Origin of the sequence: Kribbella sp. NPDC056951 (genome assembly GCF_042674205.1) — a bacterium.
GTDB lineage: Bacteria > Actinomycetota > Actinomycetes > Propionibacteriales > Kribbellaceae > Kribbella > Kribbella yunnanensis.
Window position 1 is genome coordinate 1 of record NZ_JBHUQZ010000019.1, and the last position, 53,918, is coordinate 53,918.

At 67.3% G+C, this 53,918-nt stretch carries 59 protein-coding genes (1 of these 59 running past the window's edge); 27 read left to right on the forward strand and 32 right to left on the reverse strand.

What is annotated here, in order from left to right:
• Positions 1-96: 96 nt before the first annotated feature.
• The 9 genes from ACFTSF_RS39595 to ACFTSF_RS39635 form a co-directional block, all read right to left on the reverse strand.
• Positions 97-975, reverse strand: a complete 879-nt coding sequence (locus tag ACFTSF_RS39595) for a carbohydrate ABC transporter permease (RefSeq protein WP_380160518.1) — start codon at positions 973-975, stop codon at positions 97-99.
• Positions 975-1,910 (reverse strand): carbohydrate ABC transporter permease, encoded by a 936-nt coding sequence (locus ACFTSF_RS39600; protein WP_380160519.1) that lies wholly within the window; start codon positions 1,908-1,910, stop codon positions 975-977. Before ACFTSF_RS39600 ends, ACFTSF_RS39595 begins: the two co-directional genes overlap by 1 nt.
• Positions 1,907-3,163, reverse strand: a complete 1,257-nt coding sequence (locus ACFTSF_RS39605; RefSeq protein ID WP_380160521.1) for an ABC transporter substrate-binding protein — start codon at positions 3,161-3,163, stop codon at positions 1,907-1,909. Before ACFTSF_RS39605 ends, ACFTSF_RS39600 begins: the two co-directional genes overlap by 4 nt.
• A gap of 87 nt (positions 3,164-3,250) precedes the next feature.
• On the reverse strand, positions 3,251-5,263 hold the full coding sequence (locus tag ACFTSF_RS39610) for a hypothetical protein (RefSeq protein ID WP_380160523.1): 2,013 nt from the start codon (positions 5,261-5,263) through the stop codon (positions 3,251-3,253).
• A 125-nt stretch (positions 5,264-5,388) separates the two neighbouring features.
• Positions 5,389-5,970: a hypothetical protein gene (locus ACFTSF_RS39615; RefSeq protein WP_344156553.1), complete on the reverse strand. Its 582-nt coding sequence runs from the start codon at positions 5,968-5,970 to the stop codon at positions 5,389-5,391.
• A complete protein-coding gene (locus tag ACFTSF_RS39620; RefSeq protein WP_344156556.1) occupies positions 5,967-7,118 on the reverse strand; it encodes an L-histidine N(alpha)-methyltransferase in 1,152 nt (383 codons plus the stop codon). The genes ACFTSF_RS39615 and ACFTSF_RS39620 overlap by 4 nt, the downstream gene beginning before the upstream one ends.
• A gap of 77 nt (positions 7,119-7,195) precedes the next feature.
• The gene (locus tag ACFTSF_RS39625; RefSeq protein ID WP_132410129.1) at positions 7,196-7,396 is read right to left on the reverse strand and encodes a cold-shock protein; all 201 of its coding nucleotides are present in this window, start codon (positions 7,394-7,396) and stop codon (positions 7,196-7,198) included.
• 91 nt (positions 7,397-7,487) lie between these two features.
• Positions 7,488-7,673, reverse strand: coding sequence for a hypothetical protein (locus tag ACFTSF_RS39630; protein WP_380160525.1), 186 nt, complete (start codon positions 7,671-7,673; stop codon positions 7,488-7,490).
• A complete protein-coding gene (locus ACFTSF_RS39635) occupies positions 7,670-8,956 on the reverse strand; it encodes a PspC domain-containing protein (RefSeq protein WP_380160527.1) in 1,287 nt (428 codons plus the stop codon). The genes ACFTSF_RS39630 and ACFTSF_RS39635 overlap by 4 nt, the downstream gene beginning before the upstream one ends.
• Positions 8,957-9,139: 183 nt before the next feature.
• On the opposite strand from ACFTSF_RS39635, the gene ACFTSF_RS39640 reads away from it, so the two are divergent.
• The 4 genes from ACFTSF_RS39640 to ACFTSF_RS39655 all read left to right on the forward strand — a co-directional run bounded on the left by ACFTSF_RS39640 (position 9,140) and on the right by ACFTSF_RS39655 (position 12,982).
• Entirely contained in the window at positions 9,140-10,669 is a 1,530-nt protein-coding gene (locus tag ACFTSF_RS39640; protein ID WP_380160529.1) for a PspC domain-containing protein, read from the forward strand.
• Entirely contained in the window at positions 10,666-11,307 is a 642-nt protein-coding gene (locus ACFTSF_RS39645; protein WP_132410137.1) for a response regulator transcription factor, read from the forward strand. The genes ACFTSF_RS39640 and ACFTSF_RS39645 overlap by 4 nt, the downstream gene beginning before the upstream one ends.
• A 106-nt stretch (positions 11,308-11,413) precedes the next feature.
• Positions 11,414-12,622, forward strand: coding sequence for an MFS transporter (locus tag ACFTSF_RS39650; RefSeq protein ID WP_380160531.1), 1,209 nt, complete (start codon positions 11,414-11,416; stop codon positions 12,620-12,622).
• 9 nt (positions 12,623-12,631) lie between these two features.
• On the forward strand, positions 12,632-12,982 hold the full coding sequence (locus ACFTSF_RS39655; protein WP_380160532.1) for a hypothetical protein: 351 nt from the start codon (positions 12,632-12,634) through the stop codon (positions 12,980-12,982).
• A gap of 7 nt (positions 12,983-12,989) precedes the next feature.
• Here ACFTSF_RS39655 and rpsR read toward each other — a convergent pair whose 3' ends face one another.
• Positions 12,990-13,226, reverse strand: a complete 237-nt coding sequence (gene rpsR, locus ACFTSF_RS39660; protein ID WP_344156582.1) for a 30S ribosomal protein S18 — start codon at positions 13,224-13,226, stop codon at positions 12,990-12,992.
• A gap of 50 nt (positions 13,227-13,276) precedes the next feature.
• Here rpsR and rpmF point away from each other — a divergent pair, with 50 nt between their 5' ends.
• Positions 13,277-13,438, forward strand: coding sequence for a 50S ribosomal protein L32 (gene rpmF, locus ACFTSF_RS39665; protein ID WP_376039243.1), 162 nt, complete (start codon positions 13,277-13,279; stop codon positions 13,436-13,438).
• A 101-nt stretch (positions 13,439-13,539) separates the two neighbouring features.
• On the forward strand, positions 13,540-14,862 hold the full coding sequence (locus tag ACFTSF_RS39670) for an aminopeptidase C (RefSeq protein ID WP_380160535.1): 1,323 nt from the start codon (positions 13,540-13,542) through the stop codon (positions 14,860-14,862).
• Here ACFTSF_RS39670 and ACFTSF_RS39675 read toward each other — a convergent pair.
• Positions 14,859-15,554, reverse strand: coding sequence for an alpha/beta fold hydrolase (locus tag ACFTSF_RS39675; protein WP_380160537.1), 696 nt, complete (start codon positions 15,552-15,554; stop codon positions 14,859-14,861). The two genes, ACFTSF_RS39670 and ACFTSF_RS39675, sit on opposite strands and share 4 nt — an antisense overlap.
• Positions 15,551-16,282 carry a PIG-L deacetylase family protein gene (locus tag ACFTSF_RS39680; RefSeq protein ID WP_380160539.1) on the reverse strand — a complete coding sequence of 244 codons (732 nt, stop codon included), beginning with the start codon at positions 16,280-16,282 and terminating at the stop codon, positions 15,551-15,553. Before ACFTSF_RS39680 ends, ACFTSF_RS39675 begins: the two co-directional genes overlap by 4 nt.
• Positions 16,283-16,322: 40 nt before the next feature.
• On the opposite strand from ACFTSF_RS39680, the gene ACFTSF_RS39685 reads away from it, so the two are divergent.
• Complete coding sequence (locus ACFTSF_RS39685; protein ID WP_380160541.1) at positions 16,323-17,264, forward strand: serine hydrolase domain-containing protein; 942 nt, start codon at positions 16,323-16,325, stop codon at positions 17,262-17,264.
• On the opposite strand, the gene ACFTSF_RS39690 is transcribed toward ACFTSF_RS39685, so the two are convergent.
• Together ACFTSF_RS39690 and ACFTSF_RS39695 are read right to left on the reverse strand one after the other, a co-directional pair.
• The gene (locus ACFTSF_RS39690) at positions 17,261-17,869 is read right to left on the reverse strand and encodes a ClpP family protease (RefSeq protein WP_380160543.1); all 609 of its coding nucleotides are present in this window, start codon (positions 17,867-17,869) and stop codon (positions 17,261-17,263) included. The genes ACFTSF_RS39685 and ACFTSF_RS39690 overlap by 4 nt on opposite strands.
• Entirely contained in the window at positions 17,866-18,465 is a 600-nt protein-coding gene (locus ACFTSF_RS39695) for a ClpP family protease (protein WP_380160545.1), read from the reverse strand. The genes ACFTSF_RS39690 and ACFTSF_RS39695 overlap by 4 nt, the downstream gene beginning before the upstream one ends.
• Before the next feature lie 98 nt (positions 18,466-18,563).
• On the opposite strand from ACFTSF_RS39695, the gene ACFTSF_RS39700 reads away from it, so the two are divergent.
• Positions 18,564-18,941, forward strand: coding sequence for a hypothetical protein (locus ACFTSF_RS39700; RefSeq protein ID WP_380160546.1), 378 nt, complete (start codon positions 18,564-18,566; stop codon positions 18,939-18,941).
• Here ACFTSF_RS39700 and ACFTSF_RS39705 read toward each other — a convergent pair.
• Positions 18,922-19,545 carry a class I SAM-dependent methyltransferase gene (locus ACFTSF_RS39705; RefSeq protein WP_380160548.1) on the reverse strand — a complete coding sequence of 208 codons (624 nt, stop codon included), beginning with the start codon at positions 19,543-19,545 and terminating at the stop codon, positions 18,922-18,924. The genes ACFTSF_RS39700 and ACFTSF_RS39705 overlap by 20 nt on opposite strands.
• A 2-nt stretch (positions 19,546-19,547) precedes the next feature.
• Entirely contained in the window at positions 19,548-20,510 is a 963-nt protein-coding gene (locus ACFTSF_RS39710; RefSeq protein ID WP_380160550.1) for a TPR end-of-group domain-containing protein, read from the reverse strand.
• 70 nt (positions 20,511-20,580) lie between these two features.
• On the opposite strand from ACFTSF_RS39710, the gene pcrA reads away from it, so the two are divergent.
• The gene (gene pcrA / locus ACFTSF_RS39715; protein ID WP_344156613.1) at positions 20,581-22,899 is read left to right on the forward strand and encodes a DNA helicase PcrA; all 2,319 of its coding nucleotides are present in this window, start codon (positions 20,581-20,583) and stop codon (positions 22,897-22,899) included.
• 121 nt (positions 22,900-23,020) lie between these two features.
• Positions 23,021-23,584: a hypothetical protein gene (locus tag ACFTSF_RS39720; protein ID WP_344156616.1), complete on the forward strand. Its 564-nt coding sequence runs from the start codon at positions 23,021-23,023 to the stop codon at positions 23,582-23,584.
• Here the strand turns inward: ACFTSF_RS39720 and ACFTSF_RS39725 are convergent.
• From ACFTSF_RS39725 to ACFTSF_RS39740, 4 genes are all read right to left on the reverse strand, one after another.
• Entirely contained in the window at positions 23,556-24,851 is a 1,296-nt protein-coding gene (locus ACFTSF_RS39725; RefSeq protein ID WP_380160552.1) for a lanthionine synthetase LanC family protein, read from the reverse strand. The genes ACFTSF_RS39720 and ACFTSF_RS39725 overlap by 29 nt on opposite strands.
• Positions 24,848-25,342: a DUF6886 family protein gene (locus tag ACFTSF_RS39730; RefSeq protein WP_380160553.1), complete on the reverse strand. Its 495-nt coding sequence runs from the start codon at positions 25,340-25,342 to the stop codon at positions 24,848-24,850. The genes ACFTSF_RS39725 and ACFTSF_RS39730 overlap by 4 nt, the downstream gene beginning before the upstream one ends.
• Positions 25,343-25,384: 42 nt before the next feature.
• Positions 25,385-26,134, reverse strand: coding sequence for a M23 family metallopeptidase (locus ACFTSF_RS39735; RefSeq protein ID WP_380160555.1), 750 nt, complete (start codon positions 26,132-26,134; stop codon positions 25,385-25,387).
• Positions 26,135-26,486: 352 nt separating this feature from the next.
• Positions 26,487-27,338: an esterase/lipase family protein gene (locus ACFTSF_RS39740; RefSeq protein ID WP_380160557.1), complete on the reverse strand. Its 852-nt coding sequence runs from the start codon at positions 27,336-27,338 to the stop codon at positions 26,487-26,489.
• A gap of 136 nt (positions 27,339-27,474) precedes the next feature.
• Between ACFTSF_RS39740 and ACFTSF_RS39745 the strand changes: the two genes are divergently transcribed.
• The 4 genes from ACFTSF_RS39745 (at position 27,475) to ACFTSF_RS39760 (ending at position 31,580) form a co-directional block, all read left to right on the forward strand.
• Positions 27,475-27,894: a cobalamin B12-binding domain-containing protein gene (locus ACFTSF_RS39745; RefSeq protein ID WP_380160558.1), complete on the forward strand. Its 420-nt coding sequence runs from the start codon at positions 27,475-27,477 to the stop codon at positions 27,892-27,894.
• 407 nt (positions 27,895-28,301) lie between these two features.
• Positions 28,302-29,624 (forward strand): ABC transporter substrate-binding protein, encoded by a 1,323-nt coding sequence (locus tag ACFTSF_RS39750; protein ID WP_380160560.1) that lies wholly within the window; start codon positions 28,302-28,304, stop codon positions 29,622-29,624.
• Between the two features lie 94 nt (positions 29,625-29,718).
• The gene (locus ACFTSF_RS39755) at positions 29,719-30,705 is read left to right on the forward strand and encodes a sugar ABC transporter permease (RefSeq protein ID WP_344156635.1); all 987 of its coding nucleotides are present in this window, start codon (positions 29,719-29,721) and stop codon (positions 30,703-30,705) included.
• A gap of 128 nt (positions 30,706-30,833) precedes the next feature.
• Positions 30,834-31,580 carry a carbohydrate ABC transporter permease gene (locus ACFTSF_RS39760; RefSeq protein WP_380160710.1) on the forward strand — a complete coding sequence of 249 codons (747 nt, stop codon included), beginning with the start codon at positions 30,834-30,836 and terminating at the stop codon, positions 31,578-31,580.
• Between the two features lie 54 nt (positions 31,581-31,634).
• Here the strand turns inward: ACFTSF_RS39760 and ACFTSF_RS39765 are convergent, their stop codons facing one another.
• The 4 genes from ACFTSF_RS39765 to ACFTSF_RS39780 form a co-directional block, all read right to left on the reverse strand.
• A complete protein-coding gene (locus ACFTSF_RS39765; protein WP_380160563.1) occupies positions 31,635-32,099 on the reverse strand; it encodes a hypothetical protein in 465 nt (154 codons plus the stop codon).
• Positions 32,100-32,169: 70 nt separating this feature from the next.
• Positions 32,170-33,360, reverse strand: coding sequence for an MFS transporter (locus ACFTSF_RS39770; RefSeq protein ID WP_380160565.1), 1,191 nt, complete (start codon positions 33,358-33,360; stop codon positions 32,170-32,172).
• Positions 33,357-33,917, reverse strand: a complete 561-nt coding sequence (locus ACFTSF_RS39775; RefSeq protein ID WP_380160566.1) for a TetR/AcrR family transcriptional regulator — start codon at positions 33,915-33,917, stop codon at positions 33,357-33,359. The genes ACFTSF_RS39770 and ACFTSF_RS39775 overlap by 4 nt, the downstream gene beginning before the upstream one ends.
• 22 nt (positions 33,918-33,939) lie before the next feature.
• Positions 33,940-35,574, reverse strand: a complete 1,635-nt coding sequence (locus ACFTSF_RS39780) for a glycoside hydrolase family 13 protein (protein WP_380160568.1) — start codon at positions 35,572-35,574, stop codon at positions 33,940-33,942.
• A 196-nt stretch (positions 35,575-35,770) separates the two neighbouring features.
• On the opposite strand from ACFTSF_RS39780, the gene sucC reads away from it, so the two are divergent.
• Together sucC and sucD are read left to right on the forward strand one after the other, a co-directional pair.
• A complete protein-coding gene (gene sucC / locus ACFTSF_RS39785; protein WP_380160569.1) occupies positions 35,771-36,946 on the forward strand; it encodes an ADP-forming succinate--CoA ligase subunit beta in 1,176 nt (391 codons plus the stop codon).
• A gap of 12 nt (positions 36,947-36,958) precedes the next feature.
• Positions 36,959-37,849, forward strand: coding sequence for a succinate--CoA ligase subunit alpha (sucD, locus tag ACFTSF_RS39790; protein WP_380160571.1), 891 nt, complete (start codon positions 36,959-36,961; stop codon positions 37,847-37,849).
• Positions 37,850-37,902: 53 nt separating this feature from the next.
• Here the strand turns inward: sucD and ACFTSF_RS39795 are convergent, their stop codons facing one another.
• A complete protein-coding gene (locus ACFTSF_RS39795; protein ID WP_380160573.1) occupies positions 37,903-39,240 on the reverse strand; it encodes a hypothetical protein in 1,338 nt (445 codons plus the stop codon).
• Between the two features lie 174 nt (positions 39,241-39,414).
• Between ACFTSF_RS39795 and ACFTSF_RS39800 the strand changes: the two genes are divergently transcribed.
• The 4 genes from ACFTSF_RS39800 (at position 39,415) to ACFTSF_RS39815 (ending at position 43,500) form a co-directional block, all read left to right on the forward strand.
• Positions 39,415-40,665: a DUF6350 family protein gene (locus ACFTSF_RS39800; RefSeq protein WP_344156663.1), complete on the forward strand. Its 1,251-nt coding sequence runs from the start codon at positions 39,415-39,417 to the stop codon at positions 40,663-40,665.
• A gap of 10 nt (positions 40,666-40,675) precedes the next feature.
• Positions 40,676-41,308, forward strand: coding sequence for a phosphoribosylglycinamide formyltransferase (gene purN / locus ACFTSF_RS39805; RefSeq protein ID WP_380160575.1), 633 nt, complete (start codon positions 40,676-40,678; stop codon positions 41,306-41,308).
• Positions 41,305-42,864 carry a bifunctional phosphoribosylaminoimidazolecarboxamide formyltransferase/IMP cyclohydrolase gene (gene purH / locus ACFTSF_RS39810; RefSeq protein ID WP_380160577.1) on the forward strand — a complete coding sequence of 520 codons (1,560 nt, stop codon included), beginning with the start codon at positions 41,305-41,307 and terminating at the stop codon, positions 42,862-42,864. The genes purN and purH overlap by 4 nt, the downstream gene beginning before the upstream one ends.
• Before the next feature lie 321 nt (positions 42,865-43,185).
• The gene (locus ACFTSF_RS39815) at positions 43,186-43,500 is read left to right on the forward strand and encodes a chorismate mutase (protein ID WP_380160579.1); all 315 of its coding nucleotides are present in this window, start codon (positions 43,186-43,188) and stop codon (positions 43,498-43,500) included.
• Here ACFTSF_RS39815 and ACFTSF_RS39820 read toward each other — a convergent pair whose 3' ends face one another.
• On the reverse strand, positions 43,501-43,818 hold the full coding sequence (locus ACFTSF_RS39820; RefSeq protein ID WP_380160581.1) for a helix-turn-helix domain-containing protein: 318 nt from the start codon (positions 43,816-43,818) through the stop codon (positions 43,501-43,503).
• Between the two features lie 100 nt (positions 43,819-43,918).
• Here ACFTSF_RS39820 and ACFTSF_RS39825 point away from each other — a divergent pair, with 100 nt between their 5' ends.
• The 4 genes from ACFTSF_RS39825 (at position 43,919) to ACFTSF_RS39840 (ending at position 47,057) form a co-directional block, all read left to right on the forward strand.
• A complete protein-coding gene (locus ACFTSF_RS39825; RefSeq protein ID WP_380160583.1) occupies positions 43,919-44,158 on the forward strand; it encodes a hypothetical protein in 240 nt (79 codons plus the stop codon).
• A complete protein-coding gene (locus ACFTSF_RS39830; RefSeq protein WP_380160585.1) occupies positions 44,148-44,660 on the forward strand; it encodes a DUF6879 family protein in 513 nt (170 codons plus the stop codon). Before ACFTSF_RS39825 ends, ACFTSF_RS39830 begins: the two co-directional genes overlap by 11 nt.
• A gap of 18 nt (positions 44,661-44,678) precedes the next feature.
• Complete coding sequence (locus ACFTSF_RS39835) at positions 44,679-45,533, forward strand: helix-turn-helix domain-containing protein (RefSeq protein WP_380160587.1); 855 nt, start codon at positions 44,679-44,681, stop codon at positions 45,531-45,533.
• A 687-nt stretch (positions 45,534-46,220) separates the two neighbouring features.
• The gene (locus ACFTSF_RS39840) at positions 46,221-47,057 is read left to right on the forward strand and encodes a hypothetical protein (protein WP_380160589.1); all 837 of its coding nucleotides are present in this window, start codon (positions 46,221-46,223) and stop codon (positions 47,055-47,057) included.
• A 33-nt stretch (positions 47,058-47,090) separates the two neighbouring features.
• Here ACFTSF_RS39840 and ACFTSF_RS39845 read toward each other — a convergent pair whose 3' ends face one another.
• The 3 genes from ACFTSF_RS39845 to ACFTSF_RS39855 form a co-directional block, all read right to left on the reverse strand.
• Complete coding sequence (locus tag ACFTSF_RS39845) at positions 47,091-47,612, reverse strand: DUF5956 family protein (protein WP_380160591.1); 522 nt, start codon at positions 47,610-47,612, stop codon at positions 47,091-47,093.
• 219 nt (positions 47,613-47,831) lie between these two features.
• Positions 47,832-48,104, reverse strand: coding sequence for a DUF3017 domain-containing protein (locus ACFTSF_RS39850; RefSeq protein ID WP_380160712.1), 273 nt, complete (start codon positions 48,102-48,104; stop codon positions 47,832-47,834).
• Positions 48,105-48,111: 7 nt separating this feature from the next.
• The gene (locus ACFTSF_RS39855) at positions 48,112-48,978 is read right to left on the reverse strand and encodes a bifunctional methylenetetrahydrofolate dehydrogenase/methenyltetrahydrofolate cyclohydrolase (protein WP_380160593.1); all 867 of its coding nucleotides are present in this window, start codon (positions 48,976-48,978) and stop codon (positions 48,112-48,114) included.
• Positions 48,979-49,082: 104 nt separating this feature from the next.
• On the opposite strand from ACFTSF_RS39855, the gene ACFTSF_RS39860 reads away from it, so the two are divergent.
• On the forward strand, positions 49,083-50,069 hold the full coding sequence (locus ACFTSF_RS39860) for a pirin family protein (RefSeq protein WP_380160595.1): 987 nt from the start codon (positions 49,083-49,085) through the stop codon (positions 50,067-50,069).
• Between the two features lie 39 nt (positions 50,070-50,108).
• Here the strand turns inward: ACFTSF_RS39860 and ACFTSF_RS39865 are convergent, their stop codons facing one another.
• Positions 50,109-50,411: a cupin domain-containing protein gene (locus tag ACFTSF_RS39865; protein WP_344156685.1), complete on the reverse strand. Its 303-nt coding sequence runs from the start codon at positions 50,409-50,411 to the stop codon at positions 50,109-50,111.
• A 71-nt stretch (positions 50,412-50,482) separates the two neighbouring features.
• Here ACFTSF_RS39865 and ACFTSF_RS39870 point away from each other — a divergent pair, with 71 nt between their 5' ends.
• Positions 50,483-51,439 (forward strand): helix-turn-helix domain-containing protein, encoded by a 957-nt coding sequence (locus ACFTSF_RS39870; RefSeq protein WP_380160597.1) that lies wholly within the window; start codon positions 50,483-50,485, stop codon positions 51,437-51,439.
• On the opposite strand, the gene ACFTSF_RS39875 is transcribed toward ACFTSF_RS39870, so the two are convergent.
• Positions 51,385-52,056 (reverse strand): phosphotransferase, encoded by a 672-nt coding sequence (locus ACFTSF_RS39875; RefSeq protein ID WP_380160599.1) that lies wholly within the window; start codon positions 52,054-52,056, stop codon positions 51,385-51,387. The genes ACFTSF_RS39870 and ACFTSF_RS39875 overlap by 55 nt on opposite strands.
• On the reverse strand, positions 52,057-53,328 hold the full coding sequence (locus tag ACFTSF_RS39880) for a glycoside hydrolase family 18 protein (protein WP_380160601.1): 1,272 nt from the start codon (positions 53,326-53,328) through the stop codon (positions 52,057-52,059).
• 116 nt (positions 53,329-53,444) lie between these two features.
• Between ACFTSF_RS39880 and ACFTSF_RS39885 the strand changes: the two genes are divergently transcribed.
• Positions 53,445-53,918 carry the 5' portion of a transporter substrate-binding domain-containing protein gene (locus ACFTSF_RS39885; RefSeq protein ID WP_380160603.1) on the forward strand. Its footprint extends 201 nt past the window's final position, so 474 of the gene's 675 nt are visible here — the first part of the coding sequence; its start codon is at positions 53,445-53,447; the stop codon falls past the right edge of the window.

The following is a 53,918-nucleotide window of genomic DNA, read 5'->3' on the forward strand; positions in this document are numbered from 1 at the left end:
CAAACAAGCAAAAATCAACCGCACCACCTACAAAGCCACCATCACCATCGACATCCTTGACACACCACCCTGACCACTAACTAACCGGCCTTGGGATTAACCCTTCAGACCCGACATCGTGATGCTGTCGGTTAGGTAGCGCTGGAGTAGGCCGAAGACGAGGAGGCTGGGGATGACCGTGATGGTGGCGCCGGCCATGATTTGGTTGATGGGGACTGACTGGGTTTGGAGGGTGGCTAGGCCTACCGTCAACGTTTGCATGTTGGCGGATTGGCCTATGACCAGGGGCCAGAGGAAGTCGTTCCAGTGCCAGAGGAAGACGAAAATTCCTAGGGTGGCCAGGGCTGGGCGGATCAGGGGCATCACGATCAGGGTGAAGATTTTCCATTCGGGGGCGCCGTCGATTTCGGCTGCTTCGAAGAGTTCGTCGGGGAGTTGGCTGATGAACTGGCGGAGCAGGAAGACGGCTTGGGAGTTGGCCAGGGTGGGGACGATCAGGCCCCAGTAGCTGTCGACCCAGTCGAGGCGGGAGATCAGGATGTACGAGGGGATGAGGGTCGCCTGGAAGGGGACCATCAGGGTGGCCAGGAACGCCCAGAACATCAGCTCGCGGCCGGGGAAGCGCTTCTTTGCGAAGGCGTAGCCGGCCATGGCGGCGAAGAGCAGGACGAAGACGACGGACACTAGCGAGTAGAGCAGTGAGTTGACTGTCCAGCGGGGGATGTCGGAGCTGGACAGGACTCGGGTGAAGTTCTCGAAGGTCCAGCGGGACGGGTAGAAGGCGTCGGGGAAGGTCTGGCCGCTCGGGGGTGCGAAAGCGACGAGCACCATCGCCACGAACGGGAGCACGGTGACGATCGCGGTCAGTGCGAGCAGCGTCGGCAGCGTCAGCCGGGCCACCGGTCGCGACGGCTTCAAAGATGAAGTCGACGACGCAGTACGGCGGGTTGATGGGCGGTCGAGGAGGTTCACCATCAGTCGTCGTCCCTCCCGACGAGGCGGCGTTGGACGAGCGAGATGATCAGCACGATGAAGAAGAGCATGATGCCGATCGCGCTCGCGTAACCGAAGTCGAAGAACTTGAAACCGCTGTCGTACAGGAGATAGACGAGCGAGTAGCTGGACCGGACCGGGCCGCCGCCGGTCATCACGTACATCGCGTCGAAGACCTGGAAGGCGCTGATCGTCTCGATCACCAGCACGAAGAACAGCACCGGCCGGATCTGCGGGATGGTGATGTAGCGGAACCGCTGCCAGGCCGAGGCGCCGTCGATCATCGCGGCCTCCAGGTACGACGGCGGGACTGCCTGCAGGCCGGCGAGCAGGATCAGCATCGAGTAGCCGAAACCCTTCCAGGCGGACGTGACCGCGATCGACGCCAGCACGGAGTTGTCCGAGCCGAGGAAGTCGACCGGGCCGATCGAGACCAGCCCGAGTACGGCGTTCAGTAGCCCGTCCTGGGCGTCGTAGATCCACTTCCAGATGACCGCGGCCAGCACGATGCTCGTCACGTACGGGAGGAAGAAGACGCCCCGGAAGAACCCGCGCTGCCAGACCACTTGTTGCAGCAGCAACGCCGTGCCGAGCGAGATCAGCACTGTCAGGGGGACGAAGATCAGGGTGTAGGTGAGGGTGACCACCAGGCTCTGGTGGAACAGCTCGTCCTGCAGCAGCCTGGTGTAGTTGTCGAAGGCAATGAATTTCCAGCGGCCGCTGAGCCGGTAGTCGGTCAGCGACAGCCAGACGGCGCCGACCGCCGGCAGGAAGCGGAAGGCCAGGAACAGCGCCAGCATCGGCGCCACGAACACCAGCCCGACCCACGCCCGCCGCCGCGGACCGTGCCGCCCCCTGAGAGGTACGGGTCGCGGGCGGCGGGCGGGGGAGTTCCGGTCGACGCCGACCTGGGTCATCGACCCAGGAGGGCGTTGCCCTGCTTGGCAGCGTCGTCGAGTGCCTGTTGCGGTGTCTTCTTGCCGGTCAGCACGGCCTGGATCTCGACGCTCAGCAGCGCCATGATCTGGCGGGCGGCCGGGTTGGGCTCACCGGGGAAGGCGTACTGCAGCGCCGGGCCGAACTTCTGCGTCAGCGGATCGGTGACCTCCACCTTCGCGTCGGTGCGCGGGGTGAAGTAGCCGGTCGCCTTGCTCATCGCCTCGAGCTGCGGCGGCTGGATCATGAACGAGAGGAACTTCTTCGCCCCGTCGATGTTCTCCGAGCCCGCGTTCACCGAGAGGCCGCCGGGGATTCCGTACCCGACCTGCTTGGCGCCGGTCAGCGGTGCACCGACCTCGGTGTTGTCGACGCCCCAGCTCTTGGCGGCCAGTGCCGCGTTGGCCGGCGTGGCGGTGAAGGCCATCGCGACCTGACCCTTGCCGATCGGCTGGTTCTCGATCGCGTTGCCGTTGGTCAGCGCGCTCTTCGGTACGGCGCCCTCGTCCCACAGCGTCTTCAGGAACGTCAGCGCCTCCAGGCCCGGGGCCTGGTTGAACGCGACGGACTTGCCGTCGTCGGCGAAGACCTTGCCACCGGCCTGCCAGAGCAGCGGGTAGAAGTTCAGGTTCAGCGTGGCCTCCGGCGAGGCCGAGTAGTCGAGGGTTGAGAACCCGGCCGCCTTCAGCTTCGGCGCGGCCGCCTTGATCTCGTCCCAGGTGGCCGGCGGCTTGGTGATCCCGGCCTTGCCCAGCACCGTCTTGTTGTAGATGGTCGTGGTGACGGTGTGGTAGATCGGCGCGCCGTAGACCTTGCCCTCGACGGTCAGGCCGGGGATCGCGTTCGGCAGGAACTTGCTCTTGTCGGCCTCGACCACGTCGCCGACCGGCTCGAGCGAGCCGTTCTTCACGTACTGCGGGAGCTGGTCGGGGATCAGCAGGACGACGTCCGGACCCTTCTTGCCGGCGAACGCGGTGGCCAGCTTCTCGTCGCGCTTGTCCCAGGGCTGCGGCTCGATGTTGAGGTCGAACCCGGAGTTGGCGGCCTCGAAGTCGGTCTCGACCTTCTTCCAGTAGGTGTCACTGGCGGCCTGGTCGGCGATCACCGGGTACATCCAGAGGGTGACGGTCTTCTTCTTGTCGGAGGATCCGTCGCTCCCGCCACACGACCCGAGGGCGGCGGTGAGGACGAGTGCGGTCAGTGGCGCCGCGATACGGCGGACGGTGGATTTCATCACAACCCCCTGGATGCCGGCACAGGCCGGAAAGTTGTTCACCGAATAACGGTCAGGACCGAAAGTAGTGGGAAGGAATTTCTGCTGTCAACGTTTGATATCGACTCGGAACAGTTCGGGCCCGTTGCTGAAGATCAGCCGCTGCCCACCCTGGACGGCGAGCCGCCGGTGCGGGTGCTCGAGGTACAGCTTCGGCGTCGCCCGGTCGCCGGGGGCGATCCGGTAGATCTTGTTCATGTCGATGCTGACGTACACCCCGTCCCTGGTCGCGACGATGTCTCCGGTCTGGGAGGTCGTCCCGAGGACGAAGGACCTCAGCACTGTCCCATACCACGGGTCCATCGCGAACACGGTCTTGCCGGCCACGCCCCACAGCGTTCCGTCCGGCCCGAATGTCACCGACGACACGGTCGGCGCCTTGGTCACCGGCACCGTTTCCCAGAGTTTCCGCTTGCCCTCGACATCCCAGGCGAACACGGTTCCGGACTCCCGGGTCGGCTTGGTGGTACCGAGTCCGCCGGTGATCGACGTACCGCCGTACACGATTCCTTGACGAGCGGTCAGACCGAAGACGCTCTCGTCCTGAACGACGTTCCGGTACGTCTCGGTGGTACCGGACTGTGGATCGTAGAAGGCCAGCGCGCCGCCGAGGCGGTCGCCCTCCGGGACGGTGCCGACCGCGATCTTCCCGTTCACCTCGACCAGCGCGCGGGCGCGGTTCTGGAAGACGGGCTTCAGGTTGACCGCGAGCTTCGGGTTCTCCGGGCTGCCGACCGGGCCGGGTGAGTACTCGACACTGTTCCAGGTCTGGCGCGGGTCGTAGGAGTAGAGCCGCGCCTCCGGATAGGTGCCGATCCAGACCTTGCCGTCGGAGCCCTCGTAGGTCTGCTCGGTCTGCGAGAAGCGGTTGAACTTGGTGACGCCGGTCTTCGGATCGGTGACCGAGACTCCGCCGTTCAGATAGCCGCCGGTGTAGACGTTGCGGTCACCGCCGGACAGGCCGAGGATGTCGATCGGTTCGCGCCGGACGTTGGTCAGGAAGATCTCCGACTTGCCGGTCTGCGGGTTGTAGCGGAACTCCTCGCCGCGCCACAGCGTGCCGATCACACTCGTCCCCGGATAGTCAGGCAGGCCGAGGTTGGCGTACCCGATCGAGCGCGCGTTCTGGATCCGGCCGGTGAACCGCAGCCCGGTGCCGGTCAGCGTCTTGGTGGCCGGGTCGTACTTCCGCAGCTCGCTGGCCTGGATGAAGTACAGCTCGCCGTTGGCGCCGAGCGGCGAGATGTCCAGGCCGTGGGCCAGCGGGATCTCGTCGACCCAGGTGCGGGATGCGATATCCCAGACATACATCGGCATCGGGAACGCGCCGCCGACTCGGATGTAGACGCGGCCACCGCGGACGCTGAGGTCGTAGACGGACTTGAGTTTCGGGTCGCCGAGGTTCGGCGGCGGGGGAAGCTCGGTGGCGGCGCCGGTGGTGGCGTCGATCTCCATCACGTGCGCGTCGGGCAGGGATCCCGTGTAGAGCTTGCCGTTCGCGTAGCCGATGCTCTTGACGTACGGCTGGTCCGCGATGATCTTGCCGTAGTCGCGGATCGCGCCGGTGGTGTCGTCGAACCGGAACACGCGGCCGCCCGGGTAGGTGCCGCCGTACACGTTGCCCTGGTCGTCGGTGGTCAGCGCCCAGATGAAGGACTCGCTGGCCAGCGGCCGGCCGAGGTCCTCGACCGCGGTCGCGCCGGGGCGCAGCCGGTACAGGTGGCCGTTGTTGTAGCTGCCGACGTAGATCGTGCCGGCCGGCGTCGCGACGACGGTGTAGCTGCCCTCGGCGCCGGGCAGTGGCGTCGAGAGCAGGCTGGTGCCGTTCACCGGGTCGAGCGCGTTCAGGTACGCCGGTACGCCGGACGAGATGTTCCAGATCGCGGTCTTGCCGCCGGGTCCGGGCGCGACGGTGCCGCCGATCAGCAGTACGTCGGACAGTGGTACGCCGAGGGAGACGGCCTCGGCGTGTGGCGGGCCGGCCGCCACGGTGGGCACTGCCGGGGTGGCGATCAGGGCAGTGGCAACGGTCAGGGCGAGGAGCGGACGGAAGAAACGCAACGAAGCCTCCGGGGGTGCCGTATTTACGGTCCTGTCCGAAAGTAAGCGCCGATGGCATGATTAAGTCAACGGCTCGGCATGAATTGCCACTTGTGGCAGCGTGAGCGAGGTTTCGGGGGTGCCCGTTAGAGCACGGGCATCTTCGCGAGCAGCGTCTTCAGCTGGTCGCGAGTGCTGGTGAAGAAGCTGTCCTGGCGATGCAGGGCCCGGTGGAAGGCGGCCAGCTCGGCCTCTGACGCGGTGGCGGAGAAGGTGCTGATCTCGGTCAGGTCGAGCCGTCGGTTGAACAGGTTCACCGTGTCCCGCCAGCGGTGCAGCTCGCGAACCAGCTCGGCGTCCCGGTGCAGACCGAGTGCGCCGGAGACGAGAGCCAGGTCGACCGCTGACACCACCAGCCGCGGATAGATGTGTCGGGTGGACGGTGCCTCCGGCGAGAAGCGCGCGTCGTTCAGCAGGCGGGTGTTCTCACGCAGCTCGTCGCCGACAGCCCGCAGTACTTCGGTACGGCGTTCTGCCTCGGCCGTCAGCCGTTCGACGAAGATGCCGGTGAGCCCCGCGACCAGCGTCAGCGAGTTGACCGCGGGCTCCCAGCGGGAGTTCTCCGGCCAGAAGAACCAGATGACCCCCAGCGTGAACGCCAGGCCGAGCAAGCCGTAGCTGATCGCCGTGACGACGGTACGGCGGTGGGTCGCCCAGCGACGTCTCATCGCGCCCAGATGTCGTCGGCCAAGGTGCGGTCGTGCTCGCCGGAGGATGCCGGGGCGAGCAGCAGTAGCTCGAGGCCGAACGGGTTCGGTCGGCGCTGATACCGGAATTGGGACTGGATCGCCTCGATTGGCGTCAGCTCGCAGGCAGTGGTGAGCCGCTTCAGCCGGGTGGTCGAGTACTTCCGGGTCGTGTAGAGCCGGATGGTGTCGCCGATCGGCAGCACGACCTCGGTGTGGTCCGGCAGGCCCATCCGGATCGCCTCGCGGGTGTCGTTCTGCCAGACGACCTTCACCAGCAGCGCGTCGTCGTCCTCGATCTCGCCGATGAACTTGATCTGGTCGTTGTCGACCTTCAGATCGGTGTTGTAGCGCAGCGCGCTGGTGACGAACTCGGTGAACGCCCTGGTCTGGTGGTACTCGTCAGCGGCCGCCTTCGCCGACTCCGCGTCCAGCCGGGTCGTGCTGGCCACCTCGAGCAGCAGCCGGTCCTGCGGACGCAGTACGTCGGTGATCAGCTGCAGCAGGTCTTCGTCGTCGTCGAAGTTGGCCAGCGTGTTCCCGGTCAGGCTGTAGAGCAGCGGCTCGTCACCGATCAGCCGGCCGAGCATCTGGGCCAGCTCGGACATGTTGTCGCGGATCGAGAAGTCGATCTGGACCGGTAGCACCTGGGAGATCGGGAAGTGGCCGCTGCGGACCGATTCCTGGCCGCCGAGCCGGAGCATCTCCGAGCTCATGTCGACCGGGATGTAGAACATGTCCGGGTTGCGCCGGCGCAGGTCCTCCAGGATCGTCCGGTCCTTCACGCCGGTCCCGATACCGAGGCTGACGAAGTGGAAACCGCCCTTGTCCACATGCGGTTTGACCTTGCGCCAGTGCCGCTGGAAGGACTCGGTGCCGGCCTTCATCACCAGGTAGAACGGGTCGCTGGTCGCGTTCGCCCAGGCGATCGTCGGGCCGATGCCCCAGTAGGCGAAGCCGGAGGTGATCTCCTTGCCGTCGCCGGTCTCCGAGACCGGGCCGCGCAGGTCACCGGTCAGCGTGGCGAGCTTGTCGGTCTGGTCCTCGCCCACCAGCACGAACGTCCACGAGAAGTCGTCGTCGGCCAGCGCCTTCTCGAGCCTCCGGACCACGTGTACCGGCTCTGTCACGTTCTCGGACCCCTCCCACGGTGAGTGGTCAGGTTACCGGTTACCGCCGACAGGCGCAGTCCAGAAAACGCCGTACGTCAGACGGGCGTGACGGCTTCGGCTTCGCGGCCCTTGGGGCCGTCGATGATCTGGAAGTCGACGGGCTGGCCGTCCTCGAGGGTCTTGTAGCCGTCGGAGACGATCTTGCTCCAGTGGACGAAGACGTCGTCCTGCCCGTCCACGGCGAGGAAGCCGTAGCCCTTGTCGGCGTTGAACCACTTCACGGTGCCGCGCACCATCTCGGAACTCCTGTGACCACGGGACCCGTTGCACCCGGACCCCTCGGGTAGCTGGCCCACCGGAACCCCGATGAGCGGACCTCAGCCTAGCTCACCCGCGGTGCGAGGCCGCCAGGCCGATGATGCCCGCGCCGAGCAGCAGCAGGGCGCCGGTCAGGCCCAGGTCCTTGGTCTCCAGGATGCCGTTCTCGTTCAGCATCCAGATCGTCGCGCCGCCGGTCAGTACGGTCCCGGCGATGATGCCGGCCACATCCGGCTTCGGCTTCGGCTTGTTCATCCCCGCTCCACTTTGATCGAGCCCAGTTTGACGTCCAGGTCCAGGACCACTGACTCCGGTCCGGTCTTCTGGTCGGCGCCGAGGTCGTTCAGCGTCAACTTTGCGTCCCGGCCGCTCTGCTTCGCGTTCGGTGCGACCAGTTCGCCGAGGTCGGCGTTCAGTTGGCCCTGTACGTCGACGTTCCGCGGCAGCTTGATCACTACCTCACCCGCCCGCCCGTGGACCTCGATCTTGGCGCCGGGGTCGAACTTGGCCTGGGTCAGGTCCAGGTGCACCGAACCGGCGTCGAACGTGTACGGCGTCCCGGTGCCGGCCGTCGTGATCACCTGACCGGCCGGCGCGACGTATTTCACGTCGGCGAAGTTGCGCGGCACGTTCGGGAACAGGTTGCTCGCGATCGCACCTGCCGCGAGCAGCAGGCCCAGCGGGAGCAGTGCGGCAGTCCGGCCGACGAAACCGCCGAACAGCATGCCGGCGCCGAGCACTGCGACTCCGATGACCAGCATGGTCGCTGTGGTCGCTCCGGCCAGAGCCGCGATTCCGATCGCGACACCGGTCAGCAGTACGACGACAGACTTGACTCCGCGAGCCCCCTTGACCGGTGGCTGCGCCGTACGGGTCTTGGCTGGTGCCGCGCTCGGTGGCTCGTCGACGTACAGGCCGAGTGGGTCGTCGTCGGTCCAGACCGGCTGGACTGGCGGCGTCGGCTCGCTCACGCGGTCCTGCGGGCGCTGCTCAGCTGCGGGGGCCGCAGTGGGCGTTGTGCTCTGGGTTTGGGTCCAGCCGGGCTGGCCGTGTGTCCAGGCGCCGTTCGGACCGGACCACTGGGCGCGCGGGTTGCTGCGCCCGCGGCGACCGCCCTTGCGGTGGTAGGCGACCAGTCCGATGAGCGCGAGCACCAGCAGCGGGCCGGGGACGAACTCACCGAAGTTGAACGAGGACATCATCGCGATGGCGGCGAACACGGCGATACCGACGATGATCGGGCCCAGCCACGGGTGGTCCGGCCGGACGCGGTCTCCGAGCAGCCCTTGAGCGGGGGAGCGGTCGCTGCGCTCGTCCGGCATCAGCAGCCAGCCGGCGATGTAGAAGATGACACCGGGACCAGTGAGGATCAGCACGGCCATCACCACGCGGATCAGCACCGGGTCGATGTTCAGCGCCCGGCCGATCCCGCCGCAGACCCCGGCCAGCATCCGGTCCGACCGGCTGCGCTGCCAGTTCTCCACGTTCTGCAGGCGGCTGCGGTCGAACCCCCCGGGGCCGCTCGAGTTCTGGTCCATGGCACCGATACTGCCGCCTCGACCGGTCCGGAGACATCGGGGATCCCCCCTGACCTGCCCCGGGTGTGTCGGCGGTCGGGGTTTCCCCCGAGGGGACCCTGACCCGGCCGGGGCGCCTGGTGAGGAGCCGGCCCGGGACAAGCCTGCTGGTGTCGGCCCGGTCGACATGTGACGATCGTGGTGATGAGTCAGCCAGCCTCCGCCGCGCCGACGGGTGGGACCTCCGGCAACGGAGCCCCAGCCGAGTCGCCGCCTGCCCAGGGGCAGCCCAACGGCTCGGAGCAGTGGCGGTACAAGGGCTGGGGTCCGCAGGGACCCAGCCAGTACCAGGGCCCGTACGCCGCCTACGCCGCGCGCCAGGCGGCCGCCCTGGGCCCCGGCGCGCCCGCTCCGCCGCCTCCGCCTCCCGGACCGTCTTTCGGCCCGCCCCGCCCGTCGTCCGACCTACCACCGGTACGGCGGGCCTATCGCCGTACCGAGGGTCGTGTCGTGGCCGGTGTGGCCGGCGGGGTCGCGGACCACCTCGGTATCTCGGACACTCTGGTGCGGCTGGTGCTGATCGCTGCCACGGTGTTCGGCGGGTTCGGTGTGCTGATCTACGCGGCGCTGTGGTTCCTGATGCCGCTCGGAACGCCGGTCGCCCCGGCGGCGCCCGGTCTGGCCGCGCACACCCGGAGCGGGATGCGGTCGGACGAGCAGCCGCCCCCTGTGACCGAGGCGAAGGCGCAGAAGCGGGAGAAGAGCCGCGGCCAGGTGACCGCGCTGGTGGTCGTCGGAGCCGCCGTACTGCTCCTGCTGCAGGCCGCCGGGATCGGTATCGCCGGGAAGATGTTCTGGCCGCTGGTGTTCGCCGGGACCGGTCTGGCGCTGATCTGGCGGCAGGCGGACGAGGGACAGAAGCAGGAGTGGACCAAGGGCGTCCGGGTCCCGGTCGTCGGCGCAGTGCTCGGCAAGGGCGGCGTGAAGTCGGTGATCCGGCTCGCCGTCGGCGTGATCCTGGTCGGTACGGCGGTCGGCGTCTTCCTCGTGCAGAACGGCAAGCTGTCCCAGGTCGGCAACGTCCTGATCGCTGTGCTGCTCGCAGTGGTCGGCCTCGGAGTCATCGCCGGGCCGTGGGTCCAGCGGCTGAACCGGGACCTGAACTCGGAGCGTGCTGAGCGCATCCGGTCCCAGGAGCGCGCCGACATGGCTGCGCACCTGCATGACTCGGTGTTGCAGACACTCGCCCTGATCCAGAAGCAGGCCAATGACCCCCGTGCGGTCACCACGCTCGCCCGCTCCCAGGAGCGTGAGCTGCGGGCCTGGCTGTACGACGAGGATGACAAGACCGACCAGACACTCGCCGGAGCCGCCAAGCGGGCCGCCGCGGAGGTCGAGGACTCCCACGGGGTGCCGATCGAGGTCGTGACGGTCGGGGACTGTGAGCTGACCGAGGGGATGTCGGCCATGGTGCGGGCTGCCCGTGAGTCGATGGTGAATGCGGCCAAGCACTCCGGTGCTGCGAAGATCGATGTGTTCGTCGAGGTGGACGGCGACCGCGCTGAGATGTTCGTCCGGGACCGCGGCAAGGGCTTCGACGTGGACGGCGTACCCGACGACCGGCTCGGGTTGCGGCACAGTGTGATGGGCAGAATGGAACGGCACGGCGGACGCGCGACAGTGCGCTCCGATCCGGAGACTGGGACCGAAGTGCGACTGGAGATGGACAGATGAGCAGCAGGCGCGTTGTCGTCATCGATGACCACGACATGTTCCGGGCCGGAGTGCGCAGTGAGATCGGTGCGTCGGTCGACATCGTCGGGGAGGGCGCAGACGTCGACTCCGCGGTGAAGGCGATCGTCGCGGCCGAGCCGGACGTCGTACTGCTCGATGTGCACCTGCCCGGTGGCGGTGGCACTGAGGTGATGAAGCAGGTGCACCAGCGGCACCCCGAGGTGAAGTTCCTCGCGCTGTCGGTGTCGGACGCCGCAGAGGACGTCATCGGCGTGATCCGGGCCGGTGCCCGCGGCTACGTCACCAAGAACATCAGCGGTACCGAGCTGGTCGACGCGATCAACCGGGTGGCCGAGGGAGACGCGGTGTTCTCGCCTCGGCTGGCCGGCTTCGTGCTGGACGCCTTCTCCGGAGCGATCGACATCGCGTCGGTCGACGAGGACCTGGACCGGCTGTCGCAGCGCGAGCGTGAGGTGCTGCGGCTGATCGCACGTGGGTACGCGTACAAGGAGGTGGCGCGGGAGCTCTTCATCTCGGTGAAGACCGTCGAGACCCACGTCTCGTCGGTACTGCGCAAGCTGCAGCTCTCGAACCGTCACGAGCTGACCCGCTGGGCGACTGACCGCCGTCTGGTCTGACGGCCCTTTCCACTCAGCGGAAGAGCCGCTGGCGCGCAGAGCGCCGTACCGAGACCTTTCTGGGAAGCCTGGCCGGGATCCGCCCGTCCGGCGGACCGGAGGTCTGATGTCAACGGTCTCGACGTCTCGGAGCGGCTGGGTGCGGCCGCTGTGCTGGAGTGCCGTCCTGCTGGACGGATTCGACCTGGTGGTGCTGGGGACGATCACCCCGGTCCTGCTCAGTGACAAGGTGTGGGGCTACACGCCGGCTGTCGCGGCGACGGTGTCGACGGCCGGTCTGGCCGGGATGACGCTGGGTGCGCTGACGATCGGGACCGTGACAGACCTGATCGGCCGCCGGAGGGCGTTGCTGGTGGCGGTGGCCGGCTTCTCGTTCTTCACGCTGCTCTGCGCGTTTGCCACGAGTGCTGGCACCTTCGGCGTACTGCGGTTCCTGGCTGGTCTCGGTCTCGGCGGATGCTTGCCGACAGCAATCACTCTGGTGACGGAGTACTCGCCACGTGGTCGGAACGGCGGGCCGACGACACTGGTGATGACCGGGTACCACGTTGGTGCTGTGCTCACTGCGCTGCTCGGAATCCTGGTGATTCCGTCGCTGGGCTGGCGGGCGATGTTCGTGATCGGTGCGGCACCTGCGCTGGTGCTACTGCCGCTGATGCTGAAGTACTTGCCGGAGTCGCCTTCCTTCAGTCGGGAGGCGTCCAAGCAGGGGCTGGAGCCGGTGAAGTCGTTGCTGCGCCCGGAGTTCCGGCGTTCGACGCTCGCGTTCTGGGTGACGTCGTTCATGGGGCTGCTGCTGGTCTACGGCCTGAACACATGGCTGCCGCAGATCATGCGGGAAGCTGGCTACCCGCTCGGTGCCGCACTCAGCTTGCTGCTGGTGCTGAACCTCGGTGCGGTCGCCGGACTGCTGCTGGCCGGCCGCATTGCCGACAAGGTCGCGCTGCGGCCAGTCACCCTGGGCTGGTTCGCCGGTGCGACGATCACGCTGGCCCTGCTGAGCATTCGACTCCCCAGTGTGATCCTGTACGTCGTCGTACTGCTGGCTGGCGTCTTTGTCTTCGCTGCGCAGGTGCTGGTCTACGCGTACGTCGGTCGTCTGTATCCGGCCGCGAACCGTGCGACCTCCCTTGGTTGGACCGCAGGTGTCGGCCGGCTCGGTGCCATCGCCGGACCGATCCTGGGTGGTGCCCTGCTGTCGGCGGGACTCGCGTTCCCGTGGGGCTTCTACGCTTTCGCGTTGGTGGGCGGGCTCGCGGCCATTTCGGTGAGCGTGGTGGAGCGGCGCTCAGCTGTGGTGGTCGCCTCGGACTAGGGTGACCGCATGGACTTTGTGCATCACCTGTTGACGTTTCTGCACCTGATCGGCTTCGCGGCGTTGTTCGGCGGGTTTTTCACCCAGCTGAAGACGAAGACCCCGGTGGTGAACGCCGCGATGCTGCACGGTGCGCTGACCCAGTTGGTGACCGGTGTCCTGCTGGTCGGGATCGCCTCCGGCATCAAGGACGACGACTTCACCGTGAACAACACGAAGGTCGGCGTGAAGCTGCTCGTCGTACTGGTGATCGCCGGACTGCTGTTCGCCTACCGCAAGAAGCCGGCGCTGACCCGCGGCACCTTCTTCGCCATCGGCGGCCTCACCGTGGTCAACGCCGCCATCGCCGTCTTCTGGTGAGGGTGAGCTACTTGGAGGTGTAGGGCAGCAGGGCCATCTCCCGGGCGTTCTTGATCGCCCGGGAGACCTGCTTCTGCTGCTGCACACTCAGCCCGGTCACGCGCCGGGAGCGGATCTTGCCGCGGTCGGAGATGAACTTCCGCAGCAGCGCGGTGTCCTTGTAGTCGATGAACGTGATGCCGTCCCGGTCCAGCGGGTTCTGCTTGGGCTTGCGCTTGCCGGTCACCGGTGGTCGTCGCGCCATGACTCGTCGCTCCCTTGGTATTGAATGTCGTTTTCATTTAGCATAGCCCCATGGCCGTTCCGAAACGCAAGATGTCCCGCTCGAACACCCGCAACCGGCGGGCCCAGTGGAAGGCCGCTCCGGTCGACCTGGTGCCGATCGTGGTGGACGGCAAACAGCTCCGCGTGCCGCGCCGGTTGGTCCGTGCGTACCAGCGCGGTCTCATCTCCTGAGACCGGCCGGCCGAACCGGGTGGCTGGTTGTGGACAGGGCACAGATTCGCCACCCCGGCAGGGGCGGTGCACGCTTGGTGGCTGAGATACCGTCGATGGTTATGGAGCGGAATCTCACAACCGAACAACTCGCGCTCTTCGAGAAGGAGTTCGCAGCCAACCCGCAGTACCGGGTGATGCAGAACGCCGTCACGCAGACGCCGGTGAACGCCATCGCACTCGACCGCCAGGTCGTCACCTCCATCGACCATTCGGTGTCGAACCTGCTGGACGACTGGAAGGTCACCAACCAGAAGAAGAGCGGGCGGTGCTGGCTGTTCGCCGGGCTGAACCTGCTGCGCGTCGGCGCGGCCGAGAAGCTCGGGGTGAAGGACTTCGAGTTCTCGCAGAACTACCTGCTCTTCTGGGACAAGTTCGAGCGCTCGAACTTCTTCCTCGAGGCGATCATCGAGACCGCCGGCCGCGACGTCGACGACCGGACGGTGGCGCACCTGCTGTCCGACCCGATCGGTGACGGCGGCCAGTGGAACATGTTCGTCGCGCTGGTTCGCAAACACGGCCTGGTGCCGAAGTCCGCGATGCCGGAGACCGAGAGCTCGTCGTCGACCGGCCAGCTGAACGACACGCTCCGCAAGCTGCTCCGCCAGGGCGCCCGCGACCTGCGCGGCCTCGACAGCGCCGAGGCGCAGCGGGAGCGCAAGCGCGAGATCCTGACCACCGTGCACCGGGTGCTCTGCATCCACCTCGGCACGCCGCCCCAGAAGTTCCTGTGGCAGTGGAAGGACAGCGACAAGGCCTTCCACCGCGACGGCTGGACCACCCCGGCCGAGTTCGCCGCGGCGTACGTGCAGGTCCCGGTCGACGACTACGTCTGCCTGGTGCACGACCCGCGCGAGTCCAGCCCGGTCGGCAAGACCTTCACCGTCGACTACCTCGGCAACGTCATCGACGCCCCGCCGGTCGTCTACCTGAACGTCGAGATCGACCTGATGAAGAAGCTCACCCAGGACGCCATCGTCGGCGGCGAGCCGGTCTGGTTCGGCTGCGACGTCGGCAAGCAGATGAACGGCGACCTCGGCATCTGGGACGCCAACCTGTACGACTACGGCGCCGTCTACGACACCAGCTTCACCCTGGACAAGGCCGAGCGCCTCCTCCACCACGAGACCCTGATGACCCACGCCATGCTCTTCACCGGCGTCGACGTCGTCGACGGCGAACCCCGCCGCTGGCGCGTCGAGAACAGCTGGGGCGACGAGAAGGCCGACAGCGGCTTCTGGACCATGAACGACTCCTGGTACGGCGAACACGTCTTCGAGATCGCCGTCCGCCGTTCAGCCCTCCCCGCCGACCTCCAGGCCCGCCTCGCCGACGACCCGATCGTCCTCCCGGCCTGGGACCCGATGGGCGCTCTCGCCGACTAAAGAATCAGCTCTAGCGCTTCGGAAGGCCTCTCCAGGGTTGGCAGGTGACCTGCCCAGGGGAGGTCTTTTCGTTCTGCGTTCGGGAGCCGGTCCATCAGGTACGTCGCGGAGTCGGCGAAGAACTGGTAGTCGTGGGCGCCGGTGATGAGGCGGACGGGCATGGTGAGGGTTTCGGGGGTGACGGGGTATTCCTCGTTGTCCACGTCGCCGGCGGGGATCTGGAGTTCGTAGGCTCGGCGCTGCATGGTGCGGAGGAGGTCGCGGGCGGCGTCGTCCGCGTCGGGGCCGATCCAGTGCTGGACGGTGAGTTCGGTGGCCGCTTCGACGTCGCCTGCTTCGACCAGCGTGTTTTCCTCGGCCCACAGGGCTTGGAGGGCTGCGTCCGGCTCCACGTTGTCGGTGGGGGCGCAGAGGAGGACCAGACGGGTGAAGCGGTCGGGCTGCTGACTCGCCGCCTGCTGGAGGACATAGCCGCCGTACGACGCTCCTACTGCCGCAACCTGGTCGAGGCCTAGGTCGTCCAGGAGAGCCAGGACGTCGCCCGCGTCGGAGTACTTGGGGACGACGGGGTTTTCGCCGTAGCCGCGGAGGTCAGGGGTGATCACCTGGTGGGTGGCGCTGAGCGCGTCCACCTGGTGCTGCCACATGCGGCTGTCGGCTACGCCTGCGTGGAGCAGGAGGAGAGGGGTCATGCGCCCAATCGGATCACAGTGAAAGCTTCGGCGTAACTGGTTTTCGGCAGGCCGGCGAGGGCGGCGCGGTGCTGGGACAGCCGGCGCATGTGGGCGGCCAGGGAGTCGGGGTCGCGGTGCTGGCTGGTGTGGGAGAGCAGGGCGGCGATCTTCTGGTCGATGGTGTCGGTGATGTCGACGTAGTGGTTGATCTCAGGGTGCTCGACCAGCCAGAGCTCGTTGAGGTCCCAGGGGTCCTCGGTGAGGTCGGGGAACGCGTAGGGGTTGCCTGCTGCGGGGTAGAACGCGCGGACGGTGGCTTCGCCGGTGGCCAGGTGGTCGGGGTGCGAGACCTGGAGGCGTTGCCAGTTGCGCTCGGGGGAAGAGGTGATGAGGCGCTGCGGGCGCACCTGGCGGATCACTCGGACGATGTCGCGGACCAGATCGGCGGTCGGCTCCACGGCACCATCGGCGTACCCGAGGAAGTGCAGGTCCTGTACGCCGGCGTGCCCGGCCGCGGCCGTCTGCTCAGCCCGGCGGACTGCGGGGATCTCGGAGCGGTCCCGGTCCGGCTCGAAGCCACCCTCCTGGCCGTCGGTGACGATGCAGTAATGCACCTCGATCCCGGCCTTGGTCCACGCTGCGACGGTTCCGGCCGCGGCGAAGTCGATGTCGTCGGGGTGCGCGACGACTGCCAGTACACGCTCGATTTCACTGTCAGGACGCGGTTTGGCTGCAGGAACAGTCACATCATCGACCTTACTTGCCCTATCTGGGCACAGTGGACCTGTGGAGTTCGGCGGCGAGTGCGACCCGCTCGAGGTGGGTCTGGACGCTGCTCGGTTGCGGACGGCGATCGAGCAGGCACAGACACGTCGCGGCGCGGCTCAGCTGTGCGTGATCCGGGACGGGCGCGTGATCGTCGACCGCTGGTTCGGGTGCGAACCGGAGTCGCTGTTCTGGTTGTTCTCCGCGAGCAAGCAGTACGTCGCGATTCTCGTGCACCAGCTGGTGGAGTCCGGCGTACTGCATTTCGATGACGAGGTGGCGGCGTACTGGCCGCAGTTCGCGGGGGAGGGCAAGGACGGGGTCACCATCCGCGATGTGCTGCGTAACCAGTCCGGTGCTGCGGCACCCCGGGCCGACGTACGGGCTATGACCGACTGGGCGAAGTCGCTGCGCCGGATCGAAGAAGCGCCGCTGCGCTGGCCGCTCAGCTCGCTCGCTTTCGGGTTCATTCTGGGTGAGGTGGTCCAGCGGATCACCAGGCATCCGATTCAGGTGGTGCTGGAGGAGGCGGTGCTCCGGCCGCTCGGGGTGGCCGACACACACCTGGGTCTGCCGCCAGAGCTGTGGGGCAAGCAGGTCCCGGTCAAGGGCAGTCGGCTGGTGAACCGCCGCAGTACCCGGGAGGCCGTCGTACCGGGTGAAGGTGTGTCGGCAACAGCCCGTGACCTCGCTGCGCTCTACCAGATGCTGCTGAACCACGGCATCGGTACGGCGGGCCGCGTACTGCGGCCGGAGTCGGTCGCAGCCGCGGTTGCGCCAACCAGTGACCCGGCGTTCGGTCAGCAGAGCAGTCCGCGGACGTTCGGTCACAACGGCAGCAACTGCTGTGTCGGGTGGGCGGACCCCGACCGGCAGCTCGCCTATGCCTATGTGACCGACCGCACCGCTGAACTCGCTCACCACGTGGCCGTGGCCGACCGCGTCCTCGCGTCGGCCGGCTAGCTGAGGACCGGTACGGCGACCCGTTCCTGCACCACGCGGTCGACGATGCCGTACTCACGAGCCGCCTCAGCGGTCAGCACGTGGTCGCGGTCGGTGTCGTGCCGCAGCCGCTCGATCGTCTGGCCGGTGTGCTCCGCGAGGATCGACTCCACCTGGGCGCGGACCCGCACTACCTCGTCTGCCTGCAGGATGAGGTCGGGAATCGTGCCCTGACCCCGTGCGGCCGGCTGGTGCAGTACGACGCGCGCGTGGGGCAGCACTGAACGCCGTCCGGGCGCACCGGCCGCCAGCAGAACCGCACCGGCCGCAATGGCCTGTCCGACGCAGAAGGTTGCCACTGGCGCCGAGATGAGCCGCATGGTGTCGTAGATCGCCAGTGCGGCCGTAGTGTCACCGCCCTCGCAGTTGATGTAGAGGTTGATCTCCCGCTCGTTGTTGTCGTACTCCAGGTGCAGCAACTGCGCGATCATCGCGTTGGCCACGCCGGAGTCGATCGCCGTACCGAGGTAGATGATCCGCTCGGACAGTAGGTGCGAGTAGACGTCCATGACCCGCTCACCGCGCGGGGACTGGGCAATGACGTTCGGAATCATGTAGCTGCTCATGCGGCTGCTTCCTTCTGCGCGGGCATCACCTGGTCGAACGACGAGACGATGTGATCGATGAAGCCGTAGTCGCGGGCCTCGTCGGCGGTGTACCAGTGGTCATGCAGGGAGTCCTCGTGCACGGTCTCGAACGACTGACCGGTGTCCTCGGCGATGGCCGACAGGAAGGTGTCGCGGAGCTGCCGCAGGTCGTTGGCCTGGATCTCGATCTCCACCGCGGAACCACCGATCCCGGCCGAGCCCTGGTGCATCAGGATCCGCGCGTTCCGCAGCGCGTACCGCTTCCCCGCCGTACCAGCGGACAGCAGGAACTGGCCCGCGCTACAGGCCAGCCCGATCGCCAGCGTGGACACGTCGCACGGGACCAGCCGCATCACGTCCCGGATAGCCAGCATCGACGGCACCGAGCCACCGGGTGAGTGGATCCACAGGGCGATGTCGCGGTCGGGGTCCTCGGCCGCCAGCGTCAGGATCTGGGTCGCGAGCAGCGTGCCGTTGTCGTCGTCGAGGACACCGTCCAGTACGACGACGCGGCGGTCGAGCAGCCGCTGCCGGGCGGACGGGTTGAACAGCGGTGGTTTGGTCTCTTCTGCCATGTGTCCACTGTGGGCGCGCAGAACCGTCGTACCCCAGTTTTTCTGCTGACGGCAAGTCTGCTGAGAGCCGACAAGATGCTGTGGCAGGCTCCTCCACTGTGAATCTGAGCGATACCGCAATCCTGATCGCGGACGACCTGTCCGAGTCCGAACGCAACCTGCTGGAGCGGACGGCCACTCCAGCCGCCACCCTGCTTGGGGCGGTCTCGATGATCCTCCGTACGTCGCTCTTCACCGAGGACCCCGCTGCCTGGGTCGACATGTGGCAGGCCCGCCCGGACTTCGCCCGGATCGAATGGCTCGACGGTCCGGAGCTCTCGGACGTCGTAGCACTGCTGGCCGCGAAGGACTACGAGGGCCAGATCGAGGGCGTCCCCGGTCTACGCATCGGCTCCTGCAACGACCACACCGCGAAGATGCACTGGCTAGGCTCCGCCGTACCGGTAGAACTCCAGCTCACGCGTCAGCTGTCCTGACCGCACGCCCCAGGATGTGCGAGGCGGCCGGGTTGAACCCGGTGGCGGGGAAGTCGAAGCTGTCGAGCTCGGTGATCGTGAAACCGGCCGCTGTGATCGCGGTCGCGGTGTCGCGGTGCAGGTGGCAGCCGCCCGAGAGTATTGGGTAGCCGGTGGCGTCGAGCACGCGCTGAAGACGTCCTGGTACGGCGGCGACGTGTTCGTAGAAGCGGAGCTCGCCGTCGGGGCGCAGTACTCGCTTGGCCTCGGCTAGCGCGACGGACTGGTCGGGGACCGAGCACAGGACGAGTGATGCGACCACTGCGTCGACCGAACCGTCAGTGAGCGGCAGTCGGTCCGCAGTGCCGTGGACAACTTGCACTGGAACCGGAGCGGTGTCAGCGGCCCGCTCCGCCTGACCGCGCAGGTAGGGCTCGGGTTCGACGGCCAGGACCTGTGTCACGGCGGGTGGGTAGTGCGCGAAGTTCCCGCCGTCACCTGCGCCGATCTCGACCACCGCACCGGTCAGTCCGGCGAGTAACCGCTTCCGGTGCTCGCGGACGCCGTACTCGTCCATGCTTGGTCGCATCCGTGCGTAGACCCTGGCGAAGATCGCGTGTCCCATGACTACAGCAGCGTAGCCAGGCGTTGGGCGAAGTCGGCTGGGAATGCGTGGGCTAGGCCGGGCAGTCGCTCGATCTTGCAGGCGGATAGGTGGGGCTCGGCTGCGTCCACTACCTCGAGCAGGTCGTCGTCGGTGCCGATCCAGATCGTTGCCGGGGACAACGAATTGGCTGAGTCGTCCGGGAGTTCACGCAGTGCCGGGGCCATAGCCAGTACGCCGGCCGCCGGTGCCGGTCGCGCGGTGAGCGCCCAGTTGAGCGCGACTCGACCACCGGCCGAGAAGCCGGCGGCGATGAGCGGGAGACCGGTCAGTTCGGTCGGGAGTTCGGCGAGTGCCCGCGCGATGTCAGCCGCAGCTTGTTCGGGGTCGGGCCAGGTGCGGTACATCGGCGACATCCGGCGAGAGGATTCGACACAAACGAGCGCGTACCCGAGGTCGAGCACCCCCGCCCAATCCCGTCGAGCATGCTCGGCGCGCTGTCCCGCCCCATGAAGAGCAACCACAACACCCCGAGCCCGAGTCGGGTCGGGAAGGTTGTTGTCGCGGAGGGAATCGTCGGAGGGGGCGCGCCCGGGGAGGCCGCTCCCGGATGGGGTGTCGGGGGAGGTGTCGCCCTCGGGGAGGGTGATCAGGGCGGGGGTGGGGGCGTCGGTTGCTCGGGTGGCGGACTCGGCGACCAGCTGTTGGAACTCTGGGTGGTTGGTTAGGGCGGCTAGGTCGTCGTCGTCCGTGAGGATCTCGGGGCGCCACCAGCTGCCGGCGCGGCTTGCGGTCTGGAGGGCTTGGAGGGCGCCTTCGGGGTCGCCGGAGGCGCCTAGGACGCAGGCTCGGAGGTGGGCCAGTTCGGCGGTCCAGGGCGCGAGATCGGTCGCGGCATCCAGTACGGCGATCGCGTCGGCGTACCGGGACTCGGCGTACAGGGCTTCGATCTGGTCCACGAGGGCGTCGTACCGGGTGTCGTCCATGGGTGGATCTTTTCATTCGATCGAACCTGTTTTCGGTAACTGTCGGCGGGTGCGCCTATGGTGTTCGGTGATGACTACGCTCTTCTCGCCTGACGAACTGCCGGTGCCGCTCGAGGAGCCGAAGAAGCACCGGACCGACCCCGAGGCGCTGCTGGACGGGCTGAACCCGCAGCAGCGGGCTGCTGTCGTGCACGCGGGGAAACCGCTGCTCGTGGTGGCCGGTGCCGGGTCGGGGAAGACGCGCGTGCTGACGCGGCGGATCGCGTACCTGCTGGGTGCCCGCGACGCGCACCCCGGGTCGATCCTCGCGATCACGTTCACCAACAAGGCGGCGGCGGAGATGCGCGAGCGGGTCGTCGACCTGGTCGGGCCGCGGGCGAAGCTGATGTGGGTGTCGACGTTCCACTCGTCGTGTGTGCGGATCCTGCGCCGCGACATCAAGAAGTTCGGGATCAACCCGACGTTCTCGATCTACGACGCGACCGACTCGCGCCGGCTGATGACGCTGGTCTGCCGTGAGCTCGACCTGGACGTCAAGCGGTACAACCCGCGCGCGGTGCTGAACTGGATCAGCACCCAGAAGAACGAGTTGATCGACCACGAGACCGCCTCGGCGAAGACCTCCAACCACTTGGAGGAGACGTATGCCGAGTGCTACCGGATCTACCAGGAGCGGCTGGCGCAGGCGAATGCGCTGGACTTCGACGACCTGCTGATGACCACGGTCAACCTGCTGCAGGCCTTCCCCGAGGTCCGGGAGTACTACCGGCGCCGGTTCCGCCACGTGATGGTCGACGAGTACCAGGACACGAACCACGCGCAGTACACGCTGATCCGCGAGCTGTGCGGTGAGGACGCGCCGGGCGCGAGCCAGCCGACCGCACCGCCGGCCGAGCTGATGGTGGTGGGCGACTCCGACCAGTCGATCTATGCGTTCCGCGGGGCGACGATCCGCAACATCCTCGCCTTCGAGGAGGATTTCGCCGGCGCCGAGACGATCCTGCTCGAGCAGAACTACCGCTCCACCCAGACCATCCTGAGCGCGGCCAACGCGGTGATCAGCCGCAACGAGGGCCGGATGGCGAAGAACCTCTGGTCCGACCAGGGGCAGGGCGAGCAGATCGCCGTGTACGTCGCGGACAACGAGCACGACGAAGCGCAGTTCGTCGCGGACGAGATCGACCGGCTGGCCGACGCCGACCAGGTGAAGCCGTCCGATGTCGCGGTCTTCTACCGGACCAACGCCCAGTCGCGAGTCTTCGAAGAGGTCTTCATCCGGACCGGCCATCCGTACAAGGTGGTCGGTGGCGTCCGGTTCTACGAGCGCAAGGAGGTCCGCGACGCGCTCGCGTACCTGCGCGTGCTGGTGAACCCGGAGGACACCGTCTCGCTGCGCCGGATCATGAACGAGCCGAAGCGCGGGATCGGCGAGCGGGCCGAGGCTGCGATCGAGGCGCTGGCCCAACGGGACCGGATCTCGTTCGCAGCCGCGATGCGCCGGGCCCAGGACGCACCGGCGATGGCTTCGCGCTCGGCGAACGCCGTACAGGGGTTTGTGGACATCCTCGACGACCTGACCGCGATGGTCGACTCGGGTGCGCCGCCGGACGACATCCTGGACAGCGCGCTGCACCGCTCGGGGTACTACGAGACTTTGCAGAAGTCGCCGGATCCGCAGGACGAGACCCGGCTGGAGAACCTGGACGAGTTCATCTCGGTGGCCCGGGAGTTCGTCGAGGAGCGGACCGCGGCCGGTGAGTCGGCGGATCTGCAGGCGTTCCTGGAGCGGGTCGCGCTGGTCGCCGACGCGGACCAGATCCCGGATGCGGACGACGACGGTGGCGTGGTCACGCTGATGACCCTGCACACCGCGAAGGGCCTGGAGTTCCCGGTCGTGTTCCTGACCGGGATGGAGGACGGCGTCTTCCCGCACTCCCGGTCGCTGACCGACCTGAAGGAGCTCGAGGAGGAGCGCCGGCTCGCGTATGTCGGCATCACCCGGGCCCGGCAGCGGCTGGCGATCTCGCGGGCCGCGGTGCGGTCTGCGTTCGGTGCCCCGCAGCACAACCCGCCGTCCCGGTTCCTCGAGGAGATCCCGGCCGAGCTGCTCGACTGGCGCCGCGACGAGTCCGCGATCACCCGCTGGTCCGGATCCGGTACGTCGTCGGGCGGCGGCATCCCGAGTCGCTACGAAACGTCGCGCCGGAGCTCGACCGACAAGCCCGTGATCAACCTCGATCCCGGCGATCGCGTCGTCCACGACAGCTTCGGCATGGGCACGGTCGTGGTCGTCCGCGGTGAGGGTCAGCAGGCGCAGGCCGATATCGACTTCGGCTCCGAAGGTGTGAAGCGGTTGCTGCTTCGGTACGCACCGGTGGAGAAGATCTGAGCCGCGTCGGGTGACGGGCTGATCGCAGAGATCGGGCAACTTTCCGGACCAATGCGTTGCATATATGCCGGAGATTGAGACAATCGAGCATCTTGCGCCCACCTGTGGAAGCGTCGTCCCCATGCCCAAGCCCGTAGCAGACAGTCACCGCCGGATCATTCTGGCCGGGGCGAACCCTGGGCTGCGGCTGTTCGACGAGGCCGGCAAGGTGACGGCGTACGCGTCGATCTGGATGGTCGACTGGTCGATCCGTGGGTCCGGGACGGCGGTCGTGCTGTGGTTCGACGGGATCGTCCGAGTGGTTTCGGAGGACGTCGACCTGGCTGCGTGGCTCGAGCGGTACTTCGTCCGCTCGTTCCTCGAGGTGCAAGGGCTGCCCTGGCACGAGCCGGCGATCGAGCGCGATCTGGTCCAGGTCTCGATGAACCTGGCCGACGGTCTGAGCGCGAAGGCGGCCGACATCCAGATCGAGATGGGCGGCGTCCTCGACCGGCGTCTCTTCGCCACCGACAACTTCCAGCTTGCCGACGGCAACCACAGCCTCAGCCTGGTGATCGCTCCCGTCCGCTCCGCCACCGTCTCCATCGGCGGCGCCTCCGTCCCAGGCTTCGTCCAGGTCGACGGTTCCCCCGACAAACCCGGCTCCTCAGCCTTCCTCACCACCGCCGAGGTCTGGCGCCGCTGAAGGCCCACCAGTTGTCCATGCGGGGGACGGCGGTGGTCTGGGCTTCGATCCGGAAGAGGACGGTGGCGATGCCGGCGGCGCCTTGCATCCAGCCGATTCCGGGTGGGAGGAGCGGGTCGTCGTTCTTGTGTTCGAGGAAACGCCAGTACGGCGAGGAGCCCGCGTTCGCAACGAGAGTGTCGGCGAGATGCGTGGCGAAGGCGAGGTCGGCCGGGTCGTTGGTGCGTTGGTAGCTGGTGAGGAAGGCGTCAGCCACGCCCGCGGTGCCGCAGCAGCGGCCGTCGTTGTCCCAGAAGCCGGGGTGGAGGCGCTTGGGGATGCCGGAGTGCCGTACGGCGTCGAGGAGGCGCTGGCGCCAGGTAGCCGACGAGACACCGGCTAGTGCGTCCACACCGGCGTACTCGAGTGCATCGAAGAGCAGCGCGGTGCCGGCTGGGCCGTGGCACCAGTTGTACGTGTACTCGTCGCCGTGGCGTTCGGACCACGGGATTACGCGCGGAACCTCGAAGCCTCCTCCGGCAGAGCGGCCCAGGGTGATCAGGTGCTCGGCACCCAGGCGAGCGGTCTCAACCAGCTCGGGACGATCCAGCTCAGCCCCAGCCAGAGCCAGTACGGCGGCGATGCCGGCCAGACCGTGGGTGAGGTTGGGCATCTCGAGCGGCGGTGGTTCGCGGAGGTAACGCCGTGGCACGAACAACCAGTTCACACCGGCCGCGGTCTCCTCCTGCTCAGCCAGCAGCCGTTCGATAGCCCGATCGGCCAGCTCATGAGCCGGCACTCCATGCCGAATAGCCCAGAGCGCCCCCAGCAGCACACCACCGGTACCAAGCGTGAGGTCGTTGCACACAGCACCCGGCTCATACGAGTCCGACTCGGCCAGGAACCCCTCCTGCCAGCCGGTCGCCGTACCGATCTCCAACGCCCGCTCGACAGCCGCGTCGACCCCCGGCTCACCCAACACGGTCAGCACGCCGATCGAACTGACGAGCCCATCGAAGAACGAGATCGAGGAGTCGGTCGGGATCGAGCCCCGCACGCGTGCTGCAATCCCGCCGGCAAGCTCCCGCTCGGCACTCGTCCAGGGCCGAGTGAGCTCGATCTCGGCAAGCGCGTACGCCAGCCCGCCGACCCCGGTGTAGGTCCCGTGCAGGAACTCGGTCGGCTTCTCGGCACCCAGGGACTCCGGGATCCAGGGGCCGTCGTCGTCCCACTGCACCTGGTCGAGCACCCAGGTCCAGGCGGCCTCCGCCAGTTCGCCGTACTTCATGCTCGCGCGTTCCGAAGGCGAATCCCGCTGAACTCAAGCGTGCTGGTGATGACCTCGGCCCAGAAGTCGTGCAGCCGGTTCAGGACCCGGAGCTGGATCCCGGCCTCGTCGTGCAGCTCGAAGAGATCGCCGACGCGTTCGGGCGGCCCGAACGGTTTCACGTCGGTGGTGGCGACGAGGGCTGCGTCATGCAGGCTGAACTGCGCGGCGGGGAGGCGGTAGGCGTAGAGCTCGACGGTTCGCATCGCCTCGAGCCAGCCGTATTCGACCGCATGGACGCGGGAGCCGGAGCCGGGGCCGATGATGCGGGCCTGGTCTTCAGGGGTGGTGGAGGGGCCCAGCCACGCCATGGCGCGGGGGCACTGCCTCGGGAACCAGTAGTCGGGGGCACGGTCGTGGCCGACCGCCCAGACGTAGGTTGCTTGGGGCCGGAAGACCTCGATGGTGGGGTCTTCGGAGAAGTGCAGAACCTCTCCGGCAGCTGGGCGCATGCCGGGGATCCTAGTACTGCGACGGTGTTGGGTTCAGACCGGTTACGGGTTCAGACCACAGTGCGAGCGCAGCCACGGCATCGGGTCGATCGGGTCGCCGCCGTCGGGACGCACTTCGAAGTGCAGGTGCGGGCCGGTGACGTTACCGGTGGAGCCGACTGCGCCGACCTGGTCGCCGGCCATCACGGTCTCGCCGACCGAGACGCTGAACTTGTTCATGTGGTTGTACCAGGTGACGGTGCCGTCGGCGTGCCGGACCTGGACCTGGCGGCCGTAGGGGCCAGCCCAGTCGGCGAAGATCACGACGCCGCGCATGACGCTGCGGATCGGGGTGCCGGTGGGGGCGGCGAAGTCGGTGCCCGTGTGGTTGCGGGCCCAGCGGCTGCCACCCTGACCGAAGGTCGCGGTGATGTGGTAGCCGGAGATCATCATCTCGCAGCGGTTCAGGGACTCGCGGAGCTTCTTCGCCTCGGCCTTCTTGGCCAGGGCCAGCGCGGTGGCGCGCTTCGCGGTCAGGGTGTTCGTCGCGTTCAGCTTCGCGGCGCGGGCCTTGGCCAGCGCGGCGGCGGCCGCCTGCTTCTTGTTCGTGTCGTTGCCGGCCAGGGTGACGCGGGACGAGTCACGGGTGGCGAGCTGGCGTGCCTGGATGCGAGCAGTGGTGATGCCGGACAGGTTGCCGTTGTCGAGGCTGGCCGCGGCAAGGTTCACCGCTGTGTTGGCCTGCGTGGGGGACGACAGGGCGCTGTGGCTGAAGCCTACGGCTCCCGCCGCCGCAGCAAGCGCTGCGGTCAAACCGACGATCTGGGTACTGCTGGGGGTGTTACGCCTGGCAACACGATGTTTGGCGCTGTGACGACTTGCGCCGGTCTTGCGCGCAGCGTTGCCTGGCGTGACGCGGTTGCCCGCGGCACGATGCTGGGACACAACGTGGCCTTCCGGTCACAGGGGAGGGGTTGGGGTGGTACTTGGCTCTGCAACCTTTCGCCCTCATCGGGGGTTTATTCCCGGTGAGGACTTGAGCACGATAACGGAAGAGTCACGAGCCGACAAACCCTGCCACCCAGTTTTCCGCAGCACCTTCACGAAACTTTTGCATGAGCCGCTGCACGTGCATCAGCCGTGTGAGCGCCAAAAGGCTGCCTGATCAGGCAGTTTGCGGTTGGTCGTCCAGATGCGCCAGGACGCCGGTGATCTCGTGAACTGTGTCCCCGTGGAACGGCAACGAGAGATGACCCACCCCGCGGACCCGGACGTTCCGCGCGATCAGGTCGGGATGCCGCAGCCGAGCACGCCGCTGCGGCACGATCAACTGGTCGACATCGCTGTAGAACGCCACGAACCGCGTCGGTACGCCGGGCGCCGGTTCCGCGAGCTCTTCCATCAGATCGCTCTCCGGCCGCAGCTGCTTCACCAGCGGCCAGGGCAGGAGTCGGGCCGCGACCGTCCCCTGATGTGGTGTCCCCAGCGTCACGCAGGTGTGGACGCGCTCGTGACCGCCGAGCTTCTGGATGTAGTACCGCGCGATCAGCCCGCCCAGGCTGTGGCCGACCACGTGGATCTGGTCCGACCCCGACGCCTCACAGATCGCCTCGATCTCGGCACCCATCCGCTCGGCCGTACGGCGGACGTCCACCGTCAGTGGTGAGTACGAGAAGGTGTGGATGCTGCTGAATCCACGCCGCATCAGCTGCCGGCGCATCAGCGCGAAGATCGTGTGGTTGTCGATGATCCCGTGCGCGAGCAGGATCGGCGTACCGGCCGCGCGGACGTCGTTGACCAGCAGACTGCGCTGGGACGGCGTCAGACCGGCTAGGGAGAGCCGCTCGGCACGCGAACCGGAGCCGCCGAGCAGGCCGAGCGGATACATCGCCAGGTGCGTCGTCATCCAGCCGATCTCGACGGCCGCGCCGTGCAGCACCCGCGGGGTGATCGCCGATCGGGCGCCGTACGCGAGGCCGTCCAGCGCGCCTCGCACCTCGTCCTGCCAAGAAGTCATTTGCGGCTCCTCACAGCAAACCAGACCCCCCGGTGGTCCGATCTCTCTTCCACGGTAACCGGTTCCCCACAACCGTGGCGGGGAACACACGTCTCCGTGTCTTATCCGTGAGATTGGCACCGGCTAACCTGCGAATATGCCTTCAACCAGCACTTTGCGCGTCGTCGTCGCCAAGCCCGGCCTGGACGGCCACGACCGGGGTGCGAAGGTCGTCGCCCGCGCGCTGCGCGACGCCGGGATGGAAGTCATCTACACCGGGCTGCACCAGACCCCCGAGCAGATCGTCGAGACTGCGATCGCCGAGGACGCCGACGCGATCGGCCTGTCCGTCCTGTCCGGGGCGCACATGACCCTGTTCAAGCGGGTCCGCGAACTGCTCACCGAGCGCGAGGCCGAGGACATCGTGGTGTTCGGCGGCGGCATCATCCCGGACGCGGATCTGCAGCCGCTGGCCGAGCTCGGCGTGCACAAGATCTTCACTCCCGGCGCGACCACCACCGAGATCGTCGAGTGGGTCCGCGGCCATGTCGGCGACGCCTCGGCCTCCCCGGCCTAGTGTGGGGTGTCGCGGCTGAATCTCGGCACTGGCGGCGCCCAGGCAGGCACCTCGCGGCGTTGGAGGGAAAGCCACGATGGAAAAACATCGAGGCTTCCCCTCCGCCTTGCGATGCACCCACCTGGACACCGCCAGCACTCGAGCTTCAACCACGACACCCCACAAGTTACTGTTTGGTAATACCGAATCGTTAAGAAACACCTGGTTGTGCAGGCTCTCGAATCGCGGTCGCATACAGCCATGCGGTACGTCCGGTAACTGAACCGTTCAGTGACGGGTGTGTAACTCAGAACACATCACCCCCGTCTTCGGTTACTGTCCGGACAGGTGGCGTCACAGTGCGGTGGGGGCCTGGACGCCGCTCGCGCAGGGACGATGCGATTCCCATCGGGAGAGGGCAGGTAACGATGAGGTTTGAACGATCACACACTCGCAAGGCGGTCGCTCTGGCCGTGGTGAGCAGCCTGGTGTTGCTCACGGCGGCGTGTGGCGGCGACGAAGGCGGCGGTGGCAGCAACGGTGCGGCCGGGGGTGCGCTCGAGGGCCGCGGGCCGATCAAGTTCGCCACCGGCAAGGACACGTCGGGCAACCTGACGAACCAGGTCAAGGCCTGGAACTCGCAGCACCCGGACGAGCAGGTCACGGTGACCGAGCTGCCCGAGTCGGCCGACCAGCAGCGCGCACAGATGATCTCGAACGCCCAGATCAAGTCCGACGAGTTCAGCGTGCTGAACCTGGACGTCGTCTGGACCGCCGAGTTCGCGGCCAACCGGTGGATCACCCAGCTGCCCGAGGACCAGTTCCCGGACCTCGGCAAGCTGCTGCCGACCACGGTCGACACCGCGAAGTACCGCGACAAGCTGTACGCCGTACCGGTGACGTCCGACGGTGGTCTGCTGTACTACCGCAAGGATCTGCTGGACAAGGCCGGTGTCGAGGTACCGAAGACCTGGCCGGAGATGGTCGCCGCCTGCGCCAAGGTGAAGGCGCTGCCCGAGGGCAAGGCCATCAACTGCTACGCGGGTCAGTTCGAGAAGTACGAAGGCCTGACGGTGAACTTCTCCGAGGCCGTCAACGGCGCCGGCGGTGTGGTCGTCGGTGACGACGGCAAGCCGAACGTCGACACCCCGGAGGCACTGGCCGGTCTGACCGCGCTGGTCGAGGGCTTCAAGACGGGCTTCATCCCGAAGGCCGCCATCACCTACCAGGAGGAGCCGGGACGCCGCGCGTTCCAGGAGGGCAACCTGCTCTTCCACCGCAACTGGCCGTACGTGTACGCGCTGGCGAACAAGACCGACGGCTCGTCGAAGATCGCCGGCAAGTTCGCGGTCGCGCCGCTGCCGGGCCTGAGCGGGCCGGGCGTCTCGACGCTGGGCGGTCACAACTACGCCATCTCGGAATTCGCCAAGAACAAGGCGACCGCGGCGGACTTCATCAAGTTCATGTCCAGTGAAGAGCGGCAGAAGGCGAACGTCGAGAAGACCTCGCAGGCGCCGACCTGGGCGTCGCTGTACGACGACCCGGCGCTGAACAAGCAGTTCCCGTACCTGGCTCCGCTGAAGGCGTCGATCGCCTCGGCGAAGTCGCGGCCGAAGGTGGTCAAGTACGGCGACGTGACGACCGCGATCCAGGAAGCGGCGTACGGCGCACTGAAGCAGCCGGGCGGTACGGATCCGAAGCAGGCACTGACGGATCTGCAGACCAAGCTGAGCACACTCATCACCCAGTGACCCGGACGTGGGGCCGGTGTGCGGTGAACGCTGCGCACCGGCCCCGCGTTGTCACCGCCCACCGGAGGTGGGCGGACAGAGAAGGAGGCATGAGGTGAGTGATTCCGCCTCGGTCGTCGAGCCGGGCAAGAAGGTTCGGCGTACGTCGTTCAACGAGGGCACCGGCCGGCTGGCCGCACTGCTGCTGTCACCGACCCTGATCGTGCTGGTCCTGGTCGTGCTCTACCCGATCCTGTCGGCGCTCCGCGAGTCGCTGTACCAAAGCGGTCAGCGGATCGACGAGGACGGCTTCATCATCCAGGGCTCGCAGTTCGTCGGGCTGGACAACTTCGCCGCGATCTTCTCCGGCGAGACCGGCGACCGATTCTGGAACGCGTTCTACAACACCACGTTCTTCACCGTCGTCTGTGTCGTCCTCGAGACGCTGCTCGGTGTGCTGATGGCCCTGGTGATGCACAAGGCGTTCAAGGGCCGGGCGATCGTCCGGGCCAGCATCCTGGTTCCGTGGGCCATCCCGACCGTGGTGTCCGCGCTGCTGTGGAAGTGGATCTTCCAGGCCGACGGCATCGCGAACGTCGTCGCCGGCACCCAGATCCTGTGGTCGACCGAAGGCTGGCAGTCGGTGCTGTCGGTCATCATCGCCGACACCTGGAAGACCGCGCCGTTCATCGGGCTGCTGGTGCTGGCCGGTCTGCAGACGATTCCGGACGAGGTGTACGAGGCCGCGAAGGTGGACGGGGCGAGTCCCTGGAAGACCTTCACCCGGATCACGTTGCCGCTGGTGAAACCGGCACTGCTGGTGGCAGTGCTGTTCCGGATCCTCGACACCCTGCGGATGTTCGACCTGCCGTTCGTGCTGGTCGGCCCGAACAAGTCGTCGGTCGAGACACTGTCGATCCTCGCCTACCTCGAGGCCAACAACACCCGGTACGGGCCGGCCGCGGCGTACGCGACGTTGCTGTTCATCTATGTCGCGGTGGTCGCCTACGCCTTCGTGAAGCTGCTCGGAGCCGACGTCATCGGTGAGGCCCGCGCTCGCGTGGTCAAGCCGAAGAAGTCCCGCGGGAAGGTTGGTGCGTGATGGCCGTTGCTGAGAAGGCGCCGAAGAGAGTCGACATCAAGGCGGCCGAGGCACCCTGGTATCGCAGGTGGTTGCCGCTCGTCGGTGTCGGGATCATCGTGCTCTACTGCCTGTTGCCGTTCTACTGGATGCTGGTGTCGGCGTTCCGCCGGCCGACCGACCAGTTCGACAACTCGATCATTCCGACCCGGTGGTCGATCGACAACTTCACCGATGTGTTCAAGCCCGGTACCGGGTTCGGCCGCGGTCTGCTGAACAGCCTGATCGTGGCCGGCACCGTGACGATCCTGACGCTGGTGATCGGCATGGTCGCGGCGTACACGATGGCCCGGCTGGACTTCAAGTTCAAGAACGCCGTCCTGGCGATCATCATCACCACCTCGATGTTCCCCGGGATCTCGCTGGTGATCCCGCTGAAGAAGCTGTTCAGCGACATCGAGTGGATCAACACCTACCAGGCGATGATCGTGCCCAGCCTGTCGTTCGCCCTGCCCCTGGCCGTGTGGAACCTGACGGCGTTCTTCCGTCAGATGCCGCGCGAACTCGAGCAGGCGGCCATGGTCGACGGCTGTACGCCGGCCCAGGCCTTCCGCAAGGTGATCATCCCGCTGGCCGCACCCGGTGTGTTCACCACCGCGATCATCACCTTCATCGCGGCCTGGAACGAGTTCCTGATCGCGCTCAGCATGGTGAACCGCAAGGAGATCCAGACGGCCAACGTCGTCATCGCCGGGTTCACCGGTACGTCGGGTCGCGACCAACCGTTCGGCAGTCAGATGGCGGCCGGTGTGGTCGTCACCATTCCGCTGGTGATCGCCGTACTGATCTTCCAGCGCCGAATCGTCGCCGGCCTCACCGCAGGCGGCGTCAAGTAGTTCTCGTTGTGTGGAAGGCCGGAACCCTGGTCAGGGTTCCGGCCTTCTGCTGTCTCAGCAGTTGATCGTGGTCCAGCCGCGCCACGCGTAGCCGTCGCCGTAGTTGCAGTAGATGTGTCCGGTGGTGCCGAGCACGCGGAGCGTCAGGTTCTTCACCCGGCCGTTGGGTGAATAGACCACCTTCCAGGTGTGGATGCCGTCGCCGCTCGGATCGTTCTTGGCGACGCCGTTGCCGAGTTGGGTGAACGCACCGCCGTGCTCGGCGCGCATGACCTTGTGGGCGTCGCCGACCGTCACATATTCGTGAGCCCCGTTGGCCCACTTGATGTCGGCGAATCCCCGGTAGTTGTTACAAGGGACCGTCGTCCAGAACCTCGACGTACCGTCGGAGTAGAAGCGCTTGGGACAGTTGGTGTGGAACCACTGCGGGTTCTCCGCGGCGACTGCGTTCGGGGCGGTTGCCAGGCCGGTGGCGACGGAACCGATTGCCAGCAAGGCAACCAGGAATCGAGTTGTCATGTGGGTGTCCTCTCGATAGGGCGTGCGTTGGAGAGGAGACTCCTGGCGTGGGCGGGCTGGTTGCAGTTTTCTAGGAAGGCCGGCGGAGTGACTTGGCTGCGGTGACGAACGCGGTGGCCAGGGCGCAGCCGATGGCGATCACGATGAAGCCGGTGGCTGGGGTGGCGTGGTCGACGATGGGGCCCATGGCTAGTAGGCCGATCGGGCCTGTGGCCAGGGCGATTGAGGTGTAGCTGCCGATGACTCGGCCGCGGAGGTTCTCGGGGGTGCGGGCCTGCATGATGACTGCGACGACTGGGTTGATCGGGCCGGTGGCGATTCCGGTGGTGAAGGCTAGCGCGATCATCAGGGGGATGGACGGGAGTAGTGCGAAGGCGGCCAGGCCGATGGTGCTGATGACGAGTGAGCCGATCAGTACGCCGCGTTCGCGGAGGCGGTGGCCGACTGCGCCGTACAGGATGGCGCCGATCAGGCCGCCGGCGGCGAAGGCGGCTACGACGAAGCCGTAGTAGTCGGCCAGGCCGTTGTCCTGGAGGTGTGCGTTGAGGACGACGGACTCGAATGGGGCGATGAAGCCGACCAGGACCGCAGCGGTGATCGCGACGGTGCGCAGGCCGGGCTCGGTGATCAGGAACCGGAGGCCGGTGGCGATCGAGCGTAGGTAGGGCTCGTGGGCCGGTGCGGGTGAGAGGTGCTTCGGGATGGTGAGGGCGGTGATGGTTGCCGAGAGCAAGAACATGCCGACGGTGACCCAGAGGACGTTGAAGCCGCCCATCGCGACCAGGAGTACGCCGGCGATGCCGGGGCCGGCCAGTGCGCCGATCGCCTCGGCGGCCTCGCCCCACGCGTTGACACGGGTGAGCGGCGTACCGGTGGCGCGGGCGACGTCCGGCCGGAGCGTCTCGCGGGCGGCCGCGCCGGGACCGTCGAACAGCGCGCCGAGGGCGACGAGCGCGAGGATCCCCCAGAACGGCAGACCGAACGCCTCGTCGAGAATCGCGAGCAGGGCAACGGCGATCGCGCTCAACAGGTCGGCGCCGACTGCGCAGAACCGGCGGCCGAGGCGGTCGATGAGCGCGCCGCCGAAGAGTGCCGACAGGACGATCGGCGCGATCGCTGCCGCCCCCGCGACCCCGGCTGCCGTGGCACTGCCGGTCCGCTGGAAGATCAACCAGGGCACGGCGACCGCGACGATCGCGTTCCCGGTGACGGACAGCGCGGTGGCGCCGAGCAGGCCGTGCAGTGGGCGAGCGAGGCTCACGGTGCGACCCCATGCAGAAGCGTGCGCAGCGTCAGCGGTCCGGCGTCGCGCGGGGCGAGTTTGCCGGCGGCGATGCCGTCCCAGGCGGAATAGGTGAGCGAGTAGATCGTGGCGACGACCCACCACGGGGTGAGGTCGCGCGCGATCAGGCCGGCCGCCTGGGCGTGGGTGACGAAGCGCTCAAGTGGGGCGTCGAGCTCCTCGATGCGGTCGTGCAGCTCCTGGTCGACGCTCGCCCGCGGATGCTGCAACAGGAAGTCGATCCGCGGACCGAGCGGGATGAGCGCCTCGACCACGCGCTTGAGTACGGCGTCGAGCTCCGCCGCCGGAGTGTTCGCGTCGACCGCCGCCACCCCGGCCTCGACGAAGGCCGCGGCGCAGTGGTCGAGCGAGTCGTACGCGAGCGCGAGCAGCAGCGCCTCCCGAGTCGGGAAGCGGTTGTGCAGCGTGGTCCGGCCAACCCCGGCAGCGCTCGCGACATCAGCCAGCGAGGCTGCCGGGTTGGCGGTCAGGACCTTGGCGGCGATCTCCAGGATCGCTTCCGACTGAACACTCATGTTCAGAACTATACAGCGATGTTCAAATAGTCAGCCAGGCGGTCGCGTCCGATGCCAGCTGCCCGTCGAACACCGGGGCGCTGGTGAGCAGCAGTTGCTGGTACGGCGGCAGCGTGGTCGGCGCCGTACCGAGGTTGGTCACGCAGCGGAACGACCCGCGGGTGAAGGACAGCACGTCGGCCGGCGCGTCCTCGTCCCAGGTCAGCCGGCCCTCGCCCAGCTCCGGGTGCTCCCGCCGGATCTGCAGTGCGGCCTTGTAGAGACTGTGGTGAGAATTCGGGTCACCCACCTGAGCCTCCGCAGTCAGCGGCGCCCAGTCAGCCGGCTGCGGCAACCACGGCTGCCCGTCACCCGGCCCGAACCCGTACGGCGGCTCCGTCCCGGACCACGGGATCGGCACCCGGCACCCGTCCCGACCGCGGTTCGTGTGCCCAGACCGCTCCCACACCGGGTCGTCGAGCACCTCCTCCGGCAGGTCCTCGACCTCGGGCAGTCCGAGCTCATCACCTTGGTAGATGTACGCCCCACCCGGCAGCGCGAGCTCCAGCAGCGCAGCCGCCCGAGCCCGGCGCAGCCCTCGCTCCAGATCGGTCGGTACGACGCCCGCCCCCTCCAGCGCGTCTTCCAGAGCGCGCCCGTACCGAGTGCGGTGCCGGATCGTGTCGTGGTTGCTCAGCACCCAGGTCGCGGGCGCACCGACCGCCCACAGGCTCCCCGTGGACCGGTCGATCACCTCGCGCAGGTCCTTCGCGTCCCACGAAGCGCGCAGCGCATCGAAGTTGAACGCCGAGTGCAGCTCATCCGGCCGCACGTACTTGGCCAGTCGCTCCGGTGGCGACAACCACGCCTCGGCCACGAAAACGCGCGGGCCCTGCGGCGTACCGGCGTACTCATCGGCGATCGCTCGCCAGCGCTGGTGGATCGGGTGCACACCCGGCTGGTCGTAGTACGGGTTGCCGACATACTTCTCGTGCGTCGGCTGACCGTCCTTCAGCGGTACGTCGGGCAGTGTCGCGTCCTTGGCCATCGAATCGGCCACGTCGATCCGGAACCCGTCGATGCCACGGTCGAACCAGAACCGCAGGATCGAGTCGAACTCCTCGAGCACCTTCGGGTGGTCCCAGTTCCAGTCGGGCTGGGAGATGTCGAACATGTGCAGATACCACTGGCCGTCATCGATTTGCTGCCAGGCGCCACCGCCGAAGCTGGCCGGCCAGTTCGTCGGCGGACGGCCATCGACCCCGTCGCGGAACCAGAACAGGTCGCGCTCGGGCGAACCCTTGCCGGCCGCGAGGGCGGCCTTGAACCACGGGTGCTCCCAGGAGCAATGGTTCGGGACCAGGTCGATCAGGATCCGCAGTCCGAGGGCGTGCGCCTCGGCGATCAGGGCGTCCGCGTCGGCCAGGGTGCCGAATTCCGGATTGATGTCGCGATAATCGGAGACGTCGTACCCGCCGTCGAGCAGAGGGGACGGGTACCAGGGGCTGATCCAGATCGCGTCCACGCCGAGGTCGGCCAGGTAGGGCAGCCGGGCGCGGATACCGTTCAGATCGCCGGTGCCGTCACCGTCCGCATCCGCGAACGAGCGCGGGTAAACCTGGTAGACGACGGCGCTACGCCACCAGTCGTCAGCTGGTCTGGTGCCGGTTTCTGTCATGGCACCCAGCCTGACACGGACGACCGACAGCGCTGTGACGGTCGTCTCAGCGTGTACCCCGACTGTCGCACCGGGTGCCGAGGTGGCTAGTCTCAGGCCGACGGAACGCGCCGGCGACCGTGCCCTCTGCACCGCAGCCTGCCGTGCCTAATCTGGACAACGCGGGACTCGAACAGGCGAGAGAGGGACCACAGTCGTGGACTTGATGGAGTACCAGGCGAAGACTGTCTTCGCCAAGCACGGTGTAGGGACGACGGTGGGTGAAGTCGTCACCACGCCGGAGGACGCCCGCGCGGCGGCCGAGAAGCTCGGCGGCGGCACGGTGGTCGTGAAGGCCCAGGTGCTGACCGGCGGCCGCGGCAAGGCCGGTGGCGTCAAGCTCGCCGCCAACCCGGACGAGGCCGAGGCACGCGCTCGCGAAATCCTTGGTCTGGACATCAAGGGTCACGTCGTCAAGACGCTGAACATCGTCCCGGCCGCGGCGATCGCGGAGGAGTACTACTTCTCCTTCCTGATCGACCGGGCCAACCGCAACTACCTCTGCATCGCCTCCGCCGCCGGCGGGATGGAGATCGAAGAGGTCGCGCACACGAACCCCGACGCGGTCGCCAAGATCTCGATCGACCCGGCCACCGGTGTCGACGAGGCCAAGGCCCGGGAGATCGCCACCGCGGCCGGTTACCCGGCCGACATCATCGACGCCGTCGCGCCGGAGATCGTCAAGCTGTACGGCGTCTTCCTGAGCGAGGACGCGACGCTGGTCGAGGTGAACCCGCTGGTCAAGCTGAAGGACGGCCGGGTCGAGGCCCTCGACGGCAAGGTCTCGCTGGACGAGAACGCCGACTTCCGGCACCCGGAGCACGCGGACTTCGCCGACTCGTCGGCGGCCGACCCGCTGGAGGCCGCGGCCAAGGCCAAGGGCCTCAACTACGTGAAGCTCGACGGTTCCGTCGGCATCATCGGCAACGGCGCGGGCCTGGTCATGTCGACGCTCGACGTCGTCGCGTACGCCGGTGAGGAGTTCGGCGGCGTCAAGCCGGCCAACTTCCTCGACATCGGCGGCGGCGCCTCCGCCGAGGTGATGGCCAACGGGCTCGAGATCATCATCTCCGACGCCCAGGTGGAGAGCGTGTTCGTCAACGTCTTCGGTGGCATCACCGCCTGTGACGCGGTCGCGAACGGCATCGTGCAGGCCTTCGAGCTGCTCGCCGCCCGCGGCGAGGCCGTCAGCAAGCCGCTGGTCGTCCGGCTGGACGGCAACAACGCCGAGGAGGGCCGCCGCATTCTCGACGAGGCGGGCCTCGCCGGTCTGGAGCGGGTCGACACGATGGACGGCGCCGCCAAGCGGGCCGCCGAGCTGGCTGCGAAGTAAGGGATCGCTGAAATGTCTATCTTCCTGACCAAGGACAGCAAGGTCATCGTCCAGGGCATGACCGGCTCGGAAGGCACCAAGCACACGACGCGGATGCTCGCGTCCGGCACGAACATCGTCGGTGGCGTCAACCCGCGCAAGGCGGGCCAGAGCCAGGACTTCGACGGTACGTCGGTACCGGTCTTCGGGACCGTGGCCGACGCCGTCAAGGAGACCGGCGCGAACGTGTCGGTCATCTTCGTGCCGCCGAAGTTCACCAAGGACGCCGTACTGGAGGCCGTCGCGGCCGAGGTACCGCTGGTCGTGGTGATCACCGAGGGCGTGCCGGTGCACGACACCGCCGCGTTCTTCGCCGCCGCGCAGGCCTCCGGCACCACCCGGATCATCGGCCCGAACTGCCCGGGCATCATCACCCCCGGTGAGTCCAACGCCGGCATCATCCCGGCGAGCATCGCCGGCGCCGGCCGGATCGGTCTGGTGTCCAAGTCGGGCACGCTGACCTACCAGATGATGTACGAGCTGAGCGACTTCGGCTTCTCCACCGCGATCGGCATCGGCGGCGACCCGATCGTCGGGACCACGCACATCGACGCCCTGCAGGCGTTCCAGGACGACCCGGACACCGACGCGATCGTGATGATCGGCGAGATCGGCGGCGACGCCGAAGAGCGCGCCGCCGCCTTCATCAAGGAGAACGTCACCAAGCCGGTCGTCGGCTACGTGGCCGGCTTCACCGCCCCCGAGGGCAAGACCATGGGCCACGCCGGCGCCATCGTCTCCGGCTCCTCGGGCACCGCGGCCGCGAAGAAGGAGGCCCTCGAGGCCGTCGGCGTCAAGGTCGGCAAGACCCCGACCGAGACCGCCAACCTGATGCGCGAAATCATGCAGAACCTGACGAAGTAAGCACCAACCGAAAGCCCCGGAAACCGTTGGTTTCCGGGGCTTTTGCGTGCCTCTTACTTGTACGACGCGGAGCGTTCGGCGGCTCGGCGGAGGGTGTCGACGAAGGCGCTGTCGGTGATGTCGAGGTCGGGGAGGACGGGGAAGAGCAGGTAGACGGCGTGGTTGCCGGCGGCGGCGACGCCGATGCGGAACCTGGCCTTCTTGCCGCTGCCGGTTTCGAAGGAGGCTTCCCAGGCCTCGCCTTTGACGCCGCCGGTGGAGATTGTGCCGACCGAGCTGACCTTGGCGGTGGAGACGGCCTTCTGGCAGCCGTCGACGTTCTTGCGGACGAGGCTGACGTAGGCGGCCGCGGCGTTCGGGGAGGCGAAGCGGGCGACGGTGTCGTCGAGGCCGAATTCGGTGGGGACCTTGGCGCCGGGGGCCAGGTAGGTCTGGGTGGCGTACTTGGCGGCCTTGGCCTTCTTCGGGTCGGTCCGCTCGCACTGGGTGGTGTTGCCGACCTTGCCTGGCGTGCTGACCCACGGCTTGTCGACGGCCGCGATGATCGGCAGCTCGGCGGGAGCCATGAAGCCGGCCGGCTCGGAGGTGGGCAGCAGGCTCGCCTTGGCGGCAGGCGTGCCGGAGCCGCAGCCGCCGGTCTGCGGGCAGATCTTCTGCAGGGCCGCGGCGGTCGCATTCAGTACGGCGTCCGGCTTCGGCGGAGTGGTGCCGTTGGTGTCGTGCTCGACCACCAGGGTGGCCTGGCCGGCCAGCGTGACCGAGATCGTCCGGTACCGCGTCTTGGGGCCGGTCGCCTGTCCGAAGACCGCGATCCAGCCCTTGTCGCCCATCCCGCTGAGCAGGTAGCTGGTGTTCAGGCGGGTCCGCTTCTCGGCGGCACACTGGCTGAACCAGCCCACGATCGTGCCGTATGCCTTCTCGGCGGCCGCTGCGTCGTTCGACACCTCGACGTACTGGACTGCGGAGTCCTTGGTGGTCGGGTTGGCGAACTTCCGCACCCAGGTACGCAGGCCGGACGGGTCGGCGAACCGCTGCGACTGACAGACGTAGTCGTGGTCCCCGGCGCCGCTGCCGTCCGCGGTCGCACTAACCGACCAGGTGCCGGTCGAGCCGAGCGCCTTAGCGCCGGCCACGTCGAGCAGGCCCTTGTCGTCGGCGAGCACCTTGGAGTCGCTCGACTTGTCGTCGCCCGGGCCCTTGCCCTTCTTGGCGTCGCCGGAAGAGTCGTCGCCGCCGAAGGCGTTCAGCGCGGCGATACCGCCGCCACCGACCAGCACCACCACCGCCACACCGGCAGCGATCGTCTGGTTCCGCTTACGCGCCTTCTCCCGGCGTGCTTCCCGGGCAGCGGCGCGACCGCCGCCACGTTGTGCGCGGTGGGAACCGGCCAAAGCTCGACCTCCTGAGTGATTCCACCCGACAGTACTGGGTGGACCCTGTTCGCCCACACTCAGCTACCCCATCGACACCGGTGGGGACCGAGCGTAAGCAAGCGCGCTGAAGTCTCCCATATCCGGCGTGTCTGGCCCAGCCGTGTCCAGTAGCAGAGCGACGATGGGAGTCAGATGACCGACATGCTCAGCCGCCCGGGCAGTCCCGGCGGCGATTCTGCCCCGCCACCCGGCCCTGTGGACGCCGTGCCGACCAAGCCGGTGATCGTGTCCGCAGTGCTCTCGGCGGGAGCGTGCCTGCTCACCGGTCTCCTCACCTGTACGGCGGTCGCCGTCATCGGCTGGCTTGCCGCAACCTTCGGCGGTGCGTCCGGAGCGATCCGGGCCGGTGCGTCCGCCTGGCTGGTCGCGCACAAGGCGGGCGTGACGCTGGGCACCGGCACGATCTCGATCGCACCGCTCGGTCTGACCCTGTTCTTCGCGTGGTGCCTCTACCGCGGCGGCAAGTCCGCGGCCCGCAGCAGTGCGGCGGACGAGACCAAGGACCTGATCCTGCTGTCCGCGGTGTACGCCGGTGTCTACGGTCTGGGCGGTCTGATCGTCGCCCTGCTCACGGCTGACGGCACACTGCACGTCTCGCCGCTCTCCGCGTTCCTGGGGACCGCATCACTCGCACTGGTCGCCGGGACGATCGGAGTACTGGTCGAGTCCGGTGCGGCCGAAGACATCGCCGACGCGACTCCACCTGGCCTGCGCGACGCCGTACCGGCCGCTGCAGCCGCCGTACTGACCGTCATCGCCGTCGCCTCTGTTCTTTACGGCGTACTGCTCGCAATCCACTTCTCTCGGGTCACTGCGATGCTGGAGCTGCTAGACGCCGGGGTGATTGGGTCGGTCGTGCTGTTCGCGCTCTGCCTGATGCTGGTGCCGAACATGGTCCTGTACGCCGTCTCTTTCCTCGCCGGACCCGGATTCCAGCTCGGTACCGGGACGACGATCGCCCCGACCGGCGTGGACGTCGGCAACCTGCCTGCGCTGCCGCTACTGGCCGCCGTACCGGCAGACGGCTCCACTCCGACCTATCTGCTCGTACTGACCGCGCTGGTGCCGCTGGGAGCCGGTGCGATGGCCGGACTGGTAGTAGTACGGCGTGGGCGCGCGGAGCAGCACGCAGACGCGCTCGGCTGGGATGCGTTCGCGCTACGCGGCGGAATCGCGGCCCTACTCGCCGGAATCGCGTTCTACGTGCTGATGGCGCTGTCCGGCGGTTCGGCCGGGCCCGGGCGGATGGCTGCCGTCGGAATCCCGGCTGCGCTGGCGGCGGCCGGCGTACTGACGGCTGGGATGGCGATCGGGGCTGCGATCACCGCGGCCGTGGTGGCTGCCCGCCGACCGGCTGAACCGGAGCCTGAACCCGAGCGATAGGCTTCCCGGCGTGACAGACCCGGTTGCCCCCACCCCTGAGCCCGCCAGGCTCGTCGTGCTCGTCTCGGGCTCCGGGTCGAACCTGCAGGCTCTGCTGGACGCTGCCGCCGACCCGGCGTACGGCGCGCAGGTGGTTGCTGTCGGTGCGGACCGCGACGGAACCGTCGGTCTGGAGCGCGCCGCCGCGGCTGGCGTGCCGACGTTCGTGCACAAGGTCAAGGACCACGCCGAGCGAGCTGACTGGGACAAGGCGCTGACCGCGTCGGTGGCGCAGTACGAGCCCGACCTGGTCGTGTCGGCCGGGTTCCTGAAGCTGGTCGGTGACGACTTCCTGGCCGCGTTCGGCGACCGCTACATCAACACCCACAACGCGCTGCTACCCGCGTTCCCCGGGATCCACGGTCCGCGGGACGCGCTCGCGTACGGCGTCAAGGTCGCCGGCGCCACCCTGTTCTTCGTCGACGGCGGGGTCGACACCGGCCCGATCATCGCGCAGGTCGTCGTACCCGTCACCGACGACGACACCGAGGAAACCCTCACCGAGCGGATCAAGGAGGTCGAACGCCGCCAGCTGGTCGAGTGGGTCGGCCGACTGGTCCGTCAGGGCTGGACCATCACCGGACGAAAGGTTCGACTGAAGTGAGCACCGACCGCAGGCCGATCCGCCGGGCGCTGATCAGCGTCTACGACAAGACCGGTCTGGAGGAGCTCGCTACCGCGCTGCACACGGCCGGCGTCCAGCTGGTGTCGACCGGTTCCACCGCCGCCCGCATCGCCGCGGCCGGCGTACCGGTCACCAAGGTCGAGGAACTGACCGGCTTCCCGGAGTGCCTCGACGGCCGCGTCAAGACCCTGCACCCGAAGGTCCACGCCGGCCTGCTGGCCGACGTACGGAAGACCGACCACGTCGAGCAGCTCGCCGAGATGCGGGTCGAGCCCTTCGATCTCCTGGTCAGCAACCTCTACCCGTTCACCCAGACAGTCGCCTCCGGCGCCTCGGTCGACGAGTGCGTCGAGCAGATCGACATCGGCGGCCCGTCGATGGTCCGTGGCGCAGCCAAGAACCACGCGAACGTCGCCGTACTGACGTCACCGTCGCAGTACGACGAGCTCTACACCGTGCTCGACGAGGGCGGCTTCTCGCTCGAGGAGCGCCAGAAGCTGGCCGCCGCCGCTTACATCCACACCGCCGAGTACGACGTCGCCGTCGCCTCCTGGATGGGCAGCGTGCTGACCGACTCCAGCGAGGGCTCCGGCTTCCCGGCGTGGGTCGGCGCTGCGTGGGACAAGAAGGCAGTGCTGCGGTACGGCGAGAACCCGCACCAGCCGGCCGCGCTCTACGTCAACGGTCGTGGCGGTCTGGCCGCGGCCGAGCAGTTGCACGGCAAGGAGATGTCGTACAACAACTACGTCGACTCCGACGCAGCCCGCCGTACGGCGTATGACTTCGCCGAACCGGCCGTCGCCATCATCAAGCACGCCAACCCCTGCGGCATCGCCATCGGCACCGACATCGCCGAAGCCCACCGCCGCGCCCACGAGTGCGACCCGGTCTCCGCGTACGGCGGCGTCATCGCCACCAACCGCCCAGTCACCGTCGAACTCGCCAAGCAGGTCGCCGAAATCTTCACCGAGGTCCTCGTGGCCCCCGCCTTCGAAGACGGCGCAGTCGAGGTCCTCCAGGCCAAGAAGAACATCCGCCTCCTGGTCGCCCCCGCCGTTTCAGGCTCTGAGCAGGTCGAGATGCGCCCCATCAGCGGCGGCCTGCTGCTCCAGCACACCGACCGCTTCCAGGCTGAGGGCGACGACCCGTCCGCCTGGACCCTCGCTGCCGGGGACCCCGCCTCGCCCGAGCTCCTGGCCGACCTCGCCTTCGCCTGGAAGGCCTGCCGCGCCGTCAAGTCCAACGCGATCTTGCTGGCCGCCAACGGCGCCTCAGTAGGCGTAGGCATGGGCCAGGTCAACCGAGTCGACTCCTGCCGCCTAGCAGTCTCCCGAGCCGGCGACCGCGCAGTCGGTTCGGTCGCCGCCTCCGACGCCTTCTTCCCCTTCCCCGACGGCCTAGAGGTCCTCATCGAAGGCGGCGTCAAAGCCGTAGTCCAGCCCGGCGGCTCCATCCGAGACGAAGCCGCCATAGAAGCCGCCACCAAAGCCGGCCTCACCATGTACTTCACGGGTACTAGGCACTTCTTCCACTAGTACGCCGCCCGCTGCGCGGGGAGTGTGTGGGCTTGTCGCCCCCGCCCCCCCGCGCACGACCCGCTCGCTCCGCTCCCGTCTCGCACGCTCCCCCACCCGCCCTTGGTACCGGGCTACCGCCCGGACCTGTGCGCTACCGCGCACGGTGTGCGAGCTGCCGCCCGCGTCCCCCGCGCACAAGCCACTCGCTGCGCTCGCGTCTCGCACGCTCCCACCCGCCCTGCGTGCCGGGCTACCGCCCGGTGATGCGCTACCGCGCACGGGCCGGCTGTCGCCGGATGACTACCTCGGGATTGGCCCGGATCCGGCGCGACTCGTCACATGCGTCAAAGTAGAGGCGTGACTGATCAGGACGCCTCGACCGAACTCGCCCGCCTGCGCGGCACGATCGACAACATCGACGCCGCCCTCGTGCACCTGCTCGCCGAGCGGTTCAAATGCACGCAGCAGGTAGGCGAACTCAAAGCCCGCAGCAGCCTCCCGCCCGCCGACAAGGCGCGCGAAGAACGCCAGATCACCCGCCTCCGCTCCCTGGCCACCGACGCCGGCCTGGACCCGGTCTTCGCGGAGAAGTTCCTCAACTTCATCATCGCCGAGGTCATCCACCACCACGAACGCATCGCCGAAGGCAAGTGATCAGCTGAGCACGAGTCGCTCGTCACCGAACTCGGCGATGACCTCGAGCTGCCCGCCGAGTGCCTCGACGTACTTGCGAATGGTGCCGAACTCGGATCGAGCCAGCTCACCCCGCTCAATCTTGGACACCGCAGTCTGCGTGATGTGCAGTTGCTCGGCCAGAGCTTCCTGAGTCAGCCCTCGTCGTCGCCTCAGCTCGGCGAGCTGGTAGCCCCAGATCTCTGCCAGCGCCTCCTCCCGGTAGGCGGCAACCGCGGCCTCGTCCTCTGGTGTCTTGATGAACCTTGCCCGCACTTCTTCATGTGTGTAGTACTGCACCGTCGCCCTCCGCCCGTTCGACGCGCCGTCGATATGGACACCGTACGGGTTCCTCGTTCTATGCTGCAAACGTCTGCAAACCTCACGATGGAGGACGATCATGGCGCTTCGATACATCGGTGTGGACCCCAACACGCCCAACACTGGCTCTCCGACGATCTGGGTCGACGAGGCCGATGGTGACCTCATCATCCAAGGCCTCAAGATCAATGACGAAGCAACGATGAACGGCATCAAAGCGACCGGTCCGAAATGGGAGACCATCCCTGGCCACGAGACTGTGCTCCGGCTCCCTGCCCGCATGATCCCGATCCTGAAGGACGCAATCGGTGACCGCTGAACCAACGACCTATCAACTGTTCCGCGCCGCCGAACGCCGAGCGATGCACCTGGAGACCCGCGACTCCTACACCCCGGACGATCCGGACTGGAATGAGTGGCGAGGCGGAGGCCGATTCAATCCGGCCGAGCGGTGGAGCGACTGGTTCGACCTGATGCGGGAGACCACTGGACGAGGTGTCCAGATTCAGCGGGCCAGGATCGTTTCGGAGCCGATCAGCGAATACATCCAGTTCGAGTACGACGTCACGAACGACCACAACATTGCGGCCGGCGAGCTGGTCAGGTGGCTACCTCGCCGACTGTCGGCCGGCCTCACCGTTCCGCCAACCGACTACTGGGTCTTCGACGAGCAGATCGTTGTCTGGAACCACTTCGATGGAAACGGATCGTGGGTGGGCGAGGAGCGCGTCGACGATCCCGAGTTGGCAAAGCTCTGTGCGACCGCGTTTGATGCAGTCTGGGAACGTGCGATCCCGCACGCGGAGTACCGACCGGGCTGATCAGAGAGGCGCTTGGCTTTGCCATCTCCCCCCGCCTTCTCGAGCGCGCAGAAGGCCAGACGTGACTTAGGGGCCCGTCTCGGTGAGCTTCGGCGCGATGCCGGGCTGACCGGGCGGGCCCTCGCCCGACTCTGTGCGTGGCACGAAGCGAAGGTCTCGCGCATCGAGAACGGCAAGACGTCACCGTCCGCCGACGACATCCGCGCATGGGCGCAGCACTGTGGCGCTGCCGAGCAGACCGCCGACCTCATCGCTTCGATGGAGGCGATCGAGGGGATGTTCGTCGAATGGCGTCGAATGGAGCGCACCGGCCTGAAGCGCGCTCAGCAGTCTGTTCTGCCGCTCTGGGAACGCACCCGAAACTTCCGCACCTACTCGCCCTGGATCGTCCCGGGCGCCGTCCAGACGGTCAGCTACACCCGCGCCGTGCTGCGGTCGTTCATGGAGCGGCGCGGACTGCCGGACGACGTCGAAGAGGCGGTGAAGGTACGGTCCGACCGACTCCGCCTGCTTCACGAGGGTGACCACCGCTTCGCGGTGCTTCTCGAGGAGTCGGTCCTTCGAACTGTCATCGGCGACAGCGAGATCATGGCGGCCCAGCTCGGCCACCTGATCGCCGTTGGTGACCTGCCGTCGGTGTCCCTCGGCATCATCCCGATGGGTATCCCCCGCAACTCGATCTGGCCGGTAGAGGACTTCTGGATCTTCGACGACCAGGTGGTCAACGTCGAGCTCATCTCCGGTTTCCTCACCATCACCCAGCCAAGCGAGATCGCGATGTACGCCTCGGCCTTCGGCCGGCTGAGCGAGCAGGCGGTGTACGGCGCGCCGGCCCGGCGGCTGATCACAGCGGCCATTGACGCCCTGGAATAGCTGAATGCAAACTCGTGCAAGCTTGTAGCTGACTGGCCACCCACAGTCATATCTTCTTTCCACGGTCTGGGCGGCGGGTGAGCCCTTGAGTACGCGCAGAGTTGTGCGTGGCTCCCGCCCCGTCTCCCAGGCCGATCCAAAGACGCGGCCCGATCGAGTGGTCGCGGCGTCCGGGGAGAGGTCATTCAGGATGGGGTCGACAGAGAAGCTGCAGGGACCATGGCCGGTCCTGAAGTCTGCCAACGAGTTTTCCTGTGACGGGCGCGATCCGCGCACAGATGATCCCTGCCTCCTGGGTCAGCATCGCGGCCACCACCGCGACGAGACGGGCGACGAGTGGCTCGACGACGGCGACCTGGCAAAGCCAGACTGGATCACCACCACCGGCTTCAGCAGCGGACTCACCTGCCGTCGCGAAGGTGGACGATCTCCTCTGCGAGCGGTACACGCAGACCGCGTGTGTTGGCACACGAACTGTCCCTTCAAGGACGCTGCATTTTGCAGGAACGTGCAGGTGCTTGGTGATTGACGGGGTATGCGAAGTGGGGTTTCGATGAAAATACGATTCCGGAGGACCCGTTCAGGGACCAGGTGACGTTCTTGTGGTGGCCGAAGGGTCGCATAAGCGGTGACGGATGCGCTGCCAAGGTATCTCGAGCCGGAATATGGTTGCTTTAGGGGGAAGTTGTGAGGCGTAAGAAGATTGCACTATTTGTCATTTGTCTGCTGGCCGTAGGGCTCTTGCAAGTGCCGTCCGCGACGGCAACTGGTCCGCTCTCAGAACCCAGCCCTCGCTTGAATGACGCTGACCAGCGGGCCTGTATCGCCGCAGCTGAGCGCTCGGCGGCGGTGGCCTGGATGTGCATGGGCGGCACATTGACAGCGCAGTACCCGAAGGCCGGCGGAGGAACCCGCACGGAAGAGAAGCAAATCGGGTCCGGGCGAGTGCAAATGACTGCGTCGCCGACCATTTCGAAACAAGGAGCGGTAGACGAGTTCGGAGTCCTGGCTGACGATTACGACTCCTGGTGCGAGTTTGGAACAGTTTGTGCTCGCAAGATCAGTGACTACATCGCTGAAGTGAAGGGCAATGGGGCGTACGGAGATGGTGACGGTGTTATCGGCAATATCGACTTCATTGTCCGGCAGGCGTTCAACGGAGCCTATCCGCGGTGGCGCGGCCTGATCATCTGGGACAGCGGACCGGTGATCCGACCGAACCTCTTCTGGGCCGACTGCCGCATCAACCGGACCGGTCCTGATGGCTTCTGTGGCAACGCGGAGCTCGACTTCTCCAACATCTCTTCCACCAGCCAGAGGTCATGGGCCCCCTCAGCGACCACCTACAAACAGCTGAGCGGTGCTCTGTCCAACAACACGACCTATCACGACGACCTGCATGGCAGTTTCAAGGCCGACGGATATCCCCAAACGTTCGGCACTGGCACGATCCACACCGGTCGTTGGCGCCAGTGTGGTCCAAACTGCAAGTACTACCAGGTTCCTTGGACACCAAACCCGTAGCCACTGGCGACAGGCGTTCCTGATCGCAATGAGCTAGACCTCGAACAGCGCACTCACTGTTTGTTGGGTGTGACGAACGAATTCTGCATTGCAACTCGGCAGCAGTGGGCTGCCGGGTTGCAATGACGGTTCAAGTACCAACTCCAGGACCTTTTGAACCGACGCGAGCTTCGATGGTGCCTTCAGCAACCATAACCGGCCGACCGGTCGTGCTGGGATCCCAGCTTGTGCCAACAGCTCATTATGATCCGCCTCCACCTCTGCGTGGAGTTCGTCGGACCACGGCACGCGCTCGACTACGACGCCATCTCGCGAATGCTCGACCCAACGCGTCGAACGATCAGCAACCCATACTCGATGTGTGCTCGGCCATACCGCGGGCAGGAAGACCCACATCGGCTCGTCGGGCGCAAGGGCCCAACCCGTGCGAAGCAATTCCATGACTTCCGGAAGATCGGGTGCTGCCAATGGCAACCGCTCCCCGCCAGGCGCGGCAGCGGGGGTTTCGAGACCCCAGTCGACATTCAACACAACAACACAGTAACGGGTGAGCATCGTAAAACGGTGATGATCGCCTCTACGGTCAGTTCGACCGCAGCCGGTCCGTGGCTGCGAATCCGTTGATCGCCGGTGCGAGTCCGTCGGGTGCCTAGCGACGCCAGGTGGTCGATCGCGCGATGAGCGCGCCGCCCGGAAGGGAGCTGAGGGCGGGCGGGCAGCGCGCGTAGCTGACGCGACGGAGGAGCGGCTGCGTAGCACGCGGGGGGAGGGACGTTAGTTGGGGACGATGAGGGCTAGGCCGGCTATGGCGGCGGCTGTCAGGAGGAGGAACGCGGTGTCGAACATGCGGCCTCGGACGTGGAGGAGGCCGGCGGCTCGGTCGGTGAGGGTGGCTCGGAGGAGGGCTGCTACGCCGGGGGCGGCGGCGAAGATGAGGGTGCCGTTGCGCCAGTTGTAGAAGGTGAGGATGACGAGGCCGGTGGCGGCTACCAGGAGGGAGAGGGCCAGGGGCCATTCGGTGGTACGGCGCTGAGCCTCGCCGGCCATCAGCACGTCACGCTCGCTTCGGGGTGGCGGTGGACTCGGCGGCTTCTACGACGTTGGTGAGGAGCATGGCGCGGGTCATCGGGCCGATGCCGCCGGGCATGGGGGCGATCCAGGCAGCGGCTTCGCGGGCCTCGGGGGCGATGTCGCCGACGATCTTGCCTTCGGCTGAGCGGCTGGTGCCGACGTCGAGGAGGACGGCGCCGGGCTTGATCATGTCGGCGGTGATCAGGCCGGCCGAGCCGGCGGCGGCGATGACGATGTCGGCGGTGCGGACTACGGCGGCCAGGTCGATGGTGCCGGTGTGGCACTGGGTGACGGTGGCGTTCTCGGAGCGGCGGGTGAAGAGCAGGCCCATCGGGCGGCCGGCGGTGACGCCGCGGCCGACGACGACCACGTGGGCGCCGGCGATCGGTACGTCGTACCGGCGGAGCAGCTCGACGCAGCCCTTCGGGGTGCAGGGGAGCGGGCCGTCCTGGCCGAGGACGAGTTTGCCGAGGCTGACCGGGTGCAGGCCGTCGGCGTCCTTCAAGGGGTCGATCAGACCGAGGATGGTGTTGGTGTCGACGTGCTTCGGCAGCGGGAGCTGGACGATGAAGCCGGTACACGCCGGGTCCTCGTTCAACCGCGCGACCTCGGCCGCGATCTCTTCCTGGGTCGCGGTGTCCGGGAGCTCGACCTGGATCGAGGCGATGCCGACCGCGGCGCAGTCGCGGTGCTTGCCGGCGACGTAGGCCCGGCTGCCGGGGTCGTCGCCGACCAGGATCGTTCCCAGCCCGGGAACCACACCCTGCTCCGCCAGCTTCGCGACCCGGACCTTCAGTTCGTCCTTGATCGCCGCCGCCGTCGCCTTGCCATCCAGAATCTGCGCGGTCACGAGGCAAGAGTCTGCCATGTGGAGGCCGGGGAATAGCGCCCACCCTTGCCGCGGTTCGGGTAGATAGTTTATTCTTGAACTACTTAGCCCAGAGGAGACCCGAGATGCCCGCCGTGACCGTCAGCGACATCACTGTGCTGCCCCGCATCCACCAGCCGGACCCGGCCGTCGCGCGGGAGCGGGCGGTGCGGTCCGTGACGACTGCCCCGAGTGGTTACGAGGGCGAGGGCTTCCCGGTACGGCGGGCTTTCGCGGGCGTGGATCTGAAGGATCTGGACCCGTTCATCCACATGGACCAGATGGGCGAGGTCGAGTACGCACCGGGTGAGCCGAAGGGCACGCCGTGGCACCCGCACCGCGGATTCGAGACCGTGACGTACATGCTCGACGGGATCATGGAGCACCAGGACTCGAACGGTGGCGGCGGTGTCATCTCCAACGGCGACACCCAGTGGATGACCGCCGGATCCGGCCTCCTGCACATCGAGACCCCGCCGGAGCACCTCGTGGCGAGCGGCGGTCTGTTCCATGGCGTGCAGTTGTGGGTCAACCTGCCGAAGGCGCAGAAGTGGGCGGCACCGCGCTACCAGGACATCCGTGGTGGCGACTCGGCGTTGCTGTCCTCGCATGACGGTGGCTCGCTGGTCCGCGTGATCGCCGGCTCGGTCGACGGCCACGACGGACCGGGTTCGACGTACTCGCCGATCAGCCTGGTGCACGCGACGGTCAGCCCGGGTGCCGAGCTCGTGCTCCCGTGGCAGCCGGACTACAACGCGCTGGTCTACGTTCTCGCCGGTCAAGGCACGGTCGGCGCCGAGCGGCGTCCGTTCCGCAAGGGCCAGTTGGCCGTCTTCGGTCCCGGCGACACCATCCGTACGGCGGCCACCGTCAACCAGCCGCAGGCGGAGCCGAACCTCGACGTACTGGTCATCGGCGGACGTCCGATTCGCGAGCCGATCGCGATGGCGGGGCCGTTCGTGATGAACACGCGGGCCGAGGTGGTCCAGGCGTTCGAGGACTTCCAGGCCGGCAAGCTCGGGTCGATCCCGGCGGTTCACGGTCTCGGCACGGAGCTTCACCAGTCCAACTGAACTACAGCAGGACAGAGCCTGCGGCGGCCGAGGTAGCGGTCAGCCCTCGGGGTAGAACAGGAACAACGTGCAGCCCACGGCCGACTGCGGTACGTGCGAGGACCCGGCCGGAGCATGGATGAACGACCCGGCGGGATAGTCGCGCTCGCCGTCGTTGAACACACCATCGACCACGAAGACCTCCTCCGGACCAGGATCGTGGACGTCGATGCCTTCCCACGACGACCCCGGTTCCATCTCCAGCAGGTGCGCCGACGCGATACCGCCCTTCCAAAGCGTCCGTAGCCGGATGCCGGGGAAGAGCTCGCGGGCGGGGACGTCTGCTGCCGAAATCCATTCCATACCGTCAATACTGATCAAACGGCGCCGGCAAACCCAGTGTCTGAATAGTCCCGAACGGGTACTTTTCTGCCATGAGCCCTCATCGCGTGGTGGCCCTCGTCTCAGCCCCGCAAGGCAGTTTCGAGCTTGGCTGTGTGGCCGGTGTCTTCAGTGCGGATCGCTACCGGTTCACGATCTGCGCCGAACGCCCCGGCCCGATCCGAACCGTGCAGGGCTTCGACCTGGTGGCCCCACGCGGTCTCCGCGCACTCGATCATTCGGACACCATCGTCATCCCCGGCTGGCTCCCCAACCACAGAGAGCCCTCGCCCGCCGTACTGCGCGCGCTGAGAAGAGCGCACGACCGAGGCGCGCGACTCGTCAGCATTTGCTCGGGCGCTTTCGCGCTGGCCGCGACCGGCCTGCTCGACGGCCGCCGGATCACCACGCACTGGCGGTACTGCGACAACCTGCAGGACCGATTCCCCGCCGTACAGGTGGATCCCGACGTGCTCTACATCGACCACGGTGACATCGCGACCAGCGCCGGATCCGGTACCGGATACGACCTCTGTCTGCAGTTGGTGCGCAACGATCACGGCGCCGCGTACGCCGCCCGGATCGCGCGTCGGATGGTGATGCCGCCACACCGCGAAGGCGGTCAGGTCCAGTACCGCGCCGACGAGGAACCGCCGCCCGGCGAATCGCTGGCCGCCTTACTGGACTGGGTTTCCGGCCACCTCGCCGAGCCGATCACCGTCGACGATCTGGCCGCCCGCTGCAACGTTTCGCCGCGAACCTTGGCCCGCCGCTTCACCGACCAACTCGGTACGGCGCCCGGTCAGTGGCTGCTCGCCCAGCGGATCGCCAGAACCCGTGCCCTGCTGGAGGAAACCGACCTCCCGATCGAAACCATCGCCGGCCACACCGGGTTGTCCTCGGCAACCAACCTCCGCCGCCGCTTCCAGAAAGCAGTCGGTACGACGCCGAGCGCCTACCGCAGGTCGTTCCGCGCATCGAAGGCGCCCGATTGGTCCAGTGTGATGTAGGACTGGAGCCGAGGGTCGTCGAAGTCCCCGCCGTACGCCGCGACGAACGCCCGCGCGGCCAACGGTCCGCCGTACTGCGGGTTCAGGCCGTTGGAGAGGCTGTTCACCATCAAAGCGAGGTCGAGGTAGCGATCGCCGCTGCCGAGTCGGGCGAGATCGAGTACGCCGGTGAACTTCAGCGTCTCGGGGTCGACGAAGACGTTCGGCGCGCAGTAATCGCCATGGGTCACGGCAGTCGCCGTACCGGGGAAGGGCGAGTCGAACGGGCAGCCGGACAAGGCGTCCAGTTGTCGCAGGCCCTCCGCGAGTGCGGCGATCACGGCCGGGCGGTCGGCCTCGGGCCAGGGCTGCGACGCGTCGCGACCGGGCAGTTCGGCGGTCAAGAGCCAATTGTTGCCGCGATCAACGACTTGTGGGCAGGGGAAGCCGACCGAGGCGAGCCACTCCATCCGGTCCGCCTCGTCGCTGATCGCGGTGACGAGCGGACCCTCACCTGTCTTGTAGTAGAGCCGTTCGCCCCGCCGAACGAGCCGAACGACGGTCGCTCCAGACATACCGAGCAGGACCGGTTCGGCGGCCGAAGCGCCGAACCGGTCCATCAAGCGTTGAAGATCCACTCAGCGAAGATTACGGTGCAACGCCGAAATGAGCTCCCCATTTGCTGTGTCACCGTCGAGCGACCAGATCATCGCGCCACCGAGGTTGCGGTGCGAGATGTACTGCGCCTTGCGCTTCATCTCGGTCGGGTCGTCCCAGGTCCAGAACGTGGTCCCGTCGAACAGCCAGGCGAAGCCGGCCTTGGTGTCGCGGTGGACCGTGAACGACGACAGCTTCGACTTCAGGATCCGGTAGTCCTCGTAGCCGGCCTCGTACGTCGCCGGCGCCGGGCCGGTGGCGTTCTGGAAGAGACCGTTGTTCGCGTTCGTCACGCCGGTCCAGCCGCGCGAGTAGAACGGCACGCCCATCACCAGCTTGCTGCGCGGCGCACCGCGCTGCAGGTAGGCGTCGATGGTGACCTGCGAGCTGAACTCGGTGGCTGTCGGATCACCCGCCGGCCCGTCGATCGAGGACTGCTGGTTGGTCTGCGGGTCCCAGGCGCCGTGGTAGTCGTACCCCTGCGTGGTCCCGAAGGTCAGGTCCTTGAAGACGTTGCGAACCTCGAATCCCCGGTCGACCTGAGCCGGGTCCGCCGGGAGGAATGCGGTCAGGTTGTAGCGGCCCTTGAACGGCCACGAGAGCTTGTCCAGTTCCTTACGGTACTGATGAACCAGACCGGTGAAGTTCTGCTTGTCCTCGGGCCGGATCACGTTGCCCGGGTTGCCTTCACTGGCCGGCCATTCCCAGTCCAGGTCGATCCCGTCGAAGATGCCCTTCGCGGCGCCGGCCGGCAGACCGGGCAGGTTGCCCTTGATCCACAGATCCGTACAGGACTTCACATGAGCAGCCCGGACGGAAGGCAGTGCGGCGTTCGAGAAGTACTTCGAGCCGGTCCAGCCGCCGAGCGAGATGCTGATCCGCAGCTTCGGGTACTTCGCCTTCAACTGCTTGAGCTGATTGAGGTTGCCGTTCAAGGCCTGACCAGGCTGGTCGGCAACTCCGCTCACGCTCTGCTCGGCGCTGAACGGCCGCTGGAAATCGGCCCACGGGTCGCTGCTGTAGCAGTTCCCCTGCTCGTCGACGAACCCGAACGCATAGTTGATGTGAGTCAGCCGCGCGGCCGACCCGTTCTTCACGAGGTCACTGACCAGGAAGTTCCGGTCGTACCCACTCCACTGCGTGTAGTAGCCCACCACGCGCTGCTCGTTGCCATGTGCTTCGGCCGGTACGGCGGTGGTTCCCGCCAGCACGGTCGCTGCGGCAACCAACAGCCCAATACTTCGACGCTTCATTCCACTCCCCAACGGGCGGTCAAGGGACAAGTGGGCTCACAGTAGAGCCGCTCCAACGATTTACACAATGTCCCTACCAAATCTCGTCGTTACGACTCGTCGGTAGGGTCGCCGGTATGACGAATGTGCGTGATGATCTGGCACCGACCGGCGTACTGCGGGCGTCGATCAACCTGGGGAACCCGGTCCTGGCGCAGGGGACACCTGATGAGCCGCGGGGCGTGACCGTCGACATCGCGCGCGAGATTGCGCGCCGGCTCGACGTACCGGTCGAGTTCGTCTGCTTCGACGCGGCCCGGAAGTCGTTCGAGGCGATGGTGACCGGCCAGGCGGGCCTCTGTTTCCTCGCCGTCGACCCCGCTCGGGCCGACCAGGTCGCGTTCACCGAGCCGTACGTCGTCATCGAAGGTGTCTACGTGGTCGGCAAGGACTCGGCGCTGACCACGGTCGCCGATGTCGACGGTCCCGGGATCCGGATCGGCGTGAAGGAGGGTTCGGCGTACGACCTGCACCTGAGCCGGACCGTCCAGCAGGCCACGATCGTCCGCGGTGCCGAGGGCGTCGACGTCTTCGTCGACCAAGGGCTCGAG

Excerpts from the sequence above, each read along its gene's own strand:
- ACFTSF_RS39630 (WP_380160525.1), bottom strand. The coding sequence starts at position 7,673 with ATGAACAAGCCGAAGCCGAAGCCGGATGTGGCCGGCATCATCGCCGGG.
- ACFTSF_RS39705 (WP_380160548.1), bottom strand. The coding sequence starts at position 19,545 with ATGGGACACGCGATCTTCGCCAGGGTCTACGCACGGATGCGACCAAGC.
- ACFTSF_RS39845 (WP_380160591.1), bottom strand. The coding sequence starts at position 47,612 with ATGCTCACCCGTTACTGTGTTGTTGTGTTGAATGTCGACTGGGGTCTC.
- ACFTSF_RS39675 (WP_380160537.1), bottom strand. The coding sequence starts at position 15,554 with ATGACCCCTCTCCTCCTGCTCCACGCAGGCGTAGCCGACAGCCGCATG.
- ACFTSF_RS39765 (WP_380160563.1), bottom strand. The coding sequence starts at position 32,099 with ATGACAACTCGATTCCTGGTTGCCTTGCTGGCAATCGGTTCCGTCGCC.
- pcrA (WP_344156613.1), top strand. The coding sequence starts at position 20,581 with ATGACTACGCTCTTCTCGCCTGACGAACTGCCGGTGCCGCTCGAGGAG.
- ACFTSF_RS39865 (WP_344156685.1), bottom strand. The coding sequence starts at position 50,411 with ATGGAATGGATTTCGGCAGCAGACGTCCCCGCCCGCGAGCTCTTCCCC.
- ACFTSF_RS39880 (WP_380160601.1), bottom strand. The coding sequence starts at position 53,328 with ATGAAGCGTCGAAGTATTGGGCTGTTGGTTGCCGCAGCGACCGTGCTG.
- ACFTSF_RS39815 (WP_380160579.1), top strand. The coding sequence starts at position 43,186 with ATGCGTCAAAGTAGAGGCGTGACTGATCAGGACGCCTCGACCGAACTC.
- ACFTSF_RS39860 (WP_380160595.1), top strand. The coding sequence starts at position 49,083 with ATGCCCGCCGTGACCGTCAGCGACATCACTGTGCTGCCCCGCATCCAC.
- rpmF (WP_376039243.1), top strand. The coding sequence starts at position 13,277 with ATGGCCGTTCCGAAACGCAAGATGTCCCGCTCGAACACCCGCAACCGG.
- ACFTSF_RS39635 (WP_380160527.1), bottom strand. The coding sequence starts at position 8,956 with ATGGACCAGAACTCGAGCGGCCCCGGGGGGTTCGACCGCAGCCGCCTG.
- ACFTSF_RS39780 (WP_380160568.1), bottom strand. The coding sequence starts at position 35,574 with ATGACAGAAACCGGCACCAGACCAGCTGACGACTGGTGGCGTAGCGCC.
- ACFTSF_RS39730 (WP_380160553.1), bottom strand. The coding sequence starts at position 25,342 with ATGCGCCCAGCTGCCGGAGAGGTTCTGCACTTCTCCGAAGACCCCACC.
- ACFTSF_RS39650 (WP_380160531.1), top strand. The coding sequence starts at position 11,414 with ATGTCAACGGTCTCGACGTCTCGGAGCGGCTGGGTGCGGCCGCTGTGC.
- ACFTSF_RS39870 (WP_380160597.1), top strand. The coding sequence starts at position 50,483 with ATGAGCCCTCATCGCGTGGTGGCCCTCGTCTCAGCCCCGCAAGGCAGT.
- ACFTSF_RS39850 (WP_380160712.1), bottom strand. The coding sequence starts at position 48,104 with ATGGCCGGCGAGGCTCAGCGCCGTACCACCGAATGGCCCCTGGCCCTC.
- ACFTSF_RS39720 (WP_344156616.1), top strand. The coding sequence starts at position 23,021 with ATGCCCAAGCCCGTAGCAGACAGTCACCGCCGGATCATTCTGGCCGGG.
- ACFTSF_RS39655 (WP_380160532.1), top strand. The coding sequence starts at position 12,632 with ATGGACTTTGTGCATCACCTGTTGACGTTTCTGCACCTGATCGGCTTC.
- ACFTSF_RS39595 (WP_380160518.1), bottom strand. The coding sequence starts at position 975 with ATGGTGAACCTCCTCGACCGCCCATCAACCCGCCGTACTGCGTCGTCG.
- ACFTSF_RS39745 (WP_380160558.1), top strand. The coding sequence starts at position 27,475 with ATGCCTTCAACCAGCACTTTGCGCGTCGTCGTCGCCAAGCCCGGCCTG.
- ACFTSF_RS39640 (WP_380160529.1), top strand. The coding sequence starts at position 9,140 with ATGAGTCAGCCAGCCTCCGCCGCGCCGACGGGTGGGACCTCCGGCAAC.
- ACFTSF_RS39645 (WP_132410137.1), top strand. The coding sequence starts at position 10,666 with ATGAGCAGCAGGCGCGTTGTCGTCATCGATGACCACGACATGTTCCGG.
- ACFTSF_RS39725 (WP_380160552.1), bottom strand. The coding sequence starts at position 24,851 with ATGAAGTACGGCGAACTGGCGGAGGCCGCCTGGACCTGGGTGCTCGAC.
- ACFTSF_RS39760 (WP_380160710.1), top strand. The coding sequence starts at position 30,834 with ATGCTGGTGTCGGCGTTCCGCCGGCCGACCGACCAGTTCGACAACTCG.
- ACFTSF_RS39750 (WP_380160560.1), top strand. The coding sequence starts at position 28,302 with ATGAGGTTTGAACGATCACACACTCGCAAGGCGGTCGCTCTGGCCGTG.
- ACFTSF_RS39775 (WP_380160566.1), bottom strand. The coding sequence starts at position 33,917 with ATGAGTGTTCAGTCGGAAGCGATCCTGGAGATCGCCGCCAAGGTCCTG.
- ACFTSF_RS39600 (WP_380160519.1), bottom strand. The coding sequence starts at position 1,910 with ATGACCCAGGTCGGCGTCGACCGGAACTCCCCCGCCCGCCGCCCGCGA.
- rpsR (WP_344156582.1), bottom strand. The coding sequence starts at position 13,226 with ATGGCGCGACGACCACCGGTGACCGGCAAGCGCAAGCCCAAGCAGAAC.
- ACFTSF_RS39690 (WP_380160543.1), bottom strand. The coding sequence starts at position 17,869 with ATGAGCAGCTACATGATTCCGAACGTCATTGCCCAGTCCCCGCGCGGT.
- sucD (WP_380160571.1), top strand. The coding sequence starts at position 36,959 with ATGTCTATCTTCCTGACCAAGGACAGCAAGGTCATCGTCCAGGGCATG.
- ACFTSF_RS39740 (WP_380160557.1), bottom strand. The coding sequence starts at position 27,338 with ATGACTTCTTGGCAGGACGAGGTGCGAGGCGCGCTGGACGGCCTCGCG.
- ACFTSF_RS39710 (WP_380160550.1), bottom strand. The coding sequence starts at position 20,510 with ATGGACGACACCCGGTACGACGCCCTCGTGGACCAGATCGAAGCCCTG.
- ACFTSF_RS39625 (WP_132410129.1), bottom strand. The coding sequence starts at position 7,396 with ATGGTGCGCGGCACCGTGAAGTGGTTCAACGCCGACAAGGGCTACGGC.
- ACFTSF_RS39825 (WP_380160583.1), top strand. The coding sequence starts at position 43,919 with ATGGCGCTTCGATACATCGGTGTGGACCCCAACACGCCCAACACTGGC.
- ACFTSF_RS39670 (WP_380160535.1), top strand. The coding sequence starts at position 13,540 with ATGGAGCGGAATCTCACAACCGAACAACTCGCGCTCTTCGAGAAGGAG.
- ACFTSF_RS39695 (WP_380160545.1), bottom strand. The coding sequence starts at position 18,465 with ATGGCAGAAGAGACCAAACCACCGCTGTTCAACCCGTCCGCCCGGCAG.
- ACFTSF_RS39615 (WP_344156553.1), bottom strand. The coding sequence starts at position 5,970 with ATGAGACGTCGCTGGGCGACCCACCGCCGTACCGTCGTCACGGCGATC.
- ACFTSF_RS39605 (WP_380160521.1), bottom strand. The coding sequence starts at position 3,163 with ATGAAATCCACCGTCCGCCGTATCGCGGCGCCACTGACCGCACTCGTC.
- ACFTSF_RS39800 (WP_344156663.1), top strand. The coding sequence starts at position 39,415 with ATGACCGACATGCTCAGCCGCCCGGGCAGTCCCGGCGGCGATTCTGCC.